50 protein-coding genes, 1 tRNA gene and 1 pseudogene (1 of these 52 only partly in view) are annotated in these 56,274 nt (G+C 74.4%); 21 read left to right on the top strand and 31 right to left on the bottom strand.

Annotated features, from left to right (window positions below; translation table 11 throughout):
- From ACZ6EJ_RS16770 to ACZ6EJ_RS16755, 4 genes are all read right to left on the bottom strand, one after another.
- Positions 1 to 972: the 5' portion of an L-aspartate oxidase gene (locus ACZ6EJ_RS16770; protein WP_469267843.1), read on the bottom strand. 708 nt of this gene lie to the left of the window's left edge; the window shows 972 of its 1,680 coding nt (coding positions 1–972); its start codon is at positions 970 to 972; its stop codon lies beyond the left edge, outside the window.
- The gene (panC, locus tag ACZ6EJ_RS16765) at positions 969 to 1,901 is read right to left on the bottom strand and encodes a pantoate--beta-alanine ligase (RefSeq protein WP_469267842.1); all 933 of its coding nucleotides are present in this window, start codon (positions 1,899 to 1,901) and stop codon (positions 969 to 971) included. Before panC ends, ACZ6EJ_RS16770 begins: the two co-directional genes overlap by 4 nt.
- Positions 1,898 to 2,848, bottom strand: coding sequence for a Rossmann-like and DUF2520 domain-containing protein (locus tag ACZ6EJ_RS16760; RefSeq protein ID WP_469267841.1), 951 nt, complete (start codon positions 2,846 to 2,848; stop codon positions 1,898 to 1,900). Before ACZ6EJ_RS16760 ends, panC begins: the two co-directional genes overlap by 4 nt.
- Positions 2,849 to 3,040: 192 nt before the next feature.
- Positions 3,041 to 3,226 carry a hypothetical protein gene (locus ACZ6EJ_RS16755; protein ID WP_469267840.1) on the bottom strand — a complete coding sequence of 62 codons (186 nt, stop codon included), beginning with the start codon at positions 3,224 to 3,226 and terminating at the stop codon, positions 3,041 to 3,043.
- A gap of 103 nt (positions 3,227 to 3,329) precedes the next feature.
- On the opposite strand from ACZ6EJ_RS16755, the gene ACZ6EJ_RS16750 reads away from it, so the two are divergent.
- Positions 3,330 to 4,442: a DUF5937 family protein gene (locus tag ACZ6EJ_RS16750; protein WP_469267860.1), complete on the top strand. Its 1,113-nt coding sequence runs from the start codon at positions 3,330 to 3,332 to the stop codon at positions 4,440 to 4,442.
- Positions 4,443 to 4,498: 56 nt separating this feature from the next.
- Here the strand turns inward: ACZ6EJ_RS16750 and ACZ6EJ_RS16745 are convergent, their stop codons facing one another.
- Positions 4,499 to 5,179: a response regulator transcription factor gene (locus ACZ6EJ_RS16745; protein WP_469267839.1), complete on the bottom strand. Its 681-nt coding sequence runs from the start codon at positions 5,177 to 5,179 to the stop codon at positions 4,499 to 4,501.
- Positions 5,180 to 5,228: 49 nt separating this feature from the next.
- Positions 5,229 to 6,434: a sensor histidine kinase gene (locus tag ACZ6EJ_RS16740; protein ID WP_469267838.1), complete on the bottom strand. Its 1,206-nt coding sequence runs from the start codon at positions 6,432 to 6,434 to the stop codon at positions 5,229 to 5,231.
- A gap of 95 nt (positions 6,435 to 6,529) precedes the next feature.
- Here ACZ6EJ_RS16740 and ACZ6EJ_RS16735 point away from each other — a divergent pair, with 95 nt between their 5' ends.
- Entirely contained in the window at positions 6,530 to 7,525 is a 996-nt protein-coding gene (locus ACZ6EJ_RS16735) for an SAM-dependent methyltransferase (protein WP_469267837.1), read from the top strand.
- Positions 7,526 to 7,563: 38 nt separating this feature from the next.
- Entirely contained in the window at positions 7,564 to 8,706 is a 1,143-nt protein-coding gene (locus ACZ6EJ_RS16730; RefSeq protein ID WP_469267836.1) for an NADH-quinone oxidoreductase subunit D, read from the top strand.
- Between the two features lie 15 nt (positions 8,707 to 8,721).
- Here ACZ6EJ_RS16730 and ACZ6EJ_RS16725 read toward each other — a convergent pair whose 3' ends face one another.
- From ACZ6EJ_RS16725 to ACZ6EJ_RS16710, 4 genes are all read right to left on the bottom strand, one after another.
- Positions 8,722 to 9,837, bottom strand: a complete 1,116-nt coding sequence (locus ACZ6EJ_RS16725) for a hypothetical protein (protein WP_469267835.1) — start codon at positions 9,835 to 9,837, stop codon at positions 8,722 to 8,724.
- Between the two features lie 137 nt (positions 9,838 to 9,974).
- Positions 9,975 to 10,940 (bottom strand): ABC transporter substrate-binding protein, encoded by a 966-nt coding sequence (locus ACZ6EJ_RS16720; protein ID WP_469267834.1) that lies wholly within the window; start codon positions 10,938 to 10,940, stop codon positions 9,975 to 9,977.
- Positions 10,941 to 11,007: 67 nt separating this feature from the next.
- The gene (locus ACZ6EJ_RS16715) at positions 11,008 to 11,682 is read right to left on the bottom strand and encodes an ABC transporter permease (RefSeq protein ID WP_469267833.1); all 675 of its coding nucleotides are present in this window, start codon (positions 11,680 to 11,682) and stop codon (positions 11,008 to 11,010) included.
- Between the two features lie 2 nt (positions 11,683 to 11,684).
- The gene (locus ACZ6EJ_RS16710; RefSeq protein WP_469267832.1) at positions 11,685 to 12,410 is read right to left on the bottom strand and encodes an ABC transporter permease; all 726 of its coding nucleotides are present in this window, start codon (positions 12,408 to 12,410) and stop codon (positions 11,685 to 11,687) included.
- A 164-nt stretch (positions 12,411 to 12,574) separates the two neighbouring features.
- Here ACZ6EJ_RS16710 and ACZ6EJ_RS16705 point away from each other — a divergent pair, with 164 nt between their 5' ends.
- The 7 genes and pseudogenes from ACZ6EJ_RS16705 to ACZ6EJ_RS16675 all read left to right on the top strand — a co-directional run bounded on the left by ACZ6EJ_RS16705 (position 12,575) and on the right by ACZ6EJ_RS16675 (position 18,505).
- Positions 12,575 to 13,753, top strand: a complete 1,179-nt coding sequence (locus ACZ6EJ_RS16705) for an ABC transporter ATP-binding protein (RefSeq protein WP_469267831.1) — start codon at positions 12,575 to 12,577, stop codon at positions 13,751 to 13,753.
- Positions 13,754 to 14,174: 421 nt separating this feature from the next.
- A pseudogene (locus ACZ6EJ_RS16700) lies at positions 14,175 to 15,356 on the top strand (phosphatidylglycerol lysyltransferase domain-containing protein); the annotation flags it as partial.
- Positions 15,357 to 15,447: 91 nt separating this feature from the next.
- A complete protein-coding gene (gene folP, locus ACZ6EJ_RS16695; protein ID WP_469267830.1) occupies positions 15,448 to 16,308 on the top strand; it encodes a dihydropteroate synthase in 861 nt (286 codons plus the stop codon).
- Complete coding sequence (locus tag ACZ6EJ_RS16690; protein WP_469267829.1) at positions 16,305 to 16,778, top strand: nuclear transport factor 2 family protein; 474 nt, start codon at positions 16,305 to 16,307, stop codon at positions 16,776 to 16,778. The genes folP and ACZ6EJ_RS16690 overlap by 4 nt, the downstream gene beginning before the upstream one ends.
- A 194-nt stretch (positions 16,779 to 16,972) precedes the next feature.
- A complete protein-coding gene (gene folB / locus ACZ6EJ_RS16685) occupies positions 16,973 to 17,332 on the top strand; it encodes a dihydroneopterin aldolase (protein ID WP_469267828.1) in 360 nt (119 codons plus the stop codon).
- Positions 17,329 to 17,940 carry a 2-amino-4-hydroxy-6-hydroxymethyldihydropteridine diphosphokinase gene (gene folK / locus ACZ6EJ_RS16680; RefSeq protein ID WP_469267827.1) on the top strand — a complete coding sequence of 204 codons (612 nt, stop codon included), beginning with the start codon at positions 17,329 to 17,331 and terminating at the stop codon, positions 17,938 to 17,940. Before folB ends, folK begins: the two co-directional genes overlap by 4 nt.
- A gap of 76 nt (positions 17,941 to 18,016) precedes the next feature.
- Positions 18,017 to 18,505 carry a DUF3180 domain-containing protein gene (locus tag ACZ6EJ_RS16675; protein ID WP_469267826.1) on the top strand — a complete coding sequence of 163 codons (489 nt, stop codon included), beginning with the start codon at positions 18,017 to 18,019 and terminating at the stop codon, positions 18,503 to 18,505.
- Positions 18,506 to 18,536: 31 nt separating this feature from the next.
- Here ACZ6EJ_RS16675 and folE read toward each other — a convergent pair whose 3' ends face one another.
- The 6 genes from folE to dacB form a co-directional block, all read right to left on the bottom strand.
- Positions 18,537 to 19,142 (bottom strand): GTP cyclohydrolase I FolE, encoded by a 606-nt coding sequence (gene folE / locus ACZ6EJ_RS16670; protein WP_469267825.1) that lies wholly within the window; start codon positions 19,140 to 19,142, stop codon positions 18,537 to 18,539.
- Positions 19,143 to 19,322: 180 nt separating this feature from the next.
- Positions 19,323 to 21,383 carry an ATP-dependent zinc metalloprotease FtsH gene (ftsH, locus tag ACZ6EJ_RS16665; RefSeq protein ID WP_469267824.1) on the bottom strand — a complete coding sequence of 687 codons (2,061 nt, stop codon included), beginning with the start codon at positions 21,381 to 21,383 and terminating at the stop codon, positions 19,323 to 19,325.
- Positions 21,384 to 21,548: 165 nt separating this feature from the next.
- On the bottom strand, positions 21,549 to 22,088 hold the full coding sequence (gene hpt, locus ACZ6EJ_RS16660) for a hypoxanthine phosphoribosyltransferase (protein ID WP_469267859.1): 540 nt from the start codon (positions 22,086 to 22,088) through the stop codon (positions 21,549 to 21,551).
- Between the two features lie 104 nt (positions 22,089 to 22,192).
- Complete coding sequence (gene tilS, locus ACZ6EJ_RS16655; protein ID WP_469267823.1) at positions 22,193 to 23,305, bottom strand: tRNA lysidine(34) synthetase TilS; 1,113 nt, start codon at positions 23,303 to 23,305, stop codon at positions 22,193 to 22,195.
- Positions 23,306 to 23,488: 183 nt separating this feature from the next.
- On the bottom strand, positions 23,489 to 24,661 hold the full coding sequence (locus ACZ6EJ_RS16650) for a zinc-dependent metalloprotease (protein WP_469267822.1): 1,173 nt from the start codon (positions 24,659 to 24,661) through the stop codon (positions 23,489 to 23,491).
- Positions 24,662 to 24,750: 89 nt separating this feature from the next.
- The gene (dacB, locus tag ACZ6EJ_RS16645; RefSeq protein ID WP_469267821.1) at positions 24,751 to 26,214 is read right to left on the bottom strand and encodes a D-alanyl-D-alanine carboxypeptidase/D-alanyl-D-alanine endopeptidase; all 1,464 of its coding nucleotides are present in this window, start codon (positions 26,212 to 26,214) and stop codon (positions 24,751 to 24,753) included.
- 86 nt (positions 26,215 to 26,300) lie between these two features.
- Between dacB and ACZ6EJ_RS16640 the strand changes: the two genes are divergently transcribed.
- Together ACZ6EJ_RS16640 and ACZ6EJ_RS16635 are read left to right on the top strand one after the other, a co-directional pair.
- Complete coding sequence (locus ACZ6EJ_RS16640; protein WP_003968257.1) at positions 26,301 to 26,795, top strand: inorganic diphosphatase; 495 nt, start codon at positions 26,301 to 26,303, stop codon at positions 26,793 to 26,795.
- A 176-nt stretch (positions 26,796 to 26,971) separates the two neighbouring features.
- Complete coding sequence (locus ACZ6EJ_RS16635) at positions 26,972 to 28,675, top strand: threonine/serine exporter family protein (protein ID WP_469267820.1); 1,704 nt, start codon at positions 26,972 to 26,974, stop codon at positions 28,673 to 28,675.
- A gap of 92 nt (positions 28,676 to 28,767) precedes the next feature.
- On the opposite strand, the gene ACZ6EJ_RS16630 is transcribed toward ACZ6EJ_RS16635, so the two are convergent.
- From ACZ6EJ_RS16630 to ACZ6EJ_RS16605, 6 genes are all read right to left on the bottom strand, one after another.
- On the bottom strand, positions 28,768 to 29,487 hold the full coding sequence (locus tag ACZ6EJ_RS16630) for a DedA family protein (protein WP_469267819.1): 720 nt from the start codon (positions 29,485 to 29,487) through the stop codon (positions 28,768 to 28,770).
- Between the two features lie 170 nt (positions 29,488 to 29,657).
- The gene (locus tag ACZ6EJ_RS16625; protein ID WP_469267818.1) at positions 29,658 to 30,485 is read right to left on the bottom strand and encodes an ABC transporter permease; all 828 of its coding nucleotides are present in this window, start codon (positions 30,483 to 30,485) and stop codon (positions 29,658 to 29,660) included.
- Positions 30,482 to 31,477, bottom strand: a complete 996-nt coding sequence (locus ACZ6EJ_RS16620; protein ID WP_469267817.1) for an ATP-binding cassette domain-containing protein — start codon at positions 31,475 to 31,477, stop codon at positions 30,482 to 30,484. Before ACZ6EJ_RS16620 ends, ACZ6EJ_RS16625 begins: the two co-directional genes overlap by 4 nt.
- 75 nt (positions 31,478 to 31,552) lie before the next feature.
- Complete coding sequence (locus ACZ6EJ_RS16615) at positions 31,553 to 32,194, bottom strand: PadR family transcriptional regulator (protein ID WP_469267816.1); 642 nt, start codon at positions 32,192 to 32,194, stop codon at positions 31,553 to 31,555.
- Positions 32,195 to 32,364: 170 nt separating this feature from the next.
- On the bottom strand, positions 32,365 to 33,819 hold the full coding sequence (locus tag ACZ6EJ_RS16610) for an aldehyde dehydrogenase family protein (RefSeq protein WP_469267815.1): 1,455 nt from the start codon (positions 33,817 to 33,819) through the stop codon (positions 32,365 to 32,367).
- A 58-nt stretch (positions 33,820 to 33,877) separates the two neighbouring features.
- Positions 33,878 to 34,741 carry a helix-turn-helix domain-containing protein gene (locus ACZ6EJ_RS16605; protein WP_469267814.1) on the bottom strand — a complete coding sequence of 288 codons (864 nt, stop codon included), beginning with the start codon at positions 34,739 to 34,741 and terminating at the stop codon, positions 33,878 to 33,880.
- A gap of 354 nt (positions 34,742 to 35,095) precedes the next feature.
- Here ACZ6EJ_RS16605 and ACZ6EJ_RS16600 point away from each other — a divergent pair, with 354 nt between their 5' ends.
- A complete protein-coding gene (locus tag ACZ6EJ_RS16600; RefSeq protein ID WP_469267813.1) occupies positions 35,096 to 35,599 on the top strand; it encodes an ATP-binding protein in 504 nt (167 codons plus the stop codon).
- A gap of 48 nt (positions 35,600 to 35,647) precedes the next feature.
- On the opposite strand, the gene ACZ6EJ_RS16595 is transcribed toward ACZ6EJ_RS16600, so the two are convergent.
- Positions 35,648 to 35,890, bottom strand: a complete 243-nt coding sequence (locus tag ACZ6EJ_RS16595) for a DUF397 domain-containing protein (protein ID WP_056793446.1) — start codon at positions 35,888 to 35,890, stop codon at positions 35,648 to 35,650.
- Between the two features lie 255 nt (positions 35,891 to 36,145).
- Between ACZ6EJ_RS16595 and ACZ6EJ_RS16590 the strand changes: the two genes are divergently transcribed.
- Positions 36,146 to 36,655 carry a hypothetical protein gene (locus tag ACZ6EJ_RS16590; RefSeq protein ID WP_469267812.1) on the top strand — a complete coding sequence of 170 codons (510 nt, stop codon included), beginning with the start codon at positions 36,146 to 36,148 and terminating at the stop codon, positions 36,653 to 36,655.
- Between the two features lie 43 nt (positions 36,656 to 36,698).
- On the opposite strand, the gene ACZ6EJ_RS16585 is transcribed toward ACZ6EJ_RS16590, so the two are convergent.
- Positions 36,699 to 38,975, bottom strand: a complete 2,277-nt coding sequence (locus tag ACZ6EJ_RS16585) for an FUSC family protein (RefSeq protein ID WP_469267811.1) — start codon at positions 38,973 to 38,975, stop codon at positions 36,699 to 36,701.
- 36 nt (positions 38,976 to 39,011) lie between these two features.
- Positions 39,012 to 40,208, bottom strand: coding sequence for a DUF2786 domain-containing protein (locus tag ACZ6EJ_RS16580; protein ID WP_469267810.1), 1,197 nt, complete (start codon positions 40,206 to 40,208; stop codon positions 39,012 to 39,014).
- 82 nt (positions 40,209 to 40,290) lie between these two features.
- On the opposite strand from ACZ6EJ_RS16580, the gene ACZ6EJ_RS16575 reads away from it, so the two are divergent.
- The gene (locus ACZ6EJ_RS16575; RefSeq protein WP_469267809.1) at positions 40,291 to 41,958 is read left to right on the top strand and encodes a bifunctional 3'-5' exonuclease/DNA polymerase; all 1,668 of its coding nucleotides are present in this window, start codon (positions 40,291 to 40,293) and stop codon (positions 41,956 to 41,958) included.
- 307 nt (positions 41,959 to 42,265) lie between these two features.
- Here ACZ6EJ_RS16575 and ACZ6EJ_RS16570 read toward each other — a convergent pair whose 3' ends face one another.
- Together ACZ6EJ_RS16570 and ACZ6EJ_RS16565 are read right to left on the bottom strand one after the other, a co-directional pair.
- On the bottom strand, positions 42,266 to 43,153 hold the full coding sequence (locus ACZ6EJ_RS16570; RefSeq protein WP_469267808.1) for a dioxygenase family protein: 888 nt from the start codon (positions 43,151 to 43,153) through the stop codon (positions 42,266 to 42,268).
- Positions 43,154 to 43,260: 107 nt separating this feature from the next.
- Entirely contained in the window at positions 43,261 to 44,646 is a 1,386-nt protein-coding gene (locus ACZ6EJ_RS16565; RefSeq protein WP_469267807.1) for an alpha-lytic protease prodomain-containing protein, read from the bottom strand.
- Between the two features lie 229 nt (positions 44,647 to 44,875).
- Between ACZ6EJ_RS16565 and ACZ6EJ_RS16560 the strand changes: the two genes are divergently transcribed.
- The 6 genes from ACZ6EJ_RS16560 to ACZ6EJ_RS16535 all read left to right on the top strand — a co-directional run bounded on the left by ACZ6EJ_RS16560 (position 44,876) and on the right by ACZ6EJ_RS16535 (position 49,258).
- Positions 44,876 to 45,556 (top strand): phosphotransferase, encoded by a 681-nt coding sequence (locus ACZ6EJ_RS16560; protein WP_469267806.1) that lies wholly within the window; start codon positions 44,876 to 44,878, stop codon positions 45,554 to 45,556.
- Positions 45,557 to 46,211: 655 nt separating this feature from the next.
- Positions 46,212 to 47,156 (top strand): ABC transporter ATP-binding protein, encoded by a 945-nt coding sequence (locus ACZ6EJ_RS16555; RefSeq protein WP_469267805.1) that lies wholly within the window; start codon positions 46,212 to 46,214, stop codon positions 47,154 to 47,156.
- Positions 47,153 to 48,124, top strand: coding sequence for an ABC transporter permease (locus tag ACZ6EJ_RS16550; RefSeq protein ID WP_469267804.1), 972 nt, complete (start codon positions 47,153 to 47,155; stop codon positions 48,122 to 48,124). The genes ACZ6EJ_RS16555 and ACZ6EJ_RS16550 overlap by 4 nt, the downstream gene beginning before the upstream one ends.
- 46 nt (positions 48,125 to 48,170) lie before the next feature.
- Positions 48,171 to 48,575, top strand: coding sequence for a GntR family transcriptional regulator (locus ACZ6EJ_RS16545; RefSeq protein WP_469267803.1), 405 nt, complete (start codon positions 48,171 to 48,173; stop codon positions 48,573 to 48,575).
- A gap of 348 nt (positions 48,576 to 48,923) precedes the next feature.
- Positions 48,924 to 49,076 (top strand): sigma factor-like helix-turn-helix DNA-binding protein, encoded by a 153-nt coding sequence (locus ACZ6EJ_RS16540; protein ID WP_469267802.1) that lies wholly within the window; start codon positions 48,924 to 48,926, stop codon positions 49,074 to 49,076.
- A gap of 11 nt (positions 49,077 to 49,087) precedes the next feature.
- Positions 49,088 to 49,258, top strand: coding sequence for a hypothetical protein (locus tag ACZ6EJ_RS16535; RefSeq protein ID WP_469267801.1), 171 nt, complete (start codon positions 49,088 to 49,090; stop codon positions 49,256 to 49,258).
- 407 nt (positions 49,259 to 49,665) lie between these two features.
- Here ACZ6EJ_RS16535 and ACZ6EJ_RS16530 read toward each other — a convergent pair.
- From ACZ6EJ_RS16530 to tmk, 4 genes are all read right to left on the bottom strand, one after another.
- Positions 49,666 to 49,739: transfer RNA gene (locus ACZ6EJ_RS16530), tRNA-Thr, on the bottom strand.
- Positions 49,740 to 49,837: 98 nt separating this feature from the next.
- Complete coding sequence (locus tag ACZ6EJ_RS16525) at positions 49,838 to 51,367, bottom strand: alpha/beta hydrolase (RefSeq protein ID WP_469267800.1); 1,530 nt, start codon at positions 51,365 to 51,367, stop codon at positions 49,838 to 49,840.
- A gap of 87 nt (positions 51,368 to 51,454) precedes the next feature.
- Positions 51,455 to 52,660, bottom strand: coding sequence for a DNA polymerase III subunit delta' (locus tag ACZ6EJ_RS16520; protein ID WP_469267799.1), 1,206 nt, complete (start codon positions 52,658 to 52,660; stop codon positions 51,455 to 51,457).
- Positions 52,661 to 52,824: 164 nt separating this feature from the next.
- Positions 52,825 to 56,091, bottom strand: a complete 3,267-nt coding sequence (gene tmk / locus ACZ6EJ_RS16515; protein ID WP_469267798.1) for a dTMP kinase — start codon at positions 56,089 to 56,091, stop codon at positions 52,825 to 52,827.
- Between the last annotated feature and the right edge of the window lie 183 nt (positions 56,092 to 56,274).

Raw genomic sequence — 56,274 nt, 5'->3', positions numbered from 1 at the left:
CCGCGCGCCGAAGTGCCGGGCGTCCAGGTACATGTGCTCGGCGCCCCGCTCGTGCATCCGGCGGGTGATCGCCTTGGCGACGATGTCGCGGGGGGCCAGCTCGGCCAGCTCGTGCTGCCCGGTCATGAAGCGGACGCCGTCGCCGTCGACGAGGTGGGCCCCCTCGCCGCGCACCGCCTCGGAGACCAGGGGCTGCTGGCCCTCGGCGTCCGCGCCGAGGAAGAGGACGGTGGGGTGGAACTGGACGAACTCCAGGTCGGAGACTTCCGCCCCGGCCCGCAGCGCGAGCGCCACGCCGTCCCCGGTGGAGACGGGGGGGTTGGTGGTGGCGGAGAAGACCTGGCCCATGCCGCCGGTGGCCAGGACGACGGACGGGGCGCGGACCGCGCCGACGCCGTCGTGCCGGCCCTCGCCCATGACGTGCAGCGAGACCCCTGCCGTACGGCCTTCGGCGTCCGTCAGCAGGTCCAGGACCAGCGCGTTCTCGATGGTGTGCAGGGCGGCCGCGCGGACCGCCTCCACCAGGGCGCGGGATATCTCCGCGCCGGTGGCGTCGCCGCCCGCGTGGGCGATGCGGCGGCGGTGGTGGCCGCCCTCGCGGGTCAGCGCGATGTCGCCGCTGTCCGTGGTGTCGAAGTGCGCGCCCGCGCCGATCAGGCGGCGTACGGCGTCGGGGCCCTCGGTGACCAGGACGCGCACGGCCTCCTCGTCGCAGAGGCCCGCGCCCGCGACGAGGGTGTCGTCGAGGTGCTGCTCGGGGGTGTCGCCCTCGCCGAGGGCGGCGGCTATGCCGCCCTGGGCCCAGCGGGTCGAGCCGTCGTCGAGGCGGGCCTTGGTGACGACGACGGTGTCCAGGCCGGCCGCCGCGCACCGCAGCGCGGTGGTGAGCCCGGCGACGCCGGAGCCGACCACCACGACGTCCGCGTCGATGGCCCAGCCGGGGGCGGGGGCGGCGAGCCGTGTTCCGGTCACGAGAGGGCTCCGAGGGTGAGGGGGATGTTGTCGATGAGGCGGGTCGCGCCGACCCGCGCCGCGACGGCGAGGACCGCCTCGCCGCTTGCCCGGTCGTCGGGGACCTCGGTGAAGTCGGCCGGGTCCACCAGGGCCAGGTAGTCCAGGGCGATCGGCTGCCCGTCCCGCGCGGCCGCCTCGTCCAGCGCCGCTCGGGCGGCGGCCCGGACGGCGGCGGCGGGGGCGGTGGCCCCGGTCCGCTCGCGCAGGGCCCGCTCGGCGGCGAACAGGGCGCGCGGCAGGGCGAGCGCGGCGCTCCGCTCGGGCGGGGAGAGGAACCGGTTGCGGCTGGAGAGCGCGAGGCCGTCGGGGTCCCGGACGGTGGGGACGGCGGTGATCCGGACGGGGAAGTCCAGGTCGCGGACCATGCGCCGGATGAGGGCGAGCTGCTGGGCGTCCTTCTGCCCGTAGAACGCCTCGTCGGGGCGGGTGAGGTGGAGGAGCTTGGCGACGACGGTGAGCATCCCGTCGAAGTGGCCGGGGCGGGCCGCTCCCTCCAGGCGTTCGCCCATGGGGCCCGCCGTGACGCGGACCTGGGGCTCGCCGCCGGGGTAGACCTCGTCCACGCCGGGGGCGAAGACCGCGTCGGCCCCCGCGGCGGCGGCGACCTCCAGGTCGGCGTCCAGGGTGCGCGGGTAGCGGTCGAGGTCGGCCGCCTCGCCGAACTGGAGCGGGTTCACGAAGACGGTGGCCACGACCTGGCCGTCCGGGCCCGCGGCGGCACGCGCGGCGCGGATCAGGGCGGCGTGGCCCTCGTGGAGGGCGCCCATCGTCATGACGACGGCGCGCTCGGCCCCGGCGGGGCGGACCAGCGCGTCCAGCTCGGCGGCGGTGCGCAGGAGGGCGGGACGGGGGCCTTCGGCGCGGCTGCCGCGCGCGGTCGCGGTCACCGGGGCTCCTCCGGTCCGGGGGCGCCGGGGCGGCCCTCCCGGTCGGCCAGGACCACGAGCAGGTCCTCGGCCAGCTCCGCCTTGAGCAGGCCGTGGGCGAGGGCCCGGTCGGCGGTGGCGCGGGCCATCGCGAGATACCCGGCCACCGCCTGCGGGGCGTGGGCGCGCAGCTCGGCGATGTGGGCGGCGACCGTGCCGGCGTCCCCGCGCGCGACCGGGCCGGTCAGCGCGGCGTCGCCGGAGCGCAGGGCGTTGTCCAGGGCCGCGCCGAGCAGCGGGCCGAGCATCCGGTCCGGGGCGGCGACCCCGGCCTCGGCCAGCAGCTCCATCGACTGGGCGACCAGGGTGACCAGGTGGTTCGCGCCGAGCGCGAGGGCCGCGTGGTAGAGCGGGCGGGACTCCTCGGCGATCCATTCGGGCTCGCCGCCCATCTCGATGACCAGCGCCTCGGCGGCGAGCCGCAGCTCCTCGGGGGCGGTGACGCCGAAGGAGCAGCCCGCGAGCCGCTGGACGTCGAGGGCCGCGCCGGTGAACGTCATCGCGGGGTGCAGCGCGAGCGGCAGGGCCCCGGCCCGCAGCGCGGGGTCCAGCACCTTCGCCCCGTACCGCCCGGAGGTGTGGACGAGCAGTTGGCCCGGCCGTACCGCACCGGTCCGGGCCAGTCCCTCGACCAGCGTGGGCAGCACGTCGTCGGGGACGGTCAGCAGCACCAGCTCGGCGCGGGCCAGCACCTCGGCGGGCTCCACGACGGGCACGCCGGGCAGCAGCTCGGCGGCGCGGCGGCGGGAGGCGTCGGAGACGCCGGAGACGGCGACCGGGCGGTGCCCGGCGAGCTGGAGCGAGGCGGCGAGGGCGGGGCCGACCCGGCCCGCGCCGACGACGCCGACGGTGAGTCGGGCGGGGCGGTCCCTCGCGTCGAGGGGTTCCCTGGGAGCTGATGCGTTCACGCGGCGACGGCCTTCCGTTCCAGTCCGCGGGGGGTACCGGACGATTTCTCTGCATGTTACGCCAGCGTTTCGCCTCGGCTCCGACGCCGCCCACAGCCTGTGGACAACCCGGCGGGGCGGGCGGGGACCGGTGCCGCGCGGTCCCCGGGCCGGTGCGGAGGCGGCCTGGCCGGGCCCGCCCCCGCCGCGTCCTCACCGTACGGGCGGGCCGGCGCCGCCGTCCGGGCGCGGGGTGCGGGGCGCCGGCGGGTGGGTGAGCCAGTGCCGGTACAGGGAGCGCAGGGCCGAGCGGTCGTCCCGGCCGGGCGGCGGGGGCGCGGGCCGCCCGAGCGCGGTCGCGCGCCAGGCGTCGAGCATGTGCTGCTGCAAGGCGTTCATGCCTCCAGCGTGGGCGGGTCGCGGCGGCTCCGCCCGCCGATTGACGGCGGCCGTCAAGTGGGGCGCCGCCGCGTCCGGAGGGGCCCAGTATGGGGAGGTGAGCGTGTACATAGACATCGCGGGCCTGCCCGCCGACCGCGTCGTTTTCGCGACCTCGCCCCTCGCCGAACTGGGGGCCGCCCTGCACGCCCTCTCCGAGCCCGGCCACCATCCGGGGCTGCACGGCTGGGCCACCGCGATCACCACGGCGCTGGAGCCGGAACTGGCGGACCGGATGGTGGAGGCGGAGTTCCTCTGGCGGAACACCTTCTCCGACGTCTTCATGCCGTTCTCCGGAATCCGCGGCGGCGACGGCGGGACCGGGGCCACCCTCGCCGAGGACCTGGACCTGCTGGACCGGCTGGACGACGAGCGGTTCGTCGCGGCGGCCCTGGAGTTCACCTGCGCCGGCCCGTACGGGGCCGGCGCGCCCTCGCCGCTGAGCGACGTCCGGATGCGCGCCCGCGCCCTGGACCTGGCGGCGGCGCGCGGCCCGCGGCAGGTGGAGTTCACCCAGCGGCTGCTGGCCGACCCCGTCTCCGTACGCGGCTGGATCCGGCGCCTGTTCGAGGACTGCGACCAGGCGTTCTTCGCGGACACCTGGCGGCGCGTCTGCGTCCAGTTGGCCGCCGACGCCCGGCACAAGACGGAGCTGCTGCGGCGCAAGGGGCTCGCCGACGCGGTCGGCGCGGCCTCCTCGGCGGTGGCGCTGGACGAGGCCGCCGGCCTGATCAGCGTCGACAAGCTCAGCGAGGGCCGGACCACCGCCGTCGACCCGGACGTCGGCCGGGGGCTGACGCTCATCCCGACCAGCCTCGGGTGGCCGCACCTGATGGTGCTGCACGCTCCGGGCTGGCGGCCGGTGCTCCACTACCCGGTCCACCTGCCCGACCTGCCCGCGCCCGCCTCCGTCGAGCTGCTCAGCCTGCGGCTGGAGGCGCTGGCCCACCCGCTGCGGATGCGGCTCTGCCGGAACCTGGCCCGCTCCCCGTACACCACCGGCGAGCTGGCCGACTCGCACGGGATCACCGCCCCCGAGGTCTCCCGGCACCTCTCCGTGCTCAAGAAGGCGGGCCTGATCACGACGCGCCGCCGGGGGCGGTACGTGCTGCACCAGTTGGACCTGACCGTGGTGGCCCGGCTCGGCAGCGACTTCCTGGAGGGCGTGCTGCGCTGAGGCCGTCCGGGCGGATCGGCCGGGCGGCCGGCCCGTACGCCGGGCGGCCGCCCCGCTCAGCCCGCGCCGCCGCCCGCCCGGACCAGGCCGCTCTCGTACGCGAGGACGACGACCTGGACCCGGTCGCGGAGGCCCAGCTTGGTGAGGATGCGGCCGACGTGCGTCTTGACCGTCGCCTCGGAGAGCACGAGCCGGGCCGCGATCTCCCCGTTCGACAACCCCTGCGCGACCAGGAGCATGACCTCCCGCTCGCGTTCGGTGAGCTTGGCGACGTGCTTGTTCTTCGGCTCCTTCGCGCCGCTGGGCAGCAGCGGCGCGAACCGGTCGAGCAGCCGGCGGGTGGTGGAGGGGGCGACGACCGCGTCCCCGCTGTGCACGGAGCGGATCGCGGTGAGCAGTTCGGCGGGCGGCACGTCCTTGAGCATGAAGCCGCTGGCCCCGGCCTTCAGCCCGGAGAAGGCGTACTCGTCGAGGTCGAACGTGGTCAGGATGAGCACCTTGGGCGGGTCGGGCTGCGCGCAGATGCGGCGGGTCGCCTCGACGCCGTCCAGCCGGGGCATACGGACGTCCATGAGGACCACGTCCACGGCCGTGGACCGGAGGTTCTCGATCGCCTCGGCCCCGTCCCCGGCCTCGGCCACCACCTCCATGTCGGGCTGGGCGGCGAGCACCATCCGGAACCCGGTCCGCAGCAGCATCTGGTCGTCGACGAGCATCACGCGGATGGCGGGGTTCATGGGGATCGTGTCCTGTCCTCGGTGGGTGGCGGGCGGTCGGGGCGGCCGGTCAGTCGGCGGGCTTGAGCGGCAGCAGGGCGCTGATCCGGAATCCGCCGCCGGGCCTCGGCCCGGCGTCCAGGGTGCCGCCGACCATGCCGACCCGCTCCCGCATCCCGATCATCCCGTGCCCGGCGCCGTCCGCGCCGCCGTCCGCGTACAGCTCGTGCGCGGCCCCCCGGCCGTCGTCCTCGACGAGCAGGCCGAGGCCGTCGTCGAAGTAGACCAGCCGGACGCTGGCCCCGGCGTCGGGGCCGCCGTGCTTGCGGGTGTTGGTGAGGGCTTCCTGGACGATGCGGTACGCGGTCAGCTCCACGCCGCTGGGCAGCGGGCGGGCGGTGCCCTCGACCTTGAAGTCGACCTCCAGGCCGGTCCGCCGGACCTGCTCGACCAGGTCCTCGATCTGCTCCACGTCCGGCTGCGGAACGTACTCCCCGCTCTCCGGGGCGTCGCCGGTGCGCAGCACCCCGAGCAGGCGGCGCATCTCGGCGAGCGCCTGGCGGCCGGTGCCGGAGATGGTCTCCAGCGCCTGGCGGGCCTGGTCGGGGGCGGCGTCCATGACGTAGGCGGCGCCGTCGGCCTGGACGACCATGACGGAGACGTTGTGCGCGACGACGTCGTGCAGCTCGCGGGCGATCCGGGCGCGCTCGGCGGCCACGGCGACCTTCGACTGCGCCTCCCGCTCCCGCTCCAGGCGGGCGGCGCGCTCCTCCAGCTGGCTGAAGTAGGCCCGCCGGGTCCGCAGCGAGTCGCCGAGCACCCAGGCCAGCACGAACGGCACGGTCATGACGACGGTGATGAAGACCGTCTGGGCCCACGACCCGCCGGACTCCGCCTCCGGCCAACGGAGCTGCGCCAGCGCAGCGGCGCTCAGGCTGCCGGCGAGGGCGAGCCGGGAGGCCCAGCGCTCCCCGTCCGCGGCCGCCGTGTACACCACCACGAGCAGCGCGAAGTCCCCGATGGACGGCTGGACGTCCAGGACCAGTTGGGCGACGCCGACCGCGATGGCGAGCAGCAGCGCCTTCTCGGTCGCGCGGCGGCGCAGGGCCACCACGGCGGAGAGCCCGAGCACAACCGGAACGGCGAGGATCTCCTCCCGCCCGTCGTCGTACATGCCCGACGCCAGCGACAGGCCGGAGAGCCCGAGGAGGACGACCGCCCAGAAGACGTCGACGCCCGTCGGGTGTCTGCGGAGGAAAGCGTAGAGGCGCTGCACGCGACCCAGCGTAGGGACAGCGGATCGCCACCGGGTCAACCGGAGGGGCGATCCGGGTCCCGGCACCGTACTCCCCAAGGTGGAGACTGGCCCGTGTGGAAGACGAGTGGCGCGGGTGGCGGGAGGCGGCGGAGGCCGCTCTGTACGGGGACGAGGGCTTCTACCGCAGCCCGGTCCGCAGTCCGCGGGGGCCGGCGGGCCACTTCCGTACGTCGGTGCACGCCTCGCCGCTGTTCGCGGCGGCGGTGGCCCGGCTGCTGGTCCGGACCGCGCGGGAGCTGGACGCCGACGCGGTCGCGCTGGTCGACGTCGGCGCGGGGCGCGGCGAGCTGCTGACCGGGGTGCTGGCCGCGGTGCCGGACGGGCTCGCGGTGACCCCGTACGCGGTCGAGGTCGCCCCCCGGCCGCCGGGGCTGGACCCCCGCGTCCAGTGGTGCGCCGAGCCGCCCCAGGGGGTCACCGGGCTGCTGTTCGCCAACGAGTGGCTGGACGACGTGCCGGTCGACGTGGCGGAGGCGGACGCGGACGGGGTCCCCCGGTACGTGCGGGTGCGGACCTCGGACGGCGCGGAGGCGCTGGGCGACCCGGTGGCGGGGGCCGACGCCCGGTGGCTGGAGCGGTGGTGGCCGCTGTCCGCACCGGGCGAGCGGGCGGAGATCGGCCGCCCCCGCGACGCGGCCTGGGCGCGGGCGGTCGGCTCGCTCGCCGCCGGGCTCGCGGTGGCGGTGGACTACGCGCACGTCCGGGGCGGGCGGCCGCCCTTCGGGACGCTGACCGGCTTCCGGGGCGGGCGCGAGGTGCGCCCGGTGCCGGACGGCTCGTGCGACCTGACCGCGCACGTGGCGCTCGACGCGTGCGCGGCGGCGGTCCCGGCCGCGCCGGGCCGGGCGCCGGAGCTGACCGACCAACGCACGGCGCTCGGGCGGCTGGGGATCGACGGGCGGCGGCCCCCGCTGAGCCTGGCCGCCACCGACCCGGCGGGCTATGTGCGGGCGCTGGCGGCGGCGGGCGAGGCGGCGGAGCTGACCGCGCCCGGCGGCCTCGGCGACTTCGGCTGGCTGCTGCACCGGGTGGGGCCGGATCGCGGGTGAGGGCCGCGGCGCGGCCGGGCCAGGGAATACTGGGCCGCATGACGGAGACGACGATCGGCATCGGCGGCGCGGCGGAGAGCACCGACATGGTGCTGAACATCGGACCCCAGCACCCGTCGACGCACGGGGTGCTGAGGCTGCGGATCGTCCTGGACGGCGAGCGCGTCCAGCACGCGGAGCCGGTCGTCGGCTATATGCACCGGGGCGCGGAGAAGCTGTTCGAGGCGCGCGACTACCGGCAGATCGTCATGCTCGCCAACCGCCACGACTGGCTCTCCGCGTTCTCCAACGAGCTGGGCGTCGTGATGGCCGTCGAGCGGATGCTGGGCATGGAGGTCCCCGAGCGCGCGGTCTGGACCCGGACGCTGCTCGCCGAGCTGAACCGGGTCCTCAACCACCTGATGTTCCTGGGCTCCTACCCGCTCGAACTCGGCGGCATCACCCCGGTGTTCCACGCCTTCCGCGAGCGCGAGGAGCTCCAGGCGGTGATGGAGGAGGTGTCCGGCGGCCGGATGCACTACATGTTCAACCGGGTCGGCGGCCTCAAGGAGGACGTCCCCGCGGGCTGGACCGGCCGGGTCCGCGACGCCGTCGCCTCCGTCCGCTCCCGCATGGACGTGTACGAGGACCTCGTCCTCGGCAACGAGATCTTCCGGGGCCGCACGCGCGGGGTGGGCGTGCTGTCCGCCGCGGCGGTGCACGCGTACGGGGTGTCGGGGCCGATCGCCCGCGCCTCGGGCGTCGACTTCGACCTGCGGCGCGACGAGCCCTACCTCGCCTACGGGGAGCTCCAGGACACCCTGCGGGTCGTCACCCGGACCGAGGGCGACTGCCTCGCCCGCTTCGAGTGCCTGCTGGAGCAGACGCTGAACGCCCTGGACCTGGCGGACGCCTGCCTGGACCGGATGGCCGCGCTGGCGCCCGGCCCGATCAACCAGCGGCTGCCCAAGGTGCTCAAGGCCCCCGAGGGCCACACCTACGCCTGGACGGAGAACCCGCTCGGCGTCAACGGCTACTACCTGGTGTCCAAGGGCGAGAAGACGCCGTACCGGCTGAAGCTGCGCTCCGCCTCGTTCAACAACATCCAGGCGCTCACCGAGCTGCTGCCGGGCACCCTGGTGGCCGACATGGTGGCGATCCTCGGCTCGCTGTTCTTCGTCGTCGGGGACATCGACAAGTAGCCGGGGCCCCCGGCGTCAGGAGACCGCGCCGCGCAGTTCGACGATGTCGAGCGGCTCGGTCTCGTCGTGCTCGGTGAGGTCGATGACCTTGCCGACGGCCCGGTCCCGCTCCGGGGCGGGGGCGCCGGTGCGGTGGGCGGCGAGCGCCTCCTCGCCGACGACGTCCGCGAGGTCCTCGTCCTGCACGGACTCGATCGCGGCGTTCGCCTTCTTGGCCCCGAAGAAGTCGAAGCCGCCCTGGGGCGCCGGGGACCGGCGCGGCGCGGCGTACGGGACGACGGCCGAGGCCGTGCGCGGCACGTGCACCGGCGCGGCGGAGGCGTCGGGGGCCGGAGCGTGCGGGGCGTACGGGGGCTTGCCGAGGGCGGGGAGGGGCGCGGGGGTCAGGGCGCTCGCGGCCGAGGGGTCCGGTGCGCCGGGGGCCGGAGCGGGCGGGGTCGGGGGGCGGCGGTGCTGGTGGTCCGAGGGCCCGCCCGCCCCGGCGACCGCCGCGGACTTCCCCTCCGGGCCGCCCTCCGCGCCCTGGCTGGGGGGGAGTTCGGCGCGGGCGCGCGCGCCGCGCTGCCGGGTCCGCTGGAGCGCCGCGTTGCGGGTGAGGTTCACCAGCGCCTCGTCCGCGCGCCGGTAGGACTCCGGGGTCGGCGCGGACCGGGCGGACGGCAGCTCGTGCGGGGCGGCGGCCTCGACGGCGAGCCGCCTGCGGCCCTCCAGCGCGCTGGCCCGCTCGGTCTCGGCGTTGGCGTAGCGGCGCAGCAGTCCGGCGTGCTCGCCGCGGAGTCCGGCCAACTCCACCCGCTTGCGGCGGAGCTTGGTCTCCAGCCGGGTGCGCAGGGCGCGCGACTCCTCCAGGTCCTGCTCCAGCTCGGCGATCCGCTCCTCGGCCCGCCAGGCGTCGTTGGCGCGGGCCCGCGTCAGCTCGGCGACCCGCAGGCCCGCGGCCCGGTCCCAGCTCCGCATCAGGTACGCGCCGGTGACGGCGGCGGCCGCGACGACCCCCACCAGGGCGCGCAGGGCGAGGGGTTCGGCGAGCAGCCAGGCGCCGGCGGCGCCGACGACCGACACGCCTGCCACCGCCGACGGCGGCAGGATTTTGTGGAGGGGCGGCGAATGGCGGTGGCGTCCACGTGGCATGGCCTGAAATTTACCGTGCGTGCGGACCCGGTGGGGGGCCGCCCGGCAATCTGTTCCCCGCCGGTTACCTCGCACCCGGGCGAAACGGCGCACTGAGGCGCCGGACGCCCGTTTCCGGGCGTCCGGCGAAGAGCCCCCTACTTCTTGATCAAATTCTTCTCGCGCAGGTACTCCTTCGCCACGTCCGCCGGTTTGGCGCGCTCCGCGTCGACCTTCCGGTTCAGTTCGGCGAGGTCTTCCGTGGTGAGCGCGGAGGTGAGAACGGCGAGCGCCTCGGCGATCGCGGGAGCGCCCGCGTCCTCGGTATTCAGCACGGGGAGCACGTTGTCCGCGTTCTGGAGCTTCTTGTCGTCCTCCAGGAAGACCAGTCCGTCCAGCACCGCGTCCGTGGTGGTCGTCAGGACGAGTTGGGCCTTGCCGTCGCGCACGGCCTGCTTGGACTGCGGGGTTCCGACGCCCTTGGGGTCGACGCCGGTGACGTCGATGCCGTACGTCTTCTTCAGGCCGGGTGCGCAGAACGGCCGCACCTCGCACTCGTCGCCCGCCGCGACCCTCACCTTCAGCTTCGACTTCCCCAGGTCGGAAAGGGTCGTGAGGCCGTTCTTCTCCGCGAATTCCTCGGAGACCGCGAAGGCGTTCTGGTCGACGGCCTTCCCGGCCGGGAGGACCGTGAGGCCCAGGGGTTCGGCGAGCTTCTTCAGGGCGGCGACCGTGGCGCCGGCGTCCCCGGAGGCGACGGGCTTGTTCCGGGCCGCCTCGGCCCCGTTGACCTTGGCGTTGAGGAATTCGGCGAGGGTCGCCGCGTATTCCGGTACGACGTCGACCTCGCCCTTCTCCAGCGAGGGTTCGTACAGCTCGCGGTTCTTCACCGTGGTGACCGAGGTGGCGTATCCGGCGTCGGCCAGGATCTGCGCGTACAGCTCGGCGAGCACCTTGGACTCGGTGAACGAGGCGGACCCGACGACCAGGGACCCCTTCCCGCCGCCGCCCGCCGGGGAGCCGCCCTTCTGCTGCTCCAGGCTGTCGCCGCCGCAGGCCGCGAGGGACCCGGCCAGCGCCGCCATCCCGATGACCGCTCCCGCTGTGCGCGAGGCCCTGCTCATGGTGTTCTCCGTCCGACCGAGAAAAAAAGGGGGTGAGTGAGGGGGATGGGGGTGTGGCGCGAGGGGCTCACACCGGCCCGCGCCGGCGCAGCGGGGAGAGCGTCCGGTCCAGCGCGACCAGCACCCCCTCGACGAGGAGGGCCAGCCCGGCGACGAGCACCGCGCCCGCGAAGACCTGCGCCGTGTCGTAGGTGTTGAATCCGGCGGTGATGATCCGGCCGAGGCCGCCGAGCCCGACCATCGCGGCGATCGACGCGGTGGCCACGACCTGGACGGCGGCCGACCGCAGCCCGGTCATGACCATCGGGTACGCGAGCGGCAGTTCGACCCGGAGGAAGAGCTGGCCGCCCGACATCCCCATGCCCCGCGCGGCCTCCACCACGGCCCGGTCCACCTCCCGCATCCCCACGTGGGCGTTGGTCAGCAGCGGGGGCACGGCGAACAGCACCAGCGCGATGATGGTGGGCCAGTACCCGGAGTTGCGCAGGGGCGTGACCATGAACAGGGCGAGCACCGCGAAGACCGGCACGGCCCGCCCGACGTTGGAGACGTTGACCGCGAGCGCGCCGCCCTTGCCGATGTGCCCCAGCCACAGGGCGAGGGGCAGGGCGATGGCGCAGGCCACCGCGAGGGCGACCCCGCTCACGTACAGGTGCTCGCCGAGCCGGTGGGCGGCCCCGCCCTCCCCCGACCAGTTGGCCCCGGTGGTCAGCCAGGTCCAGGCGTCGCCGATGACTCCCACGGTCAGCCCGCCTCCGCCTTCGCCGGTACGCCCGGTCCGTCCGGGCCCGTCCGCCCGCCCCCGGCCGCGCGGGTCCAGGGCGTCAGCAGCCGTTGGAGGCCGAGCAGCAGCAGGTCGGCCGTGACCGCGAGCAGCACGCACAGCACGGACGCGGCGAGCACCTGGGCCTTGAAGAAGCTCGGCAGCGCGTCCTCGATGAGGTTGCCGAGGCCCCCCTTGCCGACGAGGGAGCCGACCGTGGTCAGCGCGACCGTCGAGACGGTGGCGATCCGCACCCCGGCCATCAGCGCCGGGAGCGCCAGGGGGAGTTCCACCTCCCACAGCAGCCGCGCCGGCCCGTACCCCATCCCGCGCGCCGCCTCCCTGGCCTCCTGCGGCACGGCTTCGAGACCGGCCAGGATGTTGCGGACGAGGATGGTCAGCGAGTAGAGCACCAGGCCCGTGACGACCAGCGCGGCCGACAGCCCGAACAGGGGCAGCAGCAGCGAGAACATCGCCAGCGAGGGCACGGTGTAGAGCACGGTCGTCAGTCCCAGCACCGGCCCGGCGAAACGCCGGCCCCGGCGGGCGAGCAAGGCCAGGGGAAAGGCGACCGCCAGTCCGATCAGCACCGAGACCGCGGTGATCCCGATGTGCTGCACGGTGGCGTCGGTCAACTCCTGGCTGCGGGAGCGCAGATACTCCCCGCAGATCCAGTCGTTCGCCACCAGGCAGTTCCGCTCGGCCATCCGCCCCCCACCTCCCGTTTCCCCTCGCCGCCGCGGACGGTATTCCCCGCCGCCGCCGTATCGAACTGATGACTGACGACCCTATCCTCGACCAGCGGTCATCGCGGAGGCTGTCGCATTCCAGCAACATGTCCTTCACAGAACGCCCTCCACAATGGGGAACCATGATCCGTTTCGAGCACGTCACCAAGCGGTACGCCGACGGCACCACCGCCGTCGACGACCTTTCCTTCGAGGTCGCCGAGGGTGAACTGGTCACGCTCGTCGGACCGTCCGGCTGCGGCAAGACGACCACCATGAAGATGGTGAACCGGCTGATCGAGCCGACCGAGGGCCGGATATCCCTCGACGGGGACGACATATCCGCCATCGACCCCGTCCGGCTCCGCCGCCGCATCGGCTATGTGATCCAGCAGGTCGGCCTCTTCCCGCACCGGACGGTCCTGGAGAACACCGCGACGGTTCCGCGGCTGCTCGGCTGGCAGCGCGGAAAGGGGCGGGCCCGCGCCGCCGAACTCCTCGACCTCGTCGGACTCGATCCTTCCGTTTACGGCGACCGCTATCCGGAACAGCTCTCCGGCGGTCAGCGCCAACGGGTCGGCGTCGCCCGCGCCTTGGCCGCCGACCCGCCCGTCCTCCTGATGGACGAGCCTTTCGGGGCGGTCGACCCGGTGGTCCGCGAACGCCTCCAGAACGAATTCCTGAAACTCCAGGCCCAGGTCCGCAAGACCGTGCTGTTCGTCACCCACGACATCGAGGAGGCCGTCCGCCTCGGCGACCGGATCGCCGTCTACGGGCAGGGCCGCATCGAGCAGTTCGACTCCCCCGCCACCGTGCTCGGCGCCCCCGCGACCCCGTACGTGGCCGACTTCGTCGGCGCGGACCGCGGGCTCAAGCGGCTCTCGGTGACGCCCATCGAGGAGAGCGACCTCGACCAGCCGCCCGTCGTCCACCTCGACGACCCGCTGGCCGCCGCCACCGATCGGCTGCGCACCGAGGGCGCGCGCTGGGCGGTCGTCCTTGACGGGCAGGACAACCTGCACGGCTGGATCCCCGCCGACGCCACCGCCGCGCGGGCCGGGGGCGCCGTCCGCGAGCACGCCCGCCGGATGGAGGCATGGCTTCCGCTCGGCGCGCCGCTCAAGCAGGCGTTCGCCACCATGCTCCAGCACGACGCGGGGTGGATCGCGGTCGTCGACGCGGAGAGCGAGGGCCGCTTCCTCGGCGTGCTGACCCCCGCCCGGCTCCACGAGGCCCTGCGCCGCTCGATCGACGCGGACGCGCAGGACGTGCCGCGTGCCGCCGTCGCCGTGGAGACGGTGGCGACGATCGCCACCGCCTGAGCCGGAGGCCGCTCCGGCCGATCCCACGACTGCCACTCCGCGCCCGCTCGCGCGCCGGGCGCGGGTGGGCGCGTCGCGCTGGGCGTGCGCGGCGCGCGGGTGTGCGCGACGCGCGCTGGTGGTCGCGGCGGGCTCGGCGCGCGCTGGTGGTCGCGGCGTGCCCGGCGTGCGGGGCCTGCTCGGCGTGCGCGGCGTGCCCGGCGTGCGGGGCCTGCTCGGCGTGCGCGGCGCGCTCGGCGTGCGGGGTGTGCGCTGGGTGGTCGCGGCGTGCGCCGCGCGCTCGGCGTGCGCGCCGTGCGGGAAATCTCCGGAATGTGGCGGAACCCGCTCCTCCCCGCACTCGTCCTCCAGGGCACACACCGTCCGCACGGGGTTCACCCGGCGGACGGAAGGCGCACACCCCGCGAAGCCACGGGAAGCGATGTCGGTCACGGTGGATGGGGATGATTCGGTGCCGGTTCCGCAGCGGGTCCGCCGATCGCTCCGCGGGCCGCGCGTCGCTCCCCCGGCGGCCCTGGCCTGCGCCGCCGTCGGGGTGGCCGACGTCGCCGCGGGGGTCCTCCCCCGCTTCCGGCACAGCCGCCTGCTCGCCGCCCCCGACGTGCTCCCGGAAGCCCTCGTCCCGTACGCCGCCGCGCTCTCGCTGGGCGTGGGCGTACTCCTGCTGCTCCTCGCGCACGGGCTGGGGCGGCACGAGCGGCGGGCCTGGCGGGCAGCGGTCCTCCTGCTGCCCGCGGGGGCCGTCGTCCAGCTCGCGTACCGGCACTCGGTCGTCGGGGCGGCCGCCTCCCTGGCCCTGTGCTGGCTGCTGGTGCGCCACCGGGACGGCTTCCGCGCCCCGATCGAACCGCGCAGCCGCTGGCGCGCCCCGGCGGACTTCGTGCTGTTCGGGGCCGGTTCGCTGGTGCTCGGCCTGCTCGTCGTCAACGCCCGCCCCGGCCGGGTCGTCGGGGACCCGTCCATCGCCGACCGCCTCCAGCACGTGCTGTACGGGCTGTACGGCGTCGAGGGCCCGGTGGAGTACGCCGGGCGGACCGGCTCGACCGTCGCCTGCTGCCTGGGCGCGCTGGGCCTGCTGACCGCGGGCGCCACCGGCTACCTGGCCCTCCGCCCCGGCCCCCCGGCCGCCCGCCGCACCGGCGACGACGAGAGCCGGCTGCGGGCCCTGCTGGAGCGGTACGGGGGCCCCGGCGCGGCCGCCCGCCCCGCGCTCCGCCGCGGTGAGGACGTCGTCTTCTCCCCGAGCGGCAGGGCCGCCGTCCGCTACCGGGTCGTCGGCGGGACGATGCTCGCCGACGGCGACCCCGTCGGCGCGGTGGAGGCCTGGCCGGGCGCGATCGAGCGGTTCATGGACGAGGCGCGGGCGCACGGCCGGGCCCCCGCCGTGACGGGCTGCGGGGAGAGGGGCGGCCGGGTGTGGTCCCGCGAGACCGGCCTCACCGCCCTGGAGCCGGGCTCGGCGGCCGCCCCCTCCCGCGCGGAAGGGGCCGTGCGGGCCGTACGCCGGACGGTCGGGCGCACCGGCCGCGTCGCCCGCCGGGCCGGGGGCCGGCGGGCGCGGGACGCCGCCGCCGCCGAAGGGGACCGCGCGACCGCCGGCGCCCCCGTGCCCGGCGCGGCGGCCAGGACCGCCCGCACGGCGTCCTGAGAGCGCGCGGAGCAAGGGGCCGCCGGGCAGCGCCTAGGCTGGAGGTATGAGTACGTCACGCACGCGGGGCACGGTCCGAGGGCTTCCGGGGTGGGACCGCTGCGCGGTCATGGGCGTCGTCAACGTCACGCCCGACTCCTTCTCCGACGGCGGCCGCTGGTTCGACACCTCGGCCGCCGTCAAGCACGGCCTCCACCTGGTCTCCGAGGGCGCCGACCTGGTGGACGTCGGCGGCGAGTCGACCCGCCCCGGCGCCAGCCGGGTGGACGAGGCCGAGGAGCTGCGCCGGGTCGTACCCGTCGTGCGGCAACTGGCCGCCGAGGGCGTCGTCGTCTCCGTGGACACCATGCGCGCCCGCGTCGCCGCCCAGGCCGTCGCCGCCGGGGCCCTCCTGGTCAACGACGTCAGCGGCGGCCTCGCCGACCCGGAGATGATCCCGGCCGTCGCCGCCGCCGAGGTCCCGTTCGTCGTGATGCACTGGCGCGGCTTCAGCGCGACGATGAACAGCCGCGCGGTGTACGGGGACGTCGTCGCCGACGTCCTCACGGAGCTGCGCGAGCGGCTGGACGCGGTCGTCGCGGGCGGTGTGGCGCCCGAGCGCGTCGTGCTCGACCCCGGCCTCGGCTTCGCGAAGAACGCCCCCCACGACCTGGCGCTCGTCGCGCACCTGCCCGAGCTGCGCGGACTGGGCCGCCCGCTGCTGGTCGCCGCCTCCCGCAAGCGCTTCCTCGGCCACGTCCTGGCCGGCCCCGGCGCACCCCCGCCCCCCGCCCGCGAACGCGACGCGGCGACGGCGGCGGTCTCGGCCCTCGCCGCGGCGGCCGGGGCCTGGGCGGTCCGGGTCCACGCGGTGGGGGCCACCGCCGACGCGGTCCGGGTCGCCCGCGCCGTCGAGGGAGCCGCGTGAACGAGGAGCACGCGGAGGCCGCCGCGGACATCGCGGAGGTCGAGGCGGCCAACGCCGCCTTCTACGAGGCGGTGGAGCGCGGCGACCACGACGCCCTCTCCCGCCTCTGGCTGCCGGGCGAGGACCTGACCGTCTCCTGCGTCCATCCGGGCTGGCCGGTCCTCACGGGCCGGGGCGAGGTGCTGCGCAGCTACGCCCTGATCATGGCGAACACCGAGTACATCCAGTTCTTCCTCACCGACGTCGCCGTCGCGATGACCGACGACACCGCCCTGGTCACCTGCACCGAGAACATCCTCAGCGGCGGCCCGGCCGAGGACGGCGAGGCGTTGGGCCCCCTGGTCGGCCAGTCGGTCGTCGCCACGAACGTGTTCCGCCGCACCCCGGACGGCTGGCGGCTCTGGTCCCACCACGGCTCCCCCGTACTGGCGGAAACCGACGGGGACGACGACGGGGAATCGCCCTCCTGAACGGGTACGGGACCGGTGCGGGCCCGCACCCGCCCCACCGCCGGGCCGGGGAGGCGGGTGCCCCGGCGGGACGGCGCCCGTGCCCCCACGGGCGAGTGGCGCGGACCTCCGCGGGTAGATTCGGCCCCCACGGCGCCTCGCCGCCCGCACGCGACCGGGCGCCCCTTACGACAACGACAGCAGGAGTGATTCGCGTGGATCGTGTCGCGCTGCGCGGCCTCAAGGCCCGCGGGCACCACGGCGTCTTCCCCCGGGAGCGGGAGGAGGGCCAGACCTTCATCGTCGACGTGGTGCTCGGCCTCGACACCCGCCCCGCGGCGGCCGCCGACGACCTGACGCGCACCGTGCACTACGGCGTGGTCGCCGAGGAGGTCGTCGACGTCGTCACCGGCGAACCGGTCGACCTGATCGAGACGCTCGCCGAGCGCATCGCCCAGCAGTGCCTGAAGCACGACGGGGTCCAGGAGGTCGAGGTCGTCGTCCACAAACCGGACGCGCCGATCACCGTTCCCTTCGACGACGTGACCATCACCATCACCCGGAGCCGAGTATGACTTCGTTCCCCCAGGACGGGCAGAGCGACCCCACCGCCCAGCCGGTTCCGACCGCGGTCGTGCGCCAGGTGGACGACGCCGACGTGACCCTCTCCAACCCCCGGCCCGCCGTGATCTCCCTCGGCTCGAACCTGGGCAACCGCCTGGAGACCCTCCAGGGGGCCGTCGACGCCCTGGAGGACACGCCGGGCCTGCGGGTCAAGGCCGTCTCCCCGGTGTACGAGACGGAGCCCTGGGGCGTGGACGCCGCGTCCCAGCCCGCCTACTTCAACGCGGTGGTCGTCGTGAAGACGACGCTCCCCCCGGCCTCGCTCCTGGAGCGCGGCCAGGCCATCGAGGAGGCCTTCGACCGGGTCCGCGAGGAGCGCTGGGGCCCGCGCACCCTCGACGTCGACATCGTGGCGTACGCCGACGTCGTCTCCGACGACCCGGTGCTCACCCTCCCCCACCCGCGCGCCCGCGAACGGGCCTTCGTCCTCGTCCCCTGGCACGACGTGGACCCCGAGGCGCACCTGCCCGGCGCCGGACCCGTCGCCCAGCTCCTGGAGTCGGTCGGCCGCGACGGCGTCACGCCCCGCACCGACCTGGAACTGCGCCTGCCCGAGTAATCGTTAGGCTCGACGGACGGCGGTCCGGCACACGGCCGGACCGGGCACAGGCGGTAGGCGAAGGGCGGCTCACTCGGTGAAGCAACTACGGCTCGGGGTGCTGGCGGGCCTCTTCGCCGCCGCGGGCGTCCTCTCCTGGGGCGGGGCGCGGCTCTGGGACTCCCTCGGCACCCTGCCGAGCGTCCCGCTGGCCGCGTCGATCGTGCTCGCCGTGATCGCGGTGATCCTCCTGGCGACCGCCCTCTCCACCCGCGCCCGGCTCCGCGCCCAGCGCGAGCGCCGCCCCGGCGCGAAGGGCGTCGAGCCACTGATGGCGGCCCGCGCGGTCGTCTTCGGCCAGGCCAGCGCCCTGGTCACCGCCCTGGCGTCCGGGGTGTACGGCGGCGCCGGCGTCTTCCTGCTCGGCTTCCTCGACGTCCCCGCCCGCCGCGACCAGGCCATCTACGCCGGAGCGGCCGTGGTGGCCGGCATCGCCGTCATCGCGGCCGCCCTCTTCCTGGAGCGCGTCTGCCGGCTCCCGGAGGACGGCGACGACCACGACGGCACGGGCGCGGCGGCCGCGTGACACGGCCGCCGCGCCCTCGTCCGGCGCGGCGTCAGCGCGCCATGATGAGGCTCATCGCCTCGGCGCGCGTCGCCGGGTCCCGGAGCTGACCGCGCACCGCGGAGGTGAGGGTCTTGGCTCCGGGCTTGCGGATGCCCCGCATCGACATGCACATGTGCTCGCACTCGATGACGACGATGGCCCCCCGCGGCTCCAGGACCGTCATGAGGGACTCGGCGATCTGCGTCGTCAACCGCTCCTGGACCTGCGGGCGTCGGGCGTAGACGTCGACCAGCCGGGCCAGCTTGGACAGACCGGTGATCTTGCCGCTGGCCGCCGGGATGTAGCCGACGTGCGCCACGCCCCGGAACGGCACCAGGTGGTGCTCGCAGGTGCTGAACACCTCGATGTCCTTGACCAGCACCATCTCGTCGTGACCGAGGTCGAACGTGGTCGTCAGGACGTCCTCGGGCTGCTGGTACAGCCCCGCGAACACCTCCTTGTACGCCCGTGCCACTCGTCCCGGCGTCTCCCGCAGCCCCTCGCGGTCCGGGTCCTCGCCGACGGCGATGAGCAGTTCGCGTACGGCCGCCTCGGCCCGCTTCTCGTCGAACTCGCCGATCGGACCCTGGCCGTCCAACGTCACCGGGTCGGTCATCTCTGCCTCGTTCCTCTGTGCTGTCCCGTGCGCGGGTTCGCGCCCAGACCTCGCAGGCGTACGAAAAGCCGCGCCCCCACAGGCTAGAACCTGGGGGGCGCGGCATCCATTCCGGTCCCGGTGCGACCCCGCGCGGGGGCCTGCCGGGCGATCCGGCCGGTGGCTCCGGCCGGGCGGGCGCTAACTCTCGGGGCGCTCCTCGGGGCTCGCCTCGGTGGACGGGGCGATGTCCTTGGAGAGGTCCGCCGGGGGGGCGATCTCCGGCGGGGTGGCCGAACCGTTGGCGGTGGCGCTGCCGTTGGTGAGGGCCAGCTCCTTGGGCGAGAGGACCGGGGGCCGCGTCGACGGGGTGCGCCGGGCGGAACCGGTCCACGCCGGTCGGGCGGGACGCTTGACGATCGGAGCGAAGATCTCCGCGATCTCGTCCTTGCCGAGCGTCTCCTTCTCCAGGAGTTCGAGCACGAGGGCGTCGAGGATGTCGCGGTTCTCGACGAGGATCTCCCACGCGTCGTTGTGCGCGGTCTCGATGAGCTTCTTGACCTCTTCGTCGACGAGCGCCGCGACCTCTTCGGAGTAGTCGCGCTGGTGGCCCATCTCGCGGCCCAGGAAGGGCTCCGAGTTGTCGCCGCCGAACTTGATCGCGCCGAGCCGCTCCGTCATGCCGTACTGCGTGACCATCGCGCGGGCCGTCGCCGTGGCCTTCTCGATGTCGTTGGCCGCGCCGGTGGTCGGGTCGTGGAAGACCAGCTCCTCGGCCGCGCGCCCGCCCAGCATGTACGCGAGCTGGTCGAGCATCTCGTTGCGCGTCGTGGAGTACTTGTCCTCCTCCGGGAGCACCATCGTGTAACCGAGGGCGCGGCCGCGGGAGAGGATCGTGATCTTGTGGACCGGGTCCGACTGGGGAGAGGCCGCCGCGACCAGGGCGTGTCCGCCCTCGTGGTACGCGGTGATCTTCTTCTCCTTCTCGGACATGATCCGGGTCCGCTTCTGCGGACCCGCCACGACGCGGTCGATGGCCTCGTCGAGCATCTCGTTGTCGATGAGCTTCTTGTTGCTGCGCGCCGTCAGGAGCGCGGCCTCGTTCAGCACGTTCGCCAGGTCGGCGCCGGTGAAGCCGGGCGTGCGGCGGGCGACGGCGCCGAGGTCGACGCCCTCCGCCACGGGCTTGCCCTTCTGGTGCACCTTGAGGATCTCCAGGCGGCCCTGCATGTCGGGGCGGTCGACGGCGATCTGCCGGTCGAACCGTCCCGGACGCAGCAGCGCCGGGTCCAGGATGTCGGGGCGGTTCGTGGCGGCGATCAGGATGACGCCGCCCTTCACGTCGAACCCGTCCATCTCCACGAGGAGCTGGTTGAGCGTCTGCTCGCGCTCGTCGTGGCCGCCGCCCATGCCGGCGCCGCGGTGGCGGCCGACGGCGTCGATCTCGTCGACGAAGACGATCGCCGGGGCGTTCGCCTTGGCCTGCTCGAAGAGGTCGCGCACCCGCGAGGCGCCGACGCCGACGAACATCTCGACGAAGTCGGAGCCGGAGATCGAGTAGAACGGCACGCCCGCCTCGCCGGCGACGGCGCGGGCGAGCAGCGTCTTGCCCGTACCGGGCGGCCCGTAGAGCAGGACGCCCTTGGGGATCTTGGCGCCGACGGCCTGGAACTTCGCCGGCTCCTGGAGGAACTCCTTGATCTCGTGGAGCTCCTCGACCGCCTCGTCGGACCCCGCCACGTCGGCGAAGGTCGTCTTCGGGGTGTCCTTGGTGATCAGCTTGGCCTTGGACTTGCCGAACTGCATGACCTTGGAGCCGCCGCCCTGCATCTGGTTCATCAGAAACAGGAAGACGACCACGATGAGGACGAAGGGCAGCAGCGAGAGGAGGATCGAGACGAACGGGGACTGCTTCGACGGCGAGACGGTGTAACCCTTCTCGATGTCACCCGCCTCGAACTTCTGCTGCAGCGTCTCGGCGAGCTCGACGCCCTGGTTGCCGATGTAGCTCGCCTGGAACTTGCTGCCGGACTCGCCGTCGAGCTTCTGGCCGTCCTTCAGTTCGATCTTGAGATTCTGTTCGTCACCGGTGGTCAGCTTGGCCTGCTCCACCTGGTCCTTGCTGATCGCCTGGATCACCTTGCCGGTGTCCACCGTCTTGTAGCCGCCCGACGAGCCGACGACCTGCATCAACACGACCACGGCGAGGACGGCCAGCACGATCCACATGACCGGCCCACGGAAGTATCGCTTCACGTCCATCCATACGGAGCGAAGACGCCCCGTCCCTCCTGCCCGTAGGTAAATGCTGCTGTGAGAAAAGACTGTTCTTCGGACGGTACCCCAGCATCGCCACCCGCGACTGCCGGGGACGGCGGAGAAACCCGCTTTCGCAGCTTCAACGGCCCGAAGGCGGCGAGGGTTCCCTCAGCCGCCGTAGACGTGCGGGGCGAGGGTGCCGACGAAGGGGAGGTTGCGGTATTTCTCCGCGTAGTCCAGCCCGTAGCCGACGACGAACTCGTTGGGGATGTCGAAGCCGATCCACTTCACGTCGATCGCGACCTTCGCGGCGTCCGGCTTGCGCAGCAGGGTGCAGACCTCCAGCGAGGCCGGCTCCCGCGAGCCCAGGTTGGACAGCAGCCAGGACAGCGTCAGACCGGAGTCGATGATGTCCTCGACGATCAGGACGTGCTTGCCCTTGATGTCGGTGTCCAGGTCCTTGAGGATGCGGACGACGCCGGAGGACTGGGTGCCCGCCCCGTACGAGGAGACGGCCATCCAGTCCATCGTGACGGGGGTGGACAGCGAGCGCGCCAGGTCCGCCATGACCATCACCGCGCCCTTGAGGACGCCGACGAGGAGCAGGTCCTTGCCCGCGTACTCCGCGTCGATCCTCGCGGCCAGCTCGACGAGCTTGGCGTCGATCTCTTCCTTGGTGAGGAGCACCGACTGGAGGTCGGTGCCCATGTCCTTCTCGTTCACCCGCGTCTCTTTCTCTGCCTGCCGGCCTTCCGGGGGCGCGCCCCCGTGGCCGGGTCCGGCTGTTCGCCTGCACTTCAGCCGCTTGCGCGTCAGCTCTGCCGAATGACCAGTCTGCCACCCTGCCGCACGGCCTCGACGCGGCCGGGCAGGTTGATGGCCCGCTGGCCGCGCCAGCCGGTGATCAGGCGGTCCACTTCCTCGACGTGCCGGGCGAAGAGCGATCCGGCGGGCGCGCCGGCCTCGATCACGGCTCGGCGCAGCACCCGGCGGCGCACCGCGGGCGGCAGGACGTAGAGCTTGGCGCACTCCAGGCCGCCGGTCTCGTCCCGTACGGTCAGCTCGGCCTCGGCGGCCCAGGTGTCGAGGGCGTCGGCGTCGTCGCGGGAGAGCTGGGCCGTGCGGGCGAGGGCTTCGACGACGCCCTTGCCCAGCGCCTTCTCCAGGGCGGGCAGGCCCTCGTGGCGGAGCCGGGAGCGGGTGTAGGCGGGGTCGATGTTGTGCGGGTCGTCCCAGACCGGGAGGGCCTGGGCCAGGCACGCCTTGCGGGCGGTCTGCCGGTCGAGCTGGAGGAAGGGGCGGCGGTAGCGGCCGGCCGGTCCGGAGGCGGCGGCCATGCCGGACAGGGAGCGGATGCCGGAGCCGCGGGCGAGGCCGAGGAGGACGGTCTCGGCCTGGTCGTCGCGGGTGTGGCCGAGCAGGACGGCGGCGGCGCCGTGGCGGTCGGCGGCGGCGTCGAGGGCGGCGTAGCGGGCGTCGCGGGCGGCGGCTTCGGGTCCGCCCTCGCGGCCGACCCGTACGGAGACGGCCTCGACCGGGTCCAGGTCCATGGCGGCGAGCCGGGCGACGACCTCGGCGGCGCGGAGGTCGGAGCCCGGCTGGAGGTTGTGGTCGACGGTGACGCCGCCGGCCCGGACGGCGAGTTTGCGGGCCTCGAACGCGAGGGCGGAGGCCAGGGCCATGGAGTCGGCGCCGCCGGAACAGGCGACGAGCACCAGCGGGGTGTCGGGCCGTTCGGGGAGGGCGGTGCGGGGGCCGCCCGCCGCGCCGGCCTCGGCGTAGCGGGAGCGGGGGGCGCGGGCCGAGTGGCGTGAGCCGTCGGCCGGCCGGTCGTGGTCGGCGTGGCGGTGGAAGTCGGTGATGACGTCGTGGAGTACGCGGCGGACCGCCAGGCGTATCGCCGCGACCGCAGGATGGGGACCCATGTCCGGTGCCCTTCGTGAGTTCGGGAGGAGCGAGGAGCGCCGGAACGCGTGAGTCCCGTCACTCAGAGTGCGTCGATGGTGACAGAGGCAAGCTGTTCATCGAGCATTGCACGCCTTCCCATGCCTCCATGGTCCCTCGGATGGGTGATTGGAGGCCGATATCCATGCGCCCGCGGCGGGGGGTCAGGAATCGGCCGTGCGGTGCACCCGTGCGACCCACTCGGCGGGGGCGGCGATCTCGGCCTTGGTCGGGAGGGTGTTGGGCGAGGTCCACACCCGGTTGAAGCCGTCCATGCCGACCTCGTCGACCACCGCGCGGACGAACCTCTCGCCGTCGCGGTACTGGCGGAGCTTGGCGTCCAGGCCGAGCAGCCTGCGCAGCGCCTGGTCGAGGCGGCTCGCGCCGCGCGCCCGGCGCTGCTGGAACTTCTCGCGGATCTCCGCGACGGAGCCGACGACCTCGGGGCCGACGCCGTCCATCACGTAGTCGGCGTGCCCTTCCAGCAGGGACATGACGGCGGTGAGGCGGCCGAGCACCTCGCGCTGGGCGGGGCTCTGCACGAGGTCGACGAGGCTGCGGCCGCCGCCCTCGCCCCGCTCGCCCTCGGGGCGGCCCGCCCCGGACAGGGACTGGGCGGCCTCGCGCAGCCGCTCCAGGAAGGTCATGGGGTCGACGTCGGTCTCGTCGAGGAATGTCTGGATCTCGCCCTGGAGGTGGTCGCGGAGCCAGGGCACGCCGGTGAACTGGGTGCGGTGGGTCTCCTCGTGGAGGGCGACCCAGAGCCGGAAGTCGTGCGGGTCGACGCCGAGCTCCCGCTCCACGTGGACGATGTTGGGCGCCACCAGCAGGAGCCGGCCGCCGTTCGAGGCGGCCGGCAGCGGCGAGGCGCCGCCGGCCCGCCCGGCGCCGAAGCCGTGCGGCAGGGCGGCGGGGGCGAACGTCTCGTACTGGCCGAGCACGCGGGAGGCGAGGAACGAGAGCAACATGCCCAGCTCGACGCCGGTCACCTTGCCGCCGACCGCGCCGACGACCGCGCCGCCCGGCTTGCCGGAGCGGCGGCTCTCCATCTTGGCGAGGAGGGGGCCCAGCAGCTCGCGGAAGCCGGCGACGTTGGCCTTGATCCACCCGGCCCGGTCCACGACGAGGACCGGGGTGTCCTCCGGCTCGGTCCCCTCCGGGATCATCCGGGTGAAGCCGCGCACGTGCTCCTCCGAGGCGCGGGCGTGGCGGCGCAGCTCCGCGACGACGGCGCGGGCCTCCTCGCGGCTGATCTCCGGCCCCGGCCGCACGAGTCGGGTCGCGGTAGCCACCGCGAGGTTCCAGTCGACCATCTCGGCCCCACCGAAGCTCGTCATGCGTCAACCGTACGTGAGCGCGTCGCCCGGTGGTGGGGTCGTGCACCGCTCTTCGGGTGCCGCCCCCCGGCGCACGGCGGGTCCTCGGGTCAGCGGGTCAGCGCGGTGGCGAGGGCGTCGAGGGCGGATTCGGCCTCGGGGGCCGAGGGGGCGCCGCGGGAGAGGAAGGCGAAGGCGAGGAGGCGGCCCCGCGGGGAGACGGCGGTCCCGGCGAGGGCGTTGACGCCGGTGAGGGTGCCGGTCTTGGCGCGGACCAGGCCCGCGCCGCCGGACTTCCCCGTGTACCGGCTGCCGAGGGTGCCGCTGAAGCCGGCCACCGGGAGGCCGGTGAGGACGGGGCGCAGCTCGGGCCGTCCGGGGTCGGCGGCGCGGGCGAGGAGGGCGGTGAGGAGGGCGGCGGTGACCCGGCCCCGGCGGTCCAGGCCGCTGCCGTCGGCGAGGCGGGCGCCGGCCACCGGGACCCCGAGCCGCTTCAGCTCGGCGGTGACGGCGCGCCGGGCTCCGGCGAAGTCGGCGCTCTCGCCCCCGGCGACGGCGGTCTGCCGGGCGAGGGCCTCGGCGATGTCGTTGTCGCTGTTGGTGAGGGTCCGCTCGACGAGTGCGGACAGGGGGGCGGAGCGGTGGGTGGCCACGGTGCGGGCCTTCGCGGCCGGGCGGGCCTCGCGGGGCTCGCCGGCGACCGGGACGCCCGCCCGCTCCAGGTGGCCGGCGAAGGCGCGGGCGGCGTCCCCGGCGGGGTCGCCGGAGCGCGGGGCGGGGCCGCGGTCGGAGCCGTCGAGCCGGCCCTCGTCGACCATCAGGGCGACCACGGGGGCGATGTTGTCGTTGGGGCCGATGGGGTGGCGCTCGGGGCCGGTGTAGCGGGAGGTGTCGTGGGTGAGGCGTACGGAGGTCCGGCCGCCCTCGCGCAGGGCCGCGGCGGCCGAGGCGGCCAGGGCGCGCAGGGCGGCCCGGTCCAGGGTGGGGTCGCCGCCGCCGACGAGGGTGAGCGTGCGGGAGTCGGGCGAGAGCCGGACGGTGGTGGCGATGCGGTGGTCGGGGCCGAGGGCGGAGAGCGCGGCGGCGGCGGTGGCGATCTTGACGGTGGAGGCCGGGGTCATCGGGGTGGTGGCGCCGTGCCCGTACACCTGCTCGCCGGTGGCGGCGTCGACGACGGACGCGGCGGCCCGGTCGCCCAGCCCGGCCGCGCCGACGAGCGGGGCGAGGGCGGCGCGGAGGGCCGCGGGGTCGTGGGAGGCGCCGCGTGCGCCGCCGAGCGCGGGGAGGACGGGCGGGGCGCTGGGGGCCGGGGCGGGCCCCTCCGGCGTGGCGCGGCCGTGATGTGCGCCACCTGTACGGTCGGCGGCGGCGGCCGACCGCCGCTCGGCCTTACGCTGACCGTTGTCCCAGGGGCCGGCGGCGATGACGGCGCCGGCTGCGACGGCCAGGCCGAGCGCGGCGGAGCCCGCGACGACCTGCCAGGTGTACGACCCGTGGGGTCCGGTCCTCGGGGCCGTCAGCCCGCGCCACGGGCCGGACGGGCTGCCCGACGGTCTTCCCTCCGGCTCGGCCACCGTCGACCAGCCCCTTTCGCGAGCACTCTTCTGCGTGAGGGACACTTAATCACCCGTCGTATGTGTTGATCATGGAGGAGCCACCCGTGGAGTTCGACGTCACCATCGAGATCCCGAAGGGGTCGCGGAACAAGTACGAGGTGGACCACGAGACCGGTCGGATTCGCCTGGACCGTCGACTCTTCACCTCGACCAGCTACCCGGCCGACTACGGCTTCGTCGAGAACACCCTCGGCGAGGACGGCGACCCGCTGGACGCGCTGGTCATCCTGGACGAGCCGACCTTCCCCGGCTGCCTCATCAAGTGCCGTGCGATCGGCATGTTCCGGATGACCGACGAGGCGGGCGGCGACGACAAGCTGCTGTGCGTCCCGGCGTCCGACCCGCGGGTGGAGCACCTGCGCGACATCCACCACGTGTCGGAGTTCGACCGGCTGGAGATCCAGCACTTCTTCGAGGTCTACAAGGACCTGGAGCCCGGCAAGTCCGTCGAGGGCGCCGACTGGGTCGGCCGCGCCGAGGCGGAGGCCGAGATCGAGGCCTCGTACAAGCGCCTGGAGGCGCAGGGCGGCGCGCACTGACGTCACGCTTCCGGTTCCGTTTGTGAGCCGGACGGCCGTACGGGAACGGGCGGCACACCTTCACGGGTGTGCCGCCCGTTTCGCTGCCCGCACTCCCGCGCGTGCACGGCCCATGCCCCCGGCCATACTGGGCACACGTGCGGCCGGGAGTGTTCAGTCGAGGGGAACGAGGTCGAGTGGTGGCGGAATCGGGCGGTCCTGAGGACCAGAAGCCCCAGTCCGACGAGGCACGCAGCGCCTTCGTCCCGCCCGCGGGGACGAGTCAGCCGACCCCGCCGCCCGACGACGACCACCCGACGTCGGAGTTCGCGCTGCCGACCGGGGTGCACGCCGAGGCGGGCGGCCCGTCCGCCTCGGGCGGGGGGTCCGGGGGCGGCGGGAACTCCGACACGCTGAGTTCCGCTTTCGCCCCGCCGAGGACGTACAGCGCCCAGCACGCGCCGCCCGCGTTCACTCCGGCGCAGGGCATTCCGATGGTCCGGTTGACCAAGGAGGCGCCCTGGCAGGACCGGATGCGCACGATGCTGCGGATGCCGGTGACCGAGCGCCCGGCCCCGGACAGCGTCCAGCGCACCGACGACGAGACCGGCCCCGCGGTGCCGCGGGTGCTCGACCTGACGCTGCGCATCGGGGAGCTGCTGCTGGCGGGCGGCGAGGGGGCGGAGGACGTCGAGGCGGCGATGTTCGCGGTGACCCGGTCCTACGGCCTCGACCGCAGCGAGCCCACGGTCACGTTCACGCTGCTGTCGATCTCGCACCAGCCGTCGCTGGTCGACGATCCGGTGACGGCGAGCCGCACCGTACGCCGCCGGGGCACCGACTACACCCGCCTGGCCGCCGTCTTCCGGCTGGTCGACGACATCACCTCCACGGACACCGAGGTCTCCCTGGAGGAGGCCTACCGCCGGCTCGCGGAGATCCGCCGCAACCGCCACCCGTACTCGGGGTGGGTGCTGACGGCCGCCGCCGGGCTGCTGGCGGGGGCGGCGTCCGTGCTCGTGGGCGGCGGGGTGCTGGTCTTCCTGGTGGCGGCGGCGGGCGCGATGCTCGGGGACCGGCTGGCGTGGCTGTGCGCCGGGCGCGGGCTGCCGGAGTTCTACCAGTTCACGGTCGCGGCGATGCCCCCGGCGGCGATGGGCGTGGCGCTGACGCTGGCCCATTCGACGGAGGTCCGCCCGTCCGCCGTGATCACCGGTGGGCTGTTCGCCCTGCTGCCGGGGCGGGCGCTGGTGGCCGGGGTGCAGGACGGGCTGACGGGCTACTACATCACCGCCTCCGCCCGGCTGCTGGAGGTCATGTACTTCTTCATCGGGATCGTGGCGGGCGTGCTGCTCGTCCTCTACCTGGGGTTGCAGCTCGGGGCGGCGCTCAACCCCGAGGCCCAGTTCGTGCCCAACGACCGGCCGGTGCTCCAGATCCTGGCGTCGATGGCGCTGAGCCTGGCCTTCGCGATCCTGCTCCAGCAGGAGCGCTCCACCGTGGTGGCGGTCACCCTCAACGGCGGCGTCGCGTGGATCGTCTTCGGGGCGATGGCCCGGACCGCGGACATCTCGCCGGTCGCGGCGACGGCGGTGGCGGCCGGTCTGGTGGGCCTGTTCGGGCAGTTGTTCTCGCGTTACCGGTACACGTCCTCGCTGCCGTACATCACGGCGGCGATCGGGCCGCTGCTGCCCGGTTCGGCGACGTACTTCGGTCTGCTGGGCGTGGCGCAGGGCGAGGTCAACCGGGGCCTGACCTCGCTGTCGACGGCGGTCGCGACGGCGCTGGCCATCGCGATCGGGGTGAACCTGGGGAGCGAGATCTCCCGGTTGTTCATGCGGGTGCCGGGCGCGGTGGGCGGGTCGAGCCGCCGGGCGGCGAAGCGGACCCGCGGGTTCTGAGCCGGGACGGGCGGGCCGCCCGGACGGCCGGAAGGCGCCCCTTCCCGGTGCGGGGAGGGGCGCCTTCCGCTGTCTCGGTCCGCGGGCGCCGGTCAGCGCTTGGCGTGGCGGCCGCGCTGGCCGGCGGCCGGGCCGTCGCCGCCCGCCGGGGGGAAGGGCTCGCCGCCCTGCCGGTCCGCCGCGGCGGCCTTCTTGGACTGGCCGCGCGCCCTCAGCACCTCGACCACGATCGGCACCACGGAGACGAGCACGATGAGGATGAGGATCATCTCGATGTGCTCGTGCACGAAGTCGATCTTGCCGAGCATCGCGCCGAGCACGGTCACGCCGACGCCCCAGAGGATGGCTCCGACGATGTTGTACGTGATGAAGGAGCGGTAGTTCATCCGGCTGACGCCCGCGATGATCGGCGTGAACGTGCGCACGATGGGCACGAAGCGCGCCAGGACCAGGGACTTCGGGCCGTGCTTCTCGAAGAACTCGTGGGCCTTCTCCACGTTCTCCTGCTTGAAGAGGCGGGAGTCCGGGCGCTTGAAGAGGGCGGGGCCGACCTTGCGGCCGAAGAGGTAGCCCACCTGGTCGCCGACGATGGCGGCGACGGCGATCAGGGTGCAGATCAGCCAGAGCGGGTACTTCAACTGGCCGGTGGTCACCAGGAGCCCGGTGGTGAACAGCAGGGAGTCACCGGGCAGGAAGAAGCCGATCAGGAGTCCGGACTCGGCGAAGACGATGAGAAGGAGGCCGGGGAGCCCGAACGTGTTGAGCAGATAGTCCGGGTCCAGCCAGCTCGGGCCGAGCGCAAGCGTATTCAAGGGTCCGGGCTCCAGGATGTGTGCGAGGGCGGCTGCGTGGCCGCTCCAAACTATCAACGCCCGGTGAACGCCCTTGGTTCCACTGGCGCACGGCGGCCCTGCGCATCCTACGGACCGCCCCGGAGCCGGCCGCGGGAGGCGCCGGCCACGGGGCGGGGGCCGCACGCGGCCTACCGGCTCAGCCGCCCGAAAGCGCGCACCGCCAACGGGAAGAACACCGCGATCAAGGCCAGCGGCCAGAGCACCGCCAGCAGTTGGGCGTGTTCGGCGGCCCAGGAGCCGGACGCGCCGCCGGGGTTGCCGAACAGGTCCCGCGCGGCGGTGGCCGTGGCCGACATGGGGTTCCACTCGACCGCCGCCGCCAGCCAGTCCGGCATCGACGCGGGCGCGGCGAACGCGTTGGAGAGGAAGCCGACGGGCCAGACGAGGATCTGGACCGCCGAGACCAGCTCCGGCCTCCCCGCCACCATGGCGAGGTGGATGCCGACCCACAGCATGGCGAACCGCAGCAGGAGCAGCAGTCCCACCGCCCCCAGGGCCGCGGCCACCCCGTCGTGCCAGCGCCAGCCGACCGCGTACCCCACGCCGGCCATCACCACGAGCGCGGCCGTCGACTGGAGCATGTCCGCGACGCTGCGGCCCACCAGCACCGCGCCCGGAGCCATCGGCATCGAGCGGAAGCGGTCGATGACGCCCTTGCCGAGGTCCTGGGTGACCGCGAGCATCGTGCTCTCCAGGCCGAAGGCCATGGTCAGCGCGAGCATTCCGGGGACCAGGTACTCGGTGGGGTCGCCGTCCACGCCCCGGCCGCCGCCGACCAGATAGGTGAACATCAGGAGCAGCATCACCGGGAAGACCAGGCCGACGACGACCTGGACGGGCTGCCGGGCCCAGTGCGCCAGCTCGCGGCGGGTCATCGTCCAGGAGTCGGCCACCGCCCAGCCGAGCCGCGAGGGGACCCCGCCGTGCGCCTCCGGCGCCGTGGTCGTCGCGCTCATGCCGCCGCCTCCGCCTTCCGGCCGCCGGGAGCGGCCTGTCCGCCGGCCGGTCGGCCGGTCCCGTCCGCCCGCCCTCCGGTGAGGGCGAGGAACACCTCGTCCAGGGTGGGGCGGCGCACCGCGATGTCCTCCGCCTCGATGCCCGCCTCCTCCAGCGCCCGCACGGTCCGGGTCAGGGCCGCCATCCGGTCGGGGGCGGGCGCGCCGATCAGCCGCCGGTCGGGGTCCAGGACCGCGTCCGCTCCGCCCAGCAGCGCGGCCGCCTCCGCCAGCCGGGAGGCGTCGCGCAGGACGACGTCGATCCGGTCCCCGCCGACGCGGGCCTTCAGCTCGTCGGGGGCGCCCTCGGCGACCGACCGGCCCTCGTCGATCACGGAGATCCGGTCGGCGAGCTGGTCCGCCTCCTCCAGGTACTGCGTGGTCAGCAGCACCGTCGTGCCGCCGCCGACCAGGGACCGCACCGCGTCCCACACCTCGGCCCGGCCGCGCGGGTCGAGGCCGGTCGTCGGCTCGTCCAGGAACAGCACCCGCGGTTCGGTGATCAGCGACGCGGCCAGGTCGAGCCGCCTGCGCATCCCGCCGCTGTACTCCTTGACGGCCTTGCGCCCGGCGTCGGCGAGGCCGAACCGCTCCAGCAGCTCGTCCGCCCTGCTGCCCGCCCGGCGCGCGCCCAGGTGGTACAGCCGGCCGAACATCTCCAGGTTCTGCCGCCCGCCGAGCTGCTCGTCCACCGCCGCGTGCTGCCCGAGCAGTCCGATCCTGTGCCGCACCTCGCGCGCCCGCTCGCGGACGTCGAGCCCGGCCACCACGACCCGGCCCGCGTCGTGGCGCAGCAGGGTGGACATGATCCGTACGGCGGTGGTCTTCCCCGCCCCGTTGGGGCCGAGGACCCCGTGGACCGTGCCGGCGCGGACCGCGAGGTCCAGCCCGTCCAGCGCGCGCTTCTCCCCGTACCTCTTCCGCACGCCGTCCATGACGATCGCTTCGGTCACGCTCTCCGCCCCTCTGTAGTCAAACTTGACTAGCAGAACGAAGATAGACCCCGATCCCTCATTCGTCAAACTTGATTAGTCGCGCTTCCCGGAGGCGGCGCCGCCCGGCGCGTAGGGGTTCTCCTCACCGTCGGCCAGCACCCCGACGAACGGGTCGCCCTCGCCGGCGAAGGTGTACGCGCCGCCCTCGATGCGTTCGATCAGGCCGCGGGTCCACCGCGCGCCCCCGTCGGCCGTGTGGACCCAGAGGTTCATGATCTCGCCGATGTGGCCGAGGGACTCCGGCCCCTCCTCGGGGGTGTAGTACTCGGTGACGGCGGACCGCCACTTCCCGATCCCCGCGATCCGCTCCCTGAGCAGCGCCACCGCCTCCTCGCGGGGCAGGTCCACGATGAAGCCGATCGCCGCCGAGAGGACGTCCATGCCCCGGTCGTAGGAGCGGATGGCGTCGCGCAGCAGGGCGCGGTACTCCTCCACCCCCCGCTCCGTGACCTCGTACTCGGTGCGCGGCGGGCCGCCGGCGGTGGAGGGGGCCGTCTCGTGCGCGAGGAGCAGCCCCTGCTTGGCCATCTGCTTCAACGCGTGGTAGATCGATCCGGGTTTGGCGTTGGACCACTCGTGCGCGCCCCAGTACTCCAGGTCGTTGCGGATCTGGTAGCCGTGCGCGCGGCCGTGCATACGCACGGCGCCGAGGACCAGCAGCCGGATCGCGGACATCCACCCATCCCATCCGGGGCCGCCCGTGCGGCAGGCACCCTACTCAACTTTGACTAGGGTAGCCGCCCGGTGGGGTACGGAGCGGGCGGCGGTATGCGGGGCGGACGGCACGGGCCGGGGCGCGGGCGCCGGTCGGGCGGGCCGAGGGCCGCGGGGCGCCGGTCGGGCGGCTAGAACGGGAAGACGGTGCGGCCGTGCTGGATCGACATCCACTTCTGGGTGGTGAACGCCTCGACCACGGCCTCGCCGTTCAGCCGCCCCGTCCCGGAGGTCTTCTCGCCGCCGAACGCGACCAGCGGGTCGTCCTGGATCGTGGAGTCGTTCACGTGGAACATGCCGGTGACGGCGCGCTGCCCGAACCGCACCCCGCGCTCCACGTCCCGCGTGTGGACGGCGCCGCTGAGGCCGTAGGGGCTGTCGTTGACGATGCGCAGGGCCTCCTCCTCGCCGTCGAACACCATCAGCAGGGCCACCGGGCCGAGGATCTCCTGCGTCAGCAGCGGGGAGTCCTCCGGCAGGTCGGTCAGGACGGTCGGCCCGACGACGTTGCCGACGGTCCTGCCCCGCACGAGCGCCGTCGCGCCGTCCGCCACCGCGCGCTCGACCAGGGTGTCCAGGGCGTCCGCCTGGAAGGCGTTGATGACCGGGCCGATCCTGGTCTCCGGGTCCCTCGGGTCCCCGGCCTTGAGGGCGGCCACCTCGGCGGTGAACCGCTCGGTGAACTCCTCGGCCACCGACCGGTCCACCAGGATGCGGTTGGCCGCCATGCCGACCTGGCCCTGGTACAGGAAGCGGCTGTGGACGGCCGCCCGGACCGCGTACTCCACGTCGGCGTCCTCCAGCACCACCAGGGCGCTGTTGCCGCTCAGTTCGAGGATGGTCCGCTTGAAGAGGCCGGCCGCGGTGGCGGCGATGTGCCGGCCCACCCGGTCCGAACCGGTGAAGGAGATCATCTTGGGCACGGGGTGCTCGATGAACGCGTCGCCGATCTCGGCGCTGTCGGTGATCAGGACGTTCAGCAGCCCGGCCGGCAGTCCGGCCTGCTCGAACACGCTCGCCACCAGCCCGCCGCCGACCACGGGCGCGTTCTGGTGCGGCTTGACGACCACCGCGTTGCCGAGCGCCAGGGCGGGCGCGACCGACTTCATCGTCACCAGGAAGGGGAAGTTGAACGCGCTGATCACGCCCACGACCCCGACGGGCAGCCGGTAGAGCCGGTTCTCCTTGCCGTCGCCCACCGCCGGCAGCAGCCGGCCGGTCGGCCGCAGCGCCTGGCCGGCCGCCTCGCGCAGGACCTCCCTCACGGCGTCGACCTCGTACCGGCCGCGCGGCCGGGTGCCGCCCAGCTCGTCGACGATCGCCTCGACGATCTCCTCGGCGCGCTCCTCGGTGACGCGCAGCGCGCGTTCGAGGACGGCGCGCCGCTCGTACGGGTTGGTGGCGGCCCATGCGCGCTGCGCCCGCTCGGCGGCCCGGTAGGCCCGGTCGACCTCCAGCGCGGTGGCCACGGTGATGGAGGCCAGTTTCTCGCCGTTGTAGGGATTGAAATCGATGATGTCCCACGAGCCGCTGCCGGTCAGCCACTCGCCGTCGATGTACTGGTGGGCCAGTTCACGGAAGGACATGCAATCCCTTACTGCAGGCGTTCGCAGACTCCTGATGTGGGGTCATCGTACTGATGAATCAGGTCAGTTGGAGCAGACCGCGCAGGAGATCCCGACTCTCTTCGGGCGCGGGGCTGTCCTGGCTCAGGGCGGTCATGGCCTTTTCGTACTGCGCGACTTCCTCGGGCTTGTCCAGATAGAGCGCGCTCGTCAACTGCTCCAGATAGACGATGTCCGACAGATCGGATTCCGGAAAACGCAGCATCGTGAAAGAGCCGCTCTCGCCGGCGTGGCCGCCGTGACTGAAGGGCATCACCTGGAGCGTGATGTTCGGCTGCTCCGACATGTCGATGAGATGCCGCAATTGACCGCGCATGACGTCGCGTTCGCCGTACGGGCGGCGGAGCGCGGCCTCGTCGAGCACGGCGTGGAACGCCGGGGCGCGCTCGGAGACGAGGGCTTTCTGCCGCTCCAGGCGCAGCGCCACCCGGCGGTCGATCTCGGCCGCCGAGGCTCCGCGCATTCCGCGCTCCACGACGGCGTGGGCGTACGCCTCGGTCTGCAACAGCCCGTGGACGAACTGGACTTCGTAGATACGGATGAGAGAGGCGGCGCCCTCCAGACCGATATACGTCTGGAACCAGCCGGGCAGCACGTCTCCGTAACTGTGCCACCACCCCGCCACGTTGGCCTCGCGGGCCAACCCGAGAAGGGATGCGCGCTCCGCCTCGTCCGCCACGCCGTAGAGCGTGAGCAGGTCCTCCACGTCCCTGGCCTTGAAGCTCACCCGTCCCAACTCCATGCGGCTGATCTTCGATTCGGAGGCGCGGATGGAGTAGCCGGCCGCCTCACGGGTGATGCCGCGCGACTCCCGCAGCCGTCTGAGCTGAGAGCCCAGCAGGATGCGCCGCACCACCGATCCACTCGACTCGCCTGCCGACACTGGTCCGACCCTCCCCATCGCCTACCTGGCACTCGGAGCCCCCGCTCCCCGAGTGCCGGATTCTGCCACCAAAACGCTTCAGCCCGTACTCATTCGATTACGGAAACGGGAAGACGTCCTGAAAGCTCCGAAACTGCCCTCGGGAAGAAATACCCAAGAACCACCACGGTATCGGGCAGGTCCGGCGCGTGCACGTGCATCTGCCCTTGCATCTGCTCTGCGCATTCGGAACCATGGCGTTGCGCACCTGCGTGCTCGTGTTGTGCCGCTGTACCCCCCGCAGTACCGCTACAGGCAGTGCCGCTACAGCCGCGAATCCCGGGAGTGCCTCGTATGGGGACGAATGGATCGACGATGCTCGAGCCGTTACGGCAGGGGCTTCCCCCGACCGACCCCTCCGGGGTAGCCGGCTCCGCGTCCTGCGCTCTGCCCTCCTGTTACGAAGCAGTGGGCGGAGCACGGAAGTTCACCAGGTCCACCTTGGAACGGTGGCAGTTGAGCGACCGTTTCGACGACGTCGCCCTGGTGGTGTCCGAGCTCGTCACCAACGCCCTGCGCCACGCGCTGCCGGACGAACCGCGGGAGTTCACGGACCCGCCGGTGCGGCTGCACCTGATGCGCTGGACCTCGCGGCTGGTGTGCGCGGTGCGCGATCCCAGCCGGCGGAGCCCGGTGGCGGGCGAGGCGGCGGACTCGGCGGAATCCGGGCGCGGGCTCTTCCTGGTGGAGTGCGTCAGCGACGGTTGGGGCTGGCACCCCTCGCCCGTACCGCTGGGGGATCCGCCGTCGGGGCCGCTGTACGGCAAGGTGGTCTGGGCCCTCTTCCGGCTCCCGGAGAGCGTCCGGCCGGGCGCGTGAGACCGCGGCCGACCGGTCCGGGCAGGCCGGCGGGCCGGTCCGGCGCACTCAGCCGCCGGTCGCCAGGTGGTCGAACTCGCCGTCCTTGACGCCGAGCAGCAGCGCTTCGATCTCGGCCGGCGTGTAGACGAGGGCGGGCCCGTCGGGATGGCGGGAGTTGCGCATCGCCACATTCCCTCCGGGCAGTTTCGCGAACTCCACACATGATCCCTGGGAGTTGCTGTGCCTGCTCTTCTGCCAGACGACCCCGCGAAGCTCTGTGGCCGCCATGCCGTTGTACACGTGGTGCACAGGACGCTCCCCGAGTTGCAAGGTGCAAGTGTCGACTAGCTCGGATCATAGCTGTGTTCATATGCCACTGCATGAGCAGATGCACGTGCACGCCGGGTGTTCCTTTGATTACAGACTTTAGGCGGGCGCTCGCGCACTCCTCACAGAGAGACGTACGGCACGTCTATTCCGCTCCCTCTTACCGGAGTTGATCGGCCCGACCTTGGTAACGTGACGCGGGCTTTCGACGGAAAACCAGCCAAGGGGGAACTCCACGTGACCAGGTTCGTACGCACCGGCGCCGTCGTCGCCGCCGCTCTCACCGCCTCATGGGCCCTGACCGCCTGCGGCGGCGACAAGGCGGCCGACGACTCCGGCAAGGACGCCGCGGCGAGCGCCACGCCCGGCGGGGACGCCGCGCCCTCCGGGGAGCCGACCGAGGGCGGCGGCGGCGTGGACGCCGCGGCGCTGGAGGGCACCTGGGCGGGGCTGACGGACGGCAAGAGCGTCACCGTGTCCGTCGCCGCGGGCAAGGCGGCCCTCGTCGCCGACCGGTCCGTGTGCCAGGGCGAGGTGAAGGCCATGGGCGGCGAGCCGATGCTGGCGCTCACCTGCCCCGGCGGCGACAAGGCCCGCACCATGGGCGCGATCGAGTCCGTCGACGGCAAGAAGCTGGTCGTCGCGTGGGACGGCGGGATCAAGGACACCCTCGTCAAGGCCGATCCGGGCGCGCTCCCGACCGACCTGCCCTCCCTCCCCGGCCTCCCGGACCTGCCCACCCCGTAGGACGTACGGCGGGCCACGGCCCTCGGAGCGCCGGCGCACACGGTCAGCTCCCGGCGAGCGTGCTGCTGATGCGGGTGCTGCCGCCGCGCTCGTCGAGCGCGCGGGTGAACTCCTCCAGCGCCTCCAGGAGCAGCGCCCCGCCCCGGCGCACGACCGGATCGCCCGTGGCGGGCGCGGGGGCGGGCCCCACGGGGCTCTCGGCGGGCGGTCCGTCCGGCGACTCCTCGGCGGGCGGCTCGGCGTCGGCGGGCTTCCCGGCGGGGGCGTCTGCTCGCTTCCCGGCGGGGGCGTCGGCGGGCTTCTCGGCCGCCGGCTCCGCGGGCTTCTCCTCCTCCGGGGTGTTCCGCGCGTCCCACTGGGCCACCGCGTCCGCGACCGCCTGCCAGTCCGGCAGCCGGCGCTCCCGTACCGCCTTCGCGCCCTTCTCGGTGGCCCGGCGCAGCGCGCGGGCCAGCTCGGCGGCGCCGGGCACCGGGTCCGCCGAGGCCGAGGGCAGGTGGGCCTCCAGCAGCATCGCGGACCGGCCCAACTGGGCCAGGGCGTGCTGGGCGTCGGTGGCGGCGGCGCGGGAGATGCCCCGGTGGCGCACGGGTTCGTGCTGGGCGGTCGCCAGCGCCTCCTGCCAGGCGACGCGGGCCTCGCGGGTGGCGATCAGCGCGGCCCGCACGTCCTCGCCGCGCCGGGCCGCCGGGTCGGCGTACTGCTCGACGACCGTGGCCGCGTACCGCCCGTCCGCCACCAGCCAGTCGGCCAGCCGGTTGCGCAGGCGCGGGGTCTCCCAGGCCGGGTAGAGGGCGTACGCGATCATCGCGAGGAGCCCGCCGACCAGCGTCAGCACGATGCGCTCGGTGACGGTCTGGGACCAGTCGTCGCGCCCCATGCCGAGCAGGAAGACGACGTAGGCGGAGACGCACGCCTGCCCCACCGCGTACCCGGTCCGCATCAGCCAGTACATCAGCCCCGCGCAGACCACCGCGAGCAGGGCGCAGAGCCGGGCGTCGGGGTGGGCGGTCTGCATGATGGCGGTGGCGAGCCCGACACCGACCAGGGTGCCGCCGAACCGGGCCACGGAGCGGCCGTACGTCTGGGAGAACTCCGGGCGCATCACCATCACGGCGGTCATCGGGGCCCAGTAGCCGTGGCCGAGCGGCAGCGCGGCCCCGAGGAAGTACCCGGAGACGGCGACCACCGCGCTGCGGATCGCGTGGCGCAGGATCGGGGACTTGTGGTGCAGCTCCCGGCGCATCGTCCGGAGCACCACCGGCACCAGCCCCAGCAGGGTGGGGCGGCGGCGGGTGTCCGGGGCGAGGTCGGAGGGGATGCCGTTGTCGGTCCCGGTGCCCTCCGCGATCTCCAGTACGTCGTCGAGCAGGGCCGCGAGCCGGTCGGCGGCGCGGCGGGCGGGGCCGACGAGGATCACGTCGTTGTCGGGGGTCTTCAGGACGCCCAGGTCGGTGGCGGAGAGGTGGACGGGCTCGCCGTGGCGCACCGCCCGCGCGGCGGCGTCCAGGACCGAGCCGGCCGCGCCCAGCAGCTCGTTCACCCACGCCCGCTCCAGGCCGTCGGCGGGCGCCCCCACCGCCGGGTCCGCCAGGGAGGCCAGCACCGGCCGCAGCCGTTCGGCGATGCCCCGCGCACCGTGCAGTTCGGCGGGGCGGTGACGGGCCTGGCGCGGGGTGACGGCGGCGGCGCTGCGGGCGGTCATCAGCGGCAGCGGGTCGAAGAGGGCGACCGGGTCGTGCCGCAGCCGGCGGGCGTAGTCGGCCTCGGCGGCCAGGGCGTCGGCGAGCGCGTCGCGCTGGGCGCCCCATCGGCGGATCGGGAAGAGCACGATGAGCGTCGCCTGCACCACCCCGCCCACGGCGATCATCCCCGCGTGGGCGGCGGCGTCCACGACGGAGGTGGGCAGGGTGATCGTCACCAGCATGATGGCCACGTTGGACGCGGCGATGATGCCGCCGGTCGGCCCCGCCGACCAGGCCAGCCCCGCGAAGAAGGTCCAGGCGCCCAGCAGGGCCAGGAACAGGACGAGGTGCGAGCCGCTGACGTAACCGAGGAAGGTGGAGACGCCGAGGCTCGCGCCCGAGACCAGGGCGAGGACCGGACGCGGACGCCAACTGCGCTGGAAGGTGGCGAGGGCCGCCTGGAACGCGCCGAACGCGGAACTCACCGCGATCTCCGGCCCGAACAGCACGAGGCAGCCGCCGATGACGATGGCGAGGCCGACCGCGCCGCGAAAGGCGATGAGGGGTTCCAGCCGCTGCCGCTCGATCTCCAGTCCCGAGCGGGCGGTCACCTTCAGCGCCCGGAGCCAGCTCATGGGCCGAGCCTAGCCGCAAACCAGGACAAGCCGGGCCTACGCCATGAGGTCGCCGCCCCGCGGGCCGCCGGGGTCCCGGTGGGCGCTCCGGCGGGCGTCGCCCATACGGGCCCGTTCGGCGGCCTCGGCCCCCTGCGTCCAGCCGTCCGGATCGGTGGCGCCGCGGACGCGGGCGGTCGTGGTCCTCGGGAACATCCGCTCGGCGGTCTCGGCCACCGCGACGTCGCGGGCGGCCAGCACCGGGAGCAGCCCCCCGGCGGCGTCCCCGGCGGTGTCCGCGCCGGCGGCGGCCGTGACCCGCTCGGCGCCCTCGGCGAGCCTGTTGCCGAGCCGCTGGGCGTACGCCAGCAGGAACGACTGCCGGAAGGTCTTGGTCCGCTTGCGCCCCCCGGCGCGCTGACCGGCCTCCGCGCGCGTCATCGCGGCCGTCCCCTGGACGAGCAGGGAGGTGAACAGCAGCTCGACCGCCTCCAGGTCCGCCTCGAATCCGACGACCGTGGTGAAGCCCAGGTCGCTGTTCCACACCGCCCGGCAGCGGTTCGCGGAGGCGACGGCGTCGAGCAGGATCGCCTTGGCGCTCTCGTACGGGGGCTCCACCCCGATCCGGCAGGCGTCCGGCGTCTCGCGGCTGTGCGTACGGGCGGCGAGGAGGGCGTCGTCGACGCTGTGCCGGGCCATCAGCTCCTGCGCCTTGGCGGTCAGCGCCTCGGCCTCCTCCGGGAAGCCGGTCGCCTCCGCCTTGGCCAGCAGCGCCCGGATGCGGGTCAGCATCCGGGGCTCGCCGGCGGCGGGCGGCCGGTGCGGCCGGTCGGCGGCGCCGGGCGGCGGGCCGACGGGCTCGACGACGGGCAGCCGCAGCAGCAGCCGGTACAGCGCCAGCAGGTCGCCGGCGTACGAGAACCGGTCGGGGCGGTTGCGCGGCAGCGGGGCGGGGAGCTCGGCGAGCTGCCGGCGCCAGCGGGGCGGCAGCTCCGCGTACCGGGCGGTCTCGGCGGCGACCAGGGTCGCGGCCAGGGCCGCCTGCCGGTCGCCGCTCTCCCGCCGGACGAACCGGACCAGGTCGGCGGGGTGCCAGCCCCGCTCCCACGCCCGGCGGACGAACTCCTCGCCGCGCCGGTGCGCCTCGGCGTCGGCCTCCGGGGCCGCGGCGAGGAGCGAGGCCCCCGCGTCGAGGGCCGCGTCGCCCTCCGCGTAGAGCGCGGCCGCGCACGCCCGGTCGATCACCGATTCCATCGGACCAGGGTAGGGGGGCGGTGTGCCGGGGCGCCGGGCCGGTTCCGGGGTTCTGTCAGTGGCGGGTGCCAGACTCGCGCCCATGACCGAACGGTGGGCGCTGGCCCCGGCCGAGGGGGGCGGCGCGCTGCTCGCGCCCCTCGGCGGGGACGGCGCGCCCGCCGGCCCCGTCGTCGCCGAGCCCGATCTCGTCGAGGCGGTCCGCTCCCGCCCCGGCGTGGCGCGCTGGGTGTGGCGGTCGACCGTCGAGGTCTACCCGCGCCTGCTCGCCGCCGGGGTGCGGGTCGAGCGGTGCTACGACGTCGAGTGCGCCGAGCTGCTGCTGCTCGGGCACGAGGGGCGGCTCGGCGAGCCCCGGTCCGCGGCCGCCGCGCTGGCCCGGCTCGACCACGCCCCCGTACCGCCCGATCCGCCCGTCCGGTCCGCCGAGCCGGGCGCGCAGTCCTCGCTGTTCGACCCGCCCGCCGGCCCCGGAGTGCCGTTCGAGGGGCTGCTGCGGGTCTACGCGGACCAGATGCGCCGCCACGGCGCGGCGGAGCACCCGGACCGGATGCGGCTGCTGACCGCGTCGGAGTCGGCGGGCCGGCTGGTCGCCGCCGAGCTGCACCGGGCGGGGCTGCCCTGGCGCGCCGACGTGCACCGGGAGCTGCTGCACGAGCTGCTGGGCGAGCGGTACGCGGGCGGCGGCGAGCCCCGCAGGCTCGCCGAGCTGGCGGACGAGGTGTCGGCGGCGTTCGGGCGGCGCGTCCGCCCCGACCTCCCCGCCGACGTGGTGAAGGCGTTCGCGCGGGCCGGGATCGCGGTGAAGTCGACCCGGCGGTGGGAGCTGGAGGGGCTGGACCACCCGGCGGTCGCCCCCCTCCTCGCGTACAAGAAGCTGTACCGGATCTGGACGGCGCACGGCTGGAGCTGGCTCCAGGACTGGGTGCGCGAGGGCCGCTTCCGCCCGGAGTACCAGCCGGGCGGCACGGTCAGCGGCCGCTGGACGACGAACGGCGGCGGGGCCCTCCAGATCCCCAAGGTGCTCCGGCAGGCCGTCGTCGCCGACGAGGGATGGCGGTTCGTCGTGGCGGACGCCGACCAGATGGAGCCCCGCGTGCTGGCGGCGATCTCGCGGGACCGGGGGCTGATGGAGGTGGCCGGCCACGACGGCGACCTCTACACGGCCCTGTCCGACCGGGCGTTCCACGGGGACCGCGAGCACGCCAAGCTGGCCCTGCTCGGGGCGGTCTACGGCCAGACGTCCGGGGACGGGCTGAAGAACCTGGCCGCCCTGCGCCGCCGCTTCCCCCTCGCCGTCGCGTACGTCGACGACGCGGCACGGGCGGGCGAGGAGGGGCGCGTGGTGCGGACCTGGCTCGGCCGGACGAGCCCGCCGGTGGCGGGGGCGGGCCAGGACGAGGAGGCGGGACTGCCCCAGGAGGACGGGGGGCCGGCGCCGGACGGCGGACCGGCTCGGGCGCGGGGCCGCTTCACCCGCAACTTCGTGGTGCAGGGCAGCGCCGCCGACTGGGCCCTGCTGCTCCTGGCCGCGCTGCGCCGGTCGCTCCACGCGCAGGGGCTGCGGGCGGAGCTGGTGTTCTTCCAGCACGACGAGGTGATCGTGCACTGCCCGGCCGAGGAGACCGCCGCCGTCGGCGAGGCGATCCGCGCGGCCGGCGAGCTGGCGGGGCGCACCGCCTTCGGCCCGACGCCGGTACGGTTCCCGTTCACGACGGCGGTGGTGGAGCGGTACGCGGACGCCAAGTGAGCCGGGCCCGCCCGCTGCCCGGCGGCAGCGTCAGCGGCGTACGCGACGGGCGGCGGCACCGTCAGCGGCGCACGCGACGGGCGGTGGCACTCTCAGCGGCGTACGCGACGGGCGGCGGCACCGTCAGCGGCGTACGGCGGGGGCGACGGCGCCCGGCGCCCGGCGCCCGGCGCCGGGAGCGGCGCACGCGGGGGGCGCGGGCGGCGGCGTACGGCGGGGGCGCCGCAGGCGGCACGCGGAAGCGCCCCGTCCACGCGCCGGAGCGTGAACGGGGCGCGGGCGGTGGTGCGCCCTCGCTGGTCCGCGTCTACCCGCGTTCCCACAACGCGGGGACGTTCGGCGGCTCCCAGCCCGGCACGGCCTGGTGCGCCTGCAGACAGCGATAGGCCACCCCGCCGTACGTCACGCGGTCGCCCGCGCGGTAGGAGGTGCCGGCCTTCCAGGTGGAGCCCGGCGGATCGGTGGGCGGATCGGTGGGCGGATCGGTGGGCGGGTCGGTCGGCTTGGGCGTCTGGGCGACGTCCAGGACGAAGTCGAAGGTGCCCTGGCGCCCGTTCCCGACGTTGCGGACGTTCATCAGCAGCTCGGGGTCGAACAGCGCGTCGGTGTTGTTGCGCGGCTCGCCGGGGAAGTAGAGCTGCGTGGTGAGGATGCGGCCGCCGGGGGCCTGGGCCTTCACGTGGATGTGCCGCGTGCGGCCCGGATAGAGGCCCGGCACGATGGTGGTGAGGCTGAAGGACCCGTCCGCTCCGGTGAACTGGTGCCCCCGGAAGGCGTACTGGGCCATGTCGTACGCCCCGTTGTTGTCCGCCTGCCAGAAGTCCAGCAGCGCCCCGGAGATGGGCCGGCAGGCCCGGCCGAAGACGTAGCCGCTGACGGTGAGCGGCACGCCCGGCGTGCTCGACGTCACCAGGCTGGTGCGGCGCGGGGAGTTGGGCTTGAAGTACGGGCCCTCCATCTGCGGCGGCGTCGTGTCGTCGCCGTCGTCGCATTCCGGGGTGGGGGCCAGCAGCGTCTCCCCGGAGGATGCGGCGTCCCGAGCGAGCGCGACGCCTCCTCCGGCGAGCAGGGGGGCCGCGCTCGCGACGAAGGCGGCCTTCAGGAGTCCCTTGCGGCTGATGCCCCGGCGGTCCTCCGACAGTTCGTCGGACGCGTTCGGCTCGTTGGGGGTCGGGTTGTCCTTGGGTGGGGTCATGACAGTTTCCTCGGAGTCCTCGGTGCGGGGAGCAGGAGAGGTTCAGGAGGCCCGGTCCCGCCGGCCGCCGCGCGGGGCGGCGACGGGCGGCACCGGTCGGGCAGCGGTCAGACCTGCTGCCAGAGGGCGGGTACGGCGGCGGGGGTCCAGCCGGGCTGGGCGGTGTGCGCCTGGAGGCAGCGGTAGGTCGCGCCTCCGTACGTCACCGTGGCGCCGGCGGCGTAGTGGGTCCCGACCGTCCAGGTGCCGCCCGGCGGGTCGGTCGGCGGGTCGGTGGGCGGGTCGGTGGGCGGGTCGGTCGGCGTTCCGCCGCTGGTGACGAGCGTCAGCCCGTACGCCTGGAGGGCCGGCAGGACCGGCTGGAAGTACGTCGTACCGCCGGAGGAGCAGTTGCCCGAGCCGCCGGAGGTGACGCCCTGCGCCTGGTTGCCCGAGATGTACGAGCCGCCGGAGTCGCCCGGCTCGGCGCAGACGGTGGTGCGGGTCACGCCGGAGATGGTGCCCTCCGGGTAGGTGACGCTGGTGTTGTGCTGCTGGATGGTGCCGCAGTGCCAGCCGGTGGTGGAGCCGGAGCGGCAGACCGAGGCGCCGACGACCGAGGGGGTGGAGCCGGCGACGGTGACGTCGCCCCGGCCGTAGCCGTTCACCAGCGGGCGCGGCGTCCAGTTGGCGTTGGTGGCGACCCAGGCGTAGTCGCGGCCCGGGAAGGTCGAGCCCTGGAAGCTGCCCTGCGCCTGCTGGTTGACGCCGGTGGTGGTGGTGCCGACCCGGCCGCAGTGGCCCGCGGTCACGAAGCCGTTCTGGGTGCCGCCGCGGGTCACCGGGAAGCCGATGGAACAGCGGCCGGAGCCGTTCATGTAGTACGCGTCGCCGCCGCGCAGGTCCGCGAAGGTGCGGGGCTTCTCGGCGGACCGGGCGACGGTGACCAGGTCGCCGCCGACCCCGGCCGACCTCAGGAACGCCTTGGCGGCCGAGGTGCTCGCCGCGTTCACGACGACCCGGTTGGCCTCGACGTCCACGTACCAGACGGGAACGTCCTTCGGCGCCTGGCGCAGCGCGGCCCGGTCGAGGGTCTCCTTGATCTTCTCCAACCGGTCGAGGCTGTGGCCGACGACCCGCGCCCGCGCCCCGGCCTCGGCGATCCGGGCGGTCTGGGAGGCGTCGGTGGTGGCGACGGTGAGGTCCGCGTCGGCTCCGCTGACCCGCGCGCCGGCGAAGCTGGCCCCGAGGGTCTTCTCCAACCCGGCGGCGACGGCCGCGGCGCGGTACTCGTTCGCGATCCGGCTCCGGGCCTCGTCGGCGTCCAGCCCGAGGTCGCGCTCCATGGCCGCCAGCAGTCCCGGTGAGAGGCTGTCGGCGGAGACCGGCGGGACGGTGGTGGCCGCTGGGTCGGCGGACGCCACACCGGTCAGCCCGGCGAGGGCGAGCGCACCCACGGCCACCGCGGCGGTTCCGGCGGCGAAGGCGCGTTTGCGGAGCGTGGTTCTCTCCACGTAACTCTCCTTGGTTCAGGGGGGTTTCCGGGTCCGGTGGGGGTTGGTCCAGACCGGTGAATAGCCGAAACCGTAGCGGCGTCCCGCCCGACCGCAGGAGATCCCGTTCACCCCCTCCCTCCGCGTTATGGGGCCGTTCCGCGCCCCCCGTGCGGCGGTTCGCGCGGGCCGGCCGGCCGCGCCGGAAGGCGTCTCCCTTTCGCACGGGCGTCCGGGTAGGTTCGGCCCCATGCACACAGGGCAACTTCTGGGCTCGGGACGCACCGCCGACGTGTACGCACTCGACGGCTCCTGGGTCCTTCGCCGCTACCGCGACCGCACCGACACCACGGCCGAGCTGGTGGTGATGGCGTACGTCGGAGCCTTCGGGTTCCCGGTGCCGCGCATCGGTCCCCCCGCCGAGGGGGCCCGCCCCACGGACCTGGTGCTCCAGCGGCTGTCCGGCCCGACCCTGGCCGAGGCCCTGCTGGCGGGGACGTTCGGGGCGGCCGAGGCGGGCGCGCTGCTCGGCCGCCTCCTGCGCGAGCTGCACACGATACCGCCGAGGGTGTCGGCCGATCCGGCGGACCGCGTCCTCCACCTGGACCTGCACCCGGAGAACGTGATGCTGACGGAGCGGGGCGCGGTGGTGATCGACTGGTCCACCGCCGCGGAGGGCCCGCCCGGCCTCGACCGGGCCATGTCGGCGCTGACCCTGGCCCGGACCGCGCTCGCCGCCAGGCTCCCGGCCGAGGCGGAGACCCGGACGCTGCTGGGCGCGCTGCTCGCCGAACTGGCCGACGAGGGCGGCGCGTCGGCCGCCGACCTGGCCCTCGCCCGCACCCGCCAACAGGCCGACCCCTACCTGACCCAGCACGAACGGGCCTGCCTGGAACAGGCGGTGGACCTGGTGCTCGGCTGCGCCGTGTAGGCGGGGCGACCCGGAGGCGGCGGGGGCAGCCCGGAGGCGGCGGGGGCGACCCGGAGGCGGGACGCCCGCCGCGCGTCGGGGCGCCGAAGGGCGACCCGCTGTTCCAGCGGTTCACCGCGGCGGACCCACCGGGACGACGGGTCGCCCGCCGCGCGTCGGAGCACGGGGCCCGTCGGCGTACGGCGGCGGGTGCGCGCCGGTGCGTGCCGGAGCACGGGCCCGTCGGGGTATGGCGGCGAGTGCGCGCCGGACCACGGGGCCCACCGGGGCACGTCGGCCGGTGCGCCCGCGTCGTACCGCCGGCTGGTGCACGCGCCCGTCGCGGCCCTGCTCGCGTGCGCCCGCCGTCGCACGCCGGAACACGGGCCCACCGGCGTACGTCGGCGGGTGCGCGCCCGCGCGTACCGCCCGCCGCCGTACGCCCGCGCCGTACTCCCGCCGACGCACGCCCACGTCGCGCACCGCCGACGTACGCCCCCCACGGGCCGGCGCTCACCGCGCCCGCCCTCTGCGTCCTCCGCACCCTCTACGCCCCTCCGCACCCTCCGCGCCCTCCAGCGTGAGCCGACCCCCGTGTGCCGAGCACGCGTTTGACAGGCGTCCTGCGAGAACTCCATGATTCCATTAATTGACTAGTGGAATCGAGGCGAGGCACGTGGCAGACACGAGCACTTCGAGCCGGGCACCGGGCAACTGGGCGCTGGAGGCCCGCGGCCTGGGCAAGCGCTACCGGCGCGGCTGGGCGCTGCGCGACTGCTCCTTCCGCATCCCCGCCGGCCGCATCTGCGGTCTGGTCGGCCCGAACGGAGCGGGCAAGAGCACCCTCCTCGGGCTGGCGACCCGGCAGGTGCAGCCGACGGCGGGCTCCCTGCGGGTCTTCGGCGTACCGGTCGACGACCCCGCCGTCATGCCCCGCTTCGCCTTCCTGGGCCAGGAGAAACCGCTGTTCAAGCGGTTCACCGTGGCCGACACCCTGCGGATGGGCGCCGAGCTGAACCCCGGCTGGGACGCGGCGGCGGCCGAGCGGATCGTCCGCTCGGGCAACATCCCGGCACACGCGAGGATCGGGACGCTCTCCGGCGGCCAGCGCACCCGCGTGGCCTTCGCACTCGCCTTCGGCAAGCGGCCCGACCTCCTGCTGCTGGACGAGCCGATGGCGGACCTCGACCCCCTGGCCCGCGACGAGATGGGCACCCTGCTGATGGCGGAGGCCGTCGAGCGCGGCACCACGGTGGTGATGTCCTCGCACATGCTGACCGAGCTGGAGGACATGTGCGACTACCTGCTCGTCATCGCGGAAGGCCGGGTCCGGATGGCCGGTGACGCCGACGCGCTGGTCCCGGCCCACTCCCTGGTGACCGGGGTGACGCACGACGGCTCCCTGCCGTCCGAGCTGGCGCACCACACGGTCGTCGAATCACGCCTGCACGGGCGGCAGTTCCAGGCGATGGTCCGGCCGAGGGGCCCGCTCCCGGCCGACTGGGAGATCGCCGAACCCTCCCTGGAGGAAGTCCTCCTCGCCCATCTCCGCTCACCGGACGCCCCCTCGCTCTACACCCAGGGCGCCCGCGTCGAAGCCGAAGGGAACCAGGCCGCATGAGCACCACCCCGACCCAGGACGACACCGGACTCCGCCCCCGGACCCGCCTGCTGCGCGGACTCCCCTGGCTCGTGGCGCGCCAGCACCGCACCGCGCTGATCTGCGTCCTCGCCCTCACCCTGATCGTCTCGCTCTGGATCCTGTACGAGCGCGCCGAGCTGATCCACCTGCTCGACGCGACCGACCGGGCACGGCAGGACGGCATCAGCCCGCTCCAGGGCGACCGCGGCTACAAGTACATCACCGCCGTCCTCGCCGGACTGCCGCTGATCCTCGCCGTCTTCGTCGGAGCCCCGCTGATCGCGGGCGACCAGGAGAACGGCACAGCCCAACTGGTCACCACCCAGTCCGTGACCCGCCGCCGCTGGCTGGTCGCCAAGCTGGCCCTGGCCCACGGCCTCGCGCTCCTGACCGGGCTGGTGCTCTCGTCCCTGTTCACCTGGTGGTGGGAGCCGAACCGCTCGCACTTCCCCAGCCAGTGGATCGACAGCACGATCTTCGACAACACGGGCCCGGTCCTGCCGGCGTTCCTCCTCTTCCTTACCGCCGCGGGCATCACCATCGGCGGGCTGCTGCGCCGCGTGCTCCCCGCGATGATGGTCACCTTCCTCTTCACGGTCGCGACCCAGGTCGTCTGGAGCGAGCTGCGCACGCTGCTGGCCCCCTCGCGCATGTTCACGTACCCGCTGAACAGCGAACTCCCGGCCCGCTTCGCCGAGTCGTACGAAGTGGACCGCTGGGTCGGGAGCGCCGACGGGGACCTCTACGGCTGGGGCGTCTGCGCCGAGGCGACCGAGGAGGCGCAGAACGCGTGCATCGAGGAGCGCGGCATCGTCGACAACGTCATCGAGTACCTCGACTACGACCAGATGGCGGCGATGCAGTGGACCGCGGCAGGCATCCTGCTGACCGGAACGGCCCTGCTCACCGCCCTCACCCTGTGGCGCGTCGCGCGCCGCCCGCTGTAGGAGCGGTGCACGGGCGTTACGTAAAGTGTCGGAATTCGAGCGGAAGGTGAAGCCCGTGGTCGTGTTCCGCATCGACCGGCGCAGTGGAGTGGCGACGTATCTGCAGATCGTCCGCCAAGTGGAGCAGGCGCTGCGGATGGGGGCGTTGGAGGTGGGAGACCGGCTGCCCACCGCCGCCCAGGTCGCCGCGACCACCAAGGTCAACCCGAACACGACCCTCAAGGCGTACCGGGAGCTGGAGCGCGAAGGACTCGCCGAGGTACGCCAGGGAGCCGGCACCTTCATCACCCGCACCCTGGCCCGGCCCCAGTCCGCCCCCGACTCCCCCCTCCGCGCCGCCCTCGCGGACTGGCTGACCCAGGCCCGTACCGAGGGTCTCACCGGCCAGGACGCCACCGCCCTGTTCCGCTCCGCCTTCGCCGAGGTCTACCCGGAGGACGCCCCGGACTGATCGGCGGGAGCGGCGGGCGGCGTACCAGCAGGGCCCGCCAGGTGCGCTCGCGGCAGGAGCACCGCTTCTCGGGGCGACCGGTGCGGTCGACTTCTCCGTAACGCGACCGGACTCCCGGAGCATCTGAGGGCTGGAGCGCAGAAGCGGCAGCGGAAAGGCTGTACATGACCAAATCGTCCGAAGAAGCGGCGGACATGGAGGCGTTCCTGCGTGCCGCCAGCCCCCGCCTACGTACGCACCATCCTGATGCGGAAGCACCTCTCACACGCCCGGTAGCGAAGGACGCACGAGAGGTCGGTCGGGGAGCTGCCGGAACAGGTCGCCGCGCTGCCCGACCCGGCCCTGCGGGTGGCGCTCGCGCAGGCACTCGCGCAGCTCGCGCCGAAGGACTGCGCGGTGATCGTCCTGCGGTACTGGGAGGACCGAAGCGTCGACCAGGCCGCGTCGGACCTGGGCATGAGATCCGGTTCCGTGCGCATCCGGAGCAGGCCGGGGACCTGACGGTCCGGACCGTGGACCTGCTCCGCAAGGACGGTCTGCGCATCGCGCTGACCGCCCCGAACAGCACCGCCGCCAAGAGTGGCCTCGCCTCGGCCGCCGCCCCGCCGCTGACCCTCGGTCAACTGACCGACATCGCCACGAGCGAGCGCTGGCAGGCGTACGTGGACGCCGACCAGGGCTGACGCACCGCGTACGGAAGACGCCCCGAGGCTCCAGCGCGGAGCGCCGCCGGCGCATTCGGGACCCGCGTCATGTCGGCCGCCGAGATCCGGTTGCGGACGTGGAGGCCGACGTCGTCGTTCGCGATGAGTACTGATGTCGGACTGGGGCTCCGAATCTCGCGAAGGCCGAACGCCCCCGCAGCATCGGAAACCTACCGGCCCCCGTGGTGACGGGCGCCTGCACGCCCAGTCCCACGACGGGACGGCCCGCGCCCACGCCCCCACGAATCCGTCGCGTGACGCCGCCCGCCGGCACGCCCGCGCACCGGCGGAGATCGGTGCCCCGAGTGGGGTGCCGCGCCACCGCGAGTGGACCTCGAAAAGCACAAAGGCCCAGGTCAGAGGCGTTCTGTCCTGGGCCTTCACTGAGCCGCCTTCGGGATTCGAACCCGAGACCTACGCATTACGAGTGCGTTGCTCTGGCCAACTGAGCTAAGGCGGCGCGCCCTGTCGCACCATGGTGCGGTCAGCGGCGAAGCCAAGTCTACACAGGTTCGGGGGGTGCTCCGCACGGGGCGGGGCTGGTGGCGTTTGGCCTGGTCAGGTGCATTTCTTTCCGTCGGTGGGCGGTGTGCCCTCCAGGAGGTAGGTGTTGATCGCCGTGTCGATGCAGTCGCTGCCCCGGCCGTACGCGGTGTGGCCGTCGCCGTCGTAGGTGAGCAGGGTGCCGGAGGAGAGCTGTTCGGCGAGGGAGCGGGACCAGGTGTAGGGGGTGGCGGGGTCGCGGGTGGTGCCGACGACGACGATCGGGGCGGCGCCCTCCGCCTCGGTGCGGTGCGGGGCGCCGGTGGGTTCGGTCGGCCAGTGGGCGCAGTTCAGGGAGGCCCAGGCGAAGTTGCGGCCGAAGACCGGGGAGGCCTTCTCGAAGGCGGGGAGAGCCTTCTGCACGGCGTCCGGGCCGTCGAAGGCGGGCGGCAGGTCGAGGCAGTTCACGGCGGCGTTGGCGAACATCAGATTCGCGTAGGTGCCGTTCGGCTCGCGCTCGTAGTAGCTGTCGGCCAGCGACAGGAGGCCCGAGCCGTCGCTGTGCTGCGCGCCCGCCAGCGCCTCGCGCAACTGCGGCCAGGCCGCCTCGTCGTACATGGCGGCGATCACCCCGGTGGTCGCCAGGGACTCGCCCAGCTCGCGGTCGTCGCCGGTCGGGATCGGCTTGGCGTCCAGGTCCGCGAAGAGCCGCTTCAGCGCGGCGGCGGCGTCGGCGGTGGACGAGGTGCCCAGCGGGCAGTCCGGCTGCTCGACGCAGTCGGCGGCGAAGGACTGGAAGGCCCGGTCGAAGCCCGCCGTCTGGTCGCGGTTCATGTCGACGGCCGTGAGCGAGGGGTCCATCGCCCCGTCCAGGACGAGCCGGCCGACCCGGTCGGGGAAGAGGTCCGCGTACGTGGCGCCCAGGAACGTCCCGTACGAGGCGCCGACGTAGTGCAGCTTCTCGTCGCCGAGCACGGCCCGCAGCATGTCCATGTCGCGGGCCGTGTCGGCGGTGGAGACGTGCGGCAGGATCTCGCCCGAGCGCTTCTCGCACCCTCGCGCGAACTTTTCGAAGGCCCTGCCGAGCTTCTGGACCTCGCCGGCGTCGTCGGGCGTCTGGTCGACCTGGGTGTAGGCGTCCATCTCCTTGCCGGTGAGGCATTCGACGGGCTCGCTGCGGGCGACGCCGCGCGGGTCGATGGCCACCATGTCGTAGCGGGCGCGGATCGGGGCCGGGTAGCCGAGGGCCGCGTACCCCTGGAGATAGCCGACCGCGGAGCCGCCGGGGCCGCCCGGATTCACCAGGAGCGAGCCGATCCTCTTGCCCGGCCCGGTGGCCTTCTTGCGGGAGACCGCCAGCTCGACGTCGCCGCCGTCCGGCTCGTCGTAGTCGCGCGGCGCCCTCATCGTCGCGCACGCGAACCCCTCCACCCCGCAGTCGCGCCAGCTCAGCTTCTGCGCGTAGTACGACGACAGCCGCTCGGGGGCCGCGGCGCCGGTGGCCGCGGGGCTCGGCGAGGAGCCGCCGGCGCTGCATCCCGAGACGAGGAGGCCGACGGTGCCGATCCCGAGGGCGAGGGTACGGAGGAGGCGGCTGGTGTCCATCCTGGGAGCCTATCCGCCGGGTCACGAGTCGCCCGATTCCCTGCTCATTCGGGTGAACAGGGCACGCTGGGGCGACCGCGCGGCCCCTCAGCCCGCTCGCAGCGCCATCGTCATCGCCTCGACGGCGAGCAGTGGCGCCACGTTGCGGTCCATGGCCTCCCGGCAGGCGGACACCGCCTCGATCCGGCGCAGCGTCTGCGCGGGCGTCGAGGACTCCGCTATCCGCTCCAGGGAGTCGTACACGTCGACGTTGGCGATGGCGATCCTCGAACCGAACTGCAGCGCCAGCACATCGCGGTAGAACCCGGTCAGCTCGGTCAGCGCCAGGTCGAGGCTGTCGCGCTGCGTACGCGTCTTGCGGCGCTTCTGCTTGTCCTCCAACTCCTTCATCGCCCCCGCCGTGCCACGCGGCATCCGCCCCCCGGCGACACCGCCGAGCGCCGCCTTCAGGTCCTCGGTCTCCTTGCCGTCGACCTCCTCGGCCATCTGCTTGGCGTCGTCGGTGGCCGTGTCGATCAGCTCCTGGGCGGCCTTGAGGCAGCCGCCGACGTCGGCGATGCGCAGCGGCACCTTGAGCACCGCCGCCCGCCGCGCACGGGCCCGCTCGTCCGTGGCCAGGCGGCGGGCCCGGCCGATGTGCCCCTGGGTGGCGCGCGCCGCCGCGTGCGCCCGCTCGGGGTCGACGCCGTCGCGGCGGATCAGGACGTCGGCCACCGCGTCCACCGGCGGGGTGCTCAGGGTCAGGTGGCGGCAGCGGGAGCGGATGGTGGGCAGGACGTCTTCGAGCGAGGGGGCGCACAGCATCCAGACCGTGCGCGGGGCGGGCTCCTCGACGGCCTTCAGCAGGACGTTGCCCGCGCCCTCGGTGAGGCGGTCGGCGTCCTCCATGATGATGACCTGCCACCGGCCGACCGCAGGAGAGAGCTGGGCGCGCCGGACCAGGTCCCGCGTCTCCTTGACGCCGATGGAGAGCAGCTCCGTGCGGATCACCTGGACGTCGGCGTGCGTGCCGATGAGGCTGGTGTGGCAGCCGTCGCAGAAGCCGCAGCCGGGGGCGCCGCCCAGCGCCCGGTCGGGGCTCGTGCACTGGAGCGCGGCGGCGAAGGCCCGCGCCGCCGTGGACCGGCCGGAGCCCGGCGGTCCGGTGAAGAGCCAGGCGTGGGTCATCTTCGAGCCCTGCTCCAGGTGCTCGCCCTCGGACACGGCGGTGACCAGCGCATCGGCGTCCTCGGCGGCGGCGGCGAGCTGTTCTCGCACGCGGTCCTGGCCGACCAGGTCGTCCCATACGGTCATGGGTCACCGCCCTTCCGGTGGTGTCGTGCCGTGCTGCGGAGGCGCGGTCCGCACGGTGCGCTGTTCCGTCGTCGTCACCCATTGTGGAGGACGCCACTGACAGTCCGGCCCGCCCGCCCCCGGAGGGCGGGCGGGCCGACGCGCCATGGGCCGCGGAGCCCGTGTCAGCCGCGCGATCGGGGCCCGCGTCCCTCGCGGCCCTCGTCGTCGTGGCCGCCGAGCAGTTCGTCCGCCAGGGTCGGCAGGTCGTCCAGCGGGGTCTCCTCGGCCCAGTCCGGACGGGGGCGCCGGCGGGGGCTGTCATCGCGCGCGCCGTCACGGGCCGGGTCGCCCGCCCCCGCGCCCTGCGGGCCGTCGCCGAACTGCGGCAGCTCGCGGGTGCGCTCGCTCTCGCTCTCGGCCGGCGGGGCCGTCGGGCCCTCCTCACGGAAGAAGCCCTGGGGGACCCGGTCGGAGGGCCGCTCGTCCGGGACCGGCGGGAGCACGGCCGTCTCGTCCGCGTCCCGGTCGGCGACGCGGGGCAGCATGGCCGTCTCCTCCTCACCCGAAGGGGGGAGGCGGTCGGACGCCGCGCGGTCCTGCGGGCGCGCGGTCGGGACGGGCTGCGTGACCTCGTTGGGGTTCACGATCGGCGTGGCCACCGTGATCTCGTTGTCCGGGACGGACGGCCGGGAGGCCCCGGAAGCCCCGGCGGACCCGGAGGCCCCCGGAGTCCGGTGCGACCCCGCGCCCTCCGACGAGCCCTCCGCACGCGAGGACGCGTCCGGGTCCGACGTGCGCGCGGCCTCCGACGTACGCGCGGCCCATGCCGCTTCCGCCCGCTCGGCCTCGGCCCGTGCCGCCTCGGTCCGGGCGGCCGCCTCGGCCTCGGCCCGGCGGCGGGCCTCCTCGGCGCGCATCAGGGCCTCCTCGGCCCTGCGCTGCTTCTCCAGGCGGAGCGCCTCGGCCTCCTTGCGGAGCCGGGCCTCCTCCTCGGCCTGCTTGCGGAGCCGTTCCTGCTCGGCCTGGCGGGCCCGCTCCTCGGCCTCCAACCGGAGCCGGTCCTCCTCGGCGCGGCGGCGGGCCTCCTCGGCGCGCTGCCTGGCCTCCTCCGCCTGGCGTTCGGCCTCGCGCCGCCGGGCCTCCTCCAGCTCGCGCTGCTTGCGCTCCTCCTCCTCGGCGCGCAGCCGGGCGAGCTGCTCCTGGCGCTCCTTCTCCAGGCGCTCCTCCTCGGCCTTGCGGGCGGCTTCCTCCTCCGCCTTGCGCCGGGCCTCCTCCTCGGCCTTGCGCCGGGCCTCCTCGATGGCCCGGACCTCGGCCTCGGAGAGCGGAAGAAGCCGGTCGAGCCGGTGGCGTACGACCGTGGTGATCGCTTCGGGCTCCTGGCCGGCGTCCACCACCAGGTAGCGGGTGGGGTCGGCCGCGGCGAGGGTCAGGAAGCCGGACCGCACCCGCTCGTGGAACTCGGCGGGCTCCGACTCCAGCCGGTCCGGCGCCTCGGTGAACCGCTCCCGCGCGGTCTGCGGGTCCACGTCCAGCAGCACCGTCAGATGCGGTACGAGGCCGCTCGTCGCCCACCGCGAGATCCGCGCGATCTCGGTGGGGGCCAGGTCCCGGCCCGCGCCCTGGTAGGCGACGGACGAGTCGATGTAGCGGTCGGAGATGACGATCGCGCCGCGCTCCAGCGCCGGGCGGACGACGGAGTCGACGTGCTCGGCGCGGTCGGCGGCGTACAGCAGGGCCTCGGCCCGGTTGGAGAGGCCGGCGGACGACACGTCGAGCAGGATGGAGCGCAGCCGCTTGCCGACGGGGGTGGCGCCGGGCTCGCGGGTCACGACGACCTCGTGCCCCTTGGCGCGGATCCAATCGGCGAGCGCTTCGACCTGGGTGGACTTGCCCGCTCCGTCGCCGCCCTCCAGGACGAGGAAGAAGCCGGTCGCGGCGGGCGCGACCGCGGGGTCGCCGCCGCGCAGCGCCTCGCGCAGGTCCCGGCGCAGCGGCACGCCCGAGCGGTCGTCCGTCTTGGCGAGGACGAGGGCGGCGACGGGCAGCAGCAGCGCGCCCAGCAGCATCAGGGTGTACGCGGCCCCGCCGTGGGCGAGGACGAGGTCGCCGGCGACCAGGCGGTGCCGCCCGACGGCGGCCGCCAGCAGCGGGCCGGCGACGGCGCCGAGCGCGACGGACACCCGGACGACGGCCTGGAGGTGTTCGGTGGTGCGGGCCTGCCGGGGCGCCTCGGTCTCCTGGTCGATGAGGGTGTGCCCGATGTGCGCGGCGACCCCGGCGGCGTACCCGGCGAGCAGCGCGATGGCGAGCCCGGTCGCCGTGTCCGGCACGAGGCCGAGCGCGAGGAGCGCGAGGCCGGTGACGGCGGTGGCGAGGGCGAGCAGCCGGCGGCGCGACAGGGCGGGGAGCACGCGGCGGGCGGTGCGTATGCCGAGGGCGGTGCCGCCGGTCAGCCCGAGGATCAGCAGCGCGAACGTGGCGGGTCCGCCGGCCAGGTCGTGGGCGTGCAGCACGGCGACCGCGGCGGCCGCCGCGATGACCGCGGCGACGGCCGCGCAGGCGGCGACGACCGCGGGGATCGCGCCGGTGCGGCCCCTGTCGGGGCGGTCGCCGGTGGCGGGGCGGCGCAGGCCCTCCAGCGGGGAGCGCGGCCGGGGCGTGCGGGTGTCGGGGAGGTGCAGGAAGTACAGGGTGGAGATGGAGGCGGCGAAGAGACCGGCCGCGACGTACGAACCGAGGGCCGCCTGGTGGAAGGAGAACCAGTCCAGGCCGGAGCCGAGGAGGTTGCCGACCAGCGTGGCGACCAGCAGGACCACGGCGGCGGCGGGTACGGCGAGGAAGTTCGTACGGAGCGACAGCCGGCGCAGGGCGTCGAGGTGGTCGGGGAGCGGGCGCACGGCGGCGCCCTCCAGGGGCGGCGCGGGCAGCAGCGCCGGGGCCGCGCTCTCCTTGGCCACCGTCCACAGGCGTTCGGCGGCGCCGGCCACGAAGACGGTGATGAGGATCATCAGGAGCGCCTGGTCGGGCGTCCAGTCGATCCACAGCGGGGCGACGACCAGCAGCGCCAGCCGCAGGCCGTCCACCCCGATCATCAGCCATCGCCGGTCCAGCTTCCCGCCGGGCGCCGTGAGCGAAGTCAACGGCCCCAGGAGTACGGCTCCGAAGAGCAGGGTGGAAAGGATTCGGGCGCCGAACACGGCGGCGACGGCGAAGGCCGCCCCGCGGTATCCGGTTCCGAATGAGCCCTCCAGGACCGCCGCTTGCAGCGACAGCAGGACCAGCACGAGAAGGGCGAGTGCATCGCCGATACCGCCGACGAGCTGGGCGCTCCACAACCGCTTCAGCGGGGGAACACGCAACAGGGCTCGTACGGCGCGCTCGCGTGAGTCTGCGGCAAGTGTGTCGGAGGTGGGGCTCACGACCGTTGGCTGCTCGGCTCGCGTCATCCGCCCAGCCTATCGGCAGCGGCGCGGTGCACGTCGGCGCGTCCGAACATATGGACGCAGATCGCTTCCGGCCATCCCCGCGCACGCCCCGGACGCGGGGGGGGGGGGGGGGGGGGGGGGGGGGGGGGGGGGGGGGGGGGGGGGGGGGGGGGGGGGGGGGGGGGGGGGGGGGGGGGGGGGGGG

The sequence above is a fragment of the Streptomyces sp. NPDC041970 genome (assembly GCF_055588985.1).
The sequence above is the reverse complement of the archived record's forward strand: the minus strand, read 5'-3'. Positions and strand labels throughout refer to the sequence as shown.

Excerpts from the sequence above, each read along its gene's own strand:
- ACZ6EJ_RS16520 (WP_469267799.1), bottom strand. The coding sequence starts at position 52,660 with ATGACCGTATGGGACGACCTGGTCGGCCAGGACCGCGTGCGAGAACAG.
- ftsH (WP_469267824.1), bottom strand. The coding sequence starts at position 21,383 with ATGGACGTGAAGCGATACTTCCGTGGGCCGGTCATGTGGATCGTGCTG.
- ACZ6EJ_RS16610 (WP_469267815.1), bottom strand. The coding sequence starts at position 33,819 with ATGTCCTTCCGTGAACTGGCCCACCAGTACATCGACGGCGAGTGGCTG.
- ACZ6EJ_RS16585 (WP_469267811.1), bottom strand. The coding sequence starts at position 38,975 with ATGAGCTGGCTCCGGGCGCTGAAGGTGACCGCCCGCTCGGGACTGGAG.
- ACZ6EJ_RS16570 (WP_469267808.1), bottom strand. The coding sequence starts at position 43,153 with ATGACCCCACCCAAGGACAACCCGACCCCCAACGAGCCGAACGCGTCC.
- tilS (WP_469267823.1), bottom strand. The coding sequence starts at position 23,305 with ATGGGTCCCCATCCTGCGGTCGCGGCGATACGCCTGGCGGTCCGCCGC.
- ACZ6EJ_RS16720 (WP_469267834.1), bottom strand. The coding sequence starts at position 10,940 with ATGAGCAGGGCCTCGCGCACAGCGGGAGCGGTCATCGGGATGGCGGCG.
- ACZ6EJ_RS16580 (WP_469267810.1), bottom strand. The coding sequence starts at position 40,208 with ATGGAATCGGTGATCGACCGGGCGTGCGCGGCCGCGCTCTACGCGGAG.
- ACZ6EJ_RS16705 (WP_469267831.1), top strand. The coding sequence starts at position 12,575 with ATGATCCGTTTCGAGCACGTCACCAAGCGGTACGCCGACGGCACCACC.
- hpt (WP_469267859.1), bottom strand. The coding sequence starts at position 22,088 with ATGGGCACCGACCTCCAGTCGGTGCTCCTCACCAAGGAAGAGATCGAC.
- ACZ6EJ_RS16575 (WP_469267809.1), top strand. The coding sequence starts at position 40,291 with ATGACCGAACGGTGGGCGCTGGCCCCGGCCGAGGGGGGCGGCGCGCTG.
- ACZ6EJ_RS16560 (WP_469267806.1), top strand. The coding sequence starts at position 44,876 with ATGCACACAGGGCAACTTCTGGGCTCGGGACGCACCGCCGACGTGTAC.
- folP (WP_469267830.1), top strand. The coding sequence starts at position 15,448 with ATGAGTACGTCACGCACGCGGGGCACGGTCCGAGGGCTTCCGGGGTGG.
- ACZ6EJ_RS16725 (WP_469267835.1), bottom strand. The coding sequence starts at position 9,837 with ATGCCACGTGGACGCCACCGCCATTCGCCGCCCCTCCACAAAATCCTG.
- ACZ6EJ_RS16600 (WP_469267813.1), top strand. The coding sequence starts at position 35,096 with ATGCTCGAGCCGTTACGGCAGGGGCTTCCCCCGACCGACCCCTCCGGG.
- ACZ6EJ_RS16525 (WP_469267800.1), bottom strand. The coding sequence starts at position 51,367 with ATGGACACCAGCCGCCTCCTCCGTACCCTCGCCCTCGGGATCGGCACC.
- tmk (WP_469267798.1), bottom strand. The coding sequence starts at position 56,091 with ATGACGCGAGCCGAGCAGCCAACGGTCGTGAGCCCCACCTCCGACACA.
- ACZ6EJ_RS16615 (WP_469267816.1), bottom strand. The coding sequence starts at position 32,194 with ATGTCCGCGATCCGGCTGCTGGTCCTCGGCGCCGTGCGTATGCACGGC.
- folK (WP_469267827.1), top strand. The coding sequence starts at position 17,329 with ATGACTTCGTTCCCCCAGGACGGGCAGAGCGACCCCACCGCCCAGCCG.
- ACZ6EJ_RS16550 (WP_469267804.1), top strand. The coding sequence starts at position 47,153 with ATGAGCACCACCCCGACCCAGGACGACACCGGACTCCGCCCCCGGACC.
- ACZ6EJ_RS16710 (WP_469267832.1), bottom strand. The coding sequence starts at position 12,410 with ATGGCCGAGCGGAACTGCCTGGTGGCGAACGACTGGATCTGCGGGGAG.
- ACZ6EJ_RS16755 (WP_469267840.1), bottom strand. The coding sequence starts at position 3,226 with ATGAACGCCTTGCAGCAGCACATGCTCGACGCCTGGCGCGCGACCGCG.
- ACZ6EJ_RS16650 (WP_469267822.1), bottom strand. The coding sequence starts at position 24,661 with ATGACGAGCTTCGGTGGGGCCGAGATGGTCGACTGGAACCTCGCGGTG.
- folE (WP_469267825.1), bottom strand. The coding sequence starts at position 19,142 with ATGACCGACCCGGTGACGTTGGACGGCCAGGGTCCGATCGGCGAGTTC.
- ACZ6EJ_RS16625 (WP_469267818.1), bottom strand. The coding sequence starts at position 30,485 with ATGAGCGCGACGACCACGGCGCCGGAGGCGCACGGCGGGGTCCCCTCG.
- ACZ6EJ_RS16745 (WP_469267839.1), bottom strand. The coding sequence starts at position 5,179 with ATGAACCCCGCCATCCGCGTGATGCTCGTCGACGACCAGATGCTGCTG.
- ACZ6EJ_RS16730 (WP_469267836.1), top strand. The coding sequence starts at position 7,564 with ATGACGGAGACGACGATCGGCATCGGCGGCGCGGCGGAGAGCACCGAC.